Source organism: Streptomyces tsukubensis (assembly GCF_003932715.1).
GTDB lineage: Bacteria > Actinomycetota > Actinomycetes > Streptomycetales > Streptomycetaceae > Streptomyces > Streptomyces tsukubensis.
On the sequence record NZ_CP020700.1, the window covers coordinates 519,043 to 576,713 of the forward strand.

Below are 57,671 nucleotides of genomic sequence, written 5' to 3' on the forward strand. Positions count from 1 at the left end.
CGGTCCGGGACATCCGTGCCACATCGGTGTCGGTGAGGTGGTCGGTCATGCCGGTCGCCTGCTCCCACAACCCCCACCGCAACGACACCCCCGGCAACCCCAACCCACGCCGCAACTCCACCAACCCATCAACAAACCCATTCGCCGCCGCATACCCCGCCTGACCCGCCGTCCCCACCACACCCGCCACCGACGAAAACACCACAAACGCCTCCACCCCCACCTCACACGCCACCTCATGCAAAAACCACCCCGCATCCGCCTTCGCCCGCAACACCCCCTCCAACCGCTCCACCGACAACCCACCCACCGTCACGTCATCCAACACACCCGCCACATGCACCACACCCGACAACCCACCGCCCGGCAACCCCTCCACCACACCCCGCAACCCCACCCGATCACCCACATCACACCCCACCACCAACACCTCAGCCCCCAACCCCACCAACTCATCCCGCAACCCCACCGCCCCCGGAGCACCCAACCCCCGACGACTCACCAACACCAACCGACGCACCCCAAACCCCTCCACCAACCGCCGCGCCACCACACCACCCAAACCACCCGTCCCACCCGACACCAACACCCACCCCGACCCAAACGAAACACCAGAACCCGAACCCGACCCCGAACCCACCCTCACCAAACGCGGAACCAAAACCTCACCACCCCGCACCACCACCTGCCACTCCCCCACACCCACCGCCCACGACACCAACCCACCCAAACCATCCCCCACCACACCCTCATCCCCATCCACATCCACATCAACCAGCACCACCCGCCCCGGAAACTCCGCCTCCACCGACCGCACCAAACCCCACACACCCGACACCACCGGATCCACCACCACACCCCCCACACCCACACCACCACGCGTCACCACAACAACCCCACCACCACCCTCCAACACACCACGCACCCCACCCAACACACCACCCAAAACCACCCGCAAACCCTCCACCACACCCAACCCCACCGGCACCACACACTCCACCACCACAAACCCCTCAACCCCACCACCACCCAAACCACCCACCGACACACCCACCCCACGCCACTCCACACCAAAGAGGGAGTCCCGGCCGTCCACGGCCCGTGCCACGGCGCGCAGATCGGCGTCGGCAATCGGCCGGAGCGCGAGCGAACCGATCTCCGCAACGGGTTCACCGGTCGGGGCGGTGAGGGCGATGCTCACGGTGTCGGGAGCAACGGTGGTGATCCGGGCCCGCACCGCCGATGCTCCGGTGGTCAGCATGCGCAGCCCCGACCAGACGAACGGCAGCAGCGGCCCGTCGGCTTCCGCGCCCGTCCGGGGGCGTCCGACGACGGCGTGGAGGACGGCGTCGAGCAGCGCGGGGTGGACTCCGTACCGCCCGGCCTCGGCGGTCTGTTCCTCGCTGAGGCGAACCTCCGCGTACAGCTCGCCGTCACGCTCCCACAGCGCGGTCAGGCCCTGGAACTCCGGCCCGTACTCGTAGCCGTACTCGGTGAGGCGGGGGTACAGGTCCGCGATATCGACGGGTTCGGCTGCCGCGGGAGGCCAGCTCCCGAAAGCCGTGCCATCGGGATCGGGGACGGCGGGCGCGGGGCCGGCCGGGACGAGCCGGGCGGTCGCGTGCCGGGTCCAGGGGGTGTCCGTCTCGTCACCGCCGCCCGCCGTCGGCCGGGCGTGGAATCGGAGCGGCCGGGCTCCGGTCCCATCCGGAGCACCGACCGTCAGCTGAAGTCGGACCTCCCCGTCGCGCGCCAGCACGAGAGGTGCTTCCAGGGTGAGGTCGTCCACCCGTGCCCCGCCGACCGTTTCGGCAGCATGCAGTGCCAGCTCGACGAAGGCGGTGCCCGGCAGCAGGACGGTCCCGGCCACCGCGTGGTCCGCGAGCCACGGATGGGTGCGCAGGGAGAGCGCGCCGGTCAGCAGGAGTCCGTCGTCGGCGAGGGGGACGGAGGCGGCCAGGAGAGGATGGCCGGTGGAGGTGAGTCCGGTGTCGCCGATGCCCCCGGTGGCCACCGGGGGGTTGATCCAGTAGCGCTGCTGCTGGAAGGCGTACGTCGGCAGGTCGACGGCGGGAGCGGGGCCCGCCAGGCCGGGTACGGCTTCCCAGTCGACGGGGAGACCGCCCGCGAAGACGGTGGCGACGCTGGTCAGGAAGCGGTTCCAGCCTCCTTCGTCCCGCCGGAGGGAGCCGGTGACGACGGGCCGGTCGGCCAGGTCCCGCGGTCCCTCGTCACGGAGCGCTTCGTCGAGGGTGTCACCGATCGCCATGGTGAGCACGGGGTGGGGGCTGGCCTCGATGAACGTGCGGTAGCCGTCGTCCGCGAGAGCCTTCACGGCCCGGTCGAGCCGTACGGCGCCGCGCAGATTGCGGTACCAGTAGGAGGCGTCGAGGGCGGCCGTGTCGACGGGCCGTCCTTCGAGCGTCGAATAGAAGGCGATATCGGCGGAGCGCGGCTCCAGGCCGTCGAGGAGCTGCAGCAGTTCCTCGCGGACGGCCTCCACATGGGGAGAGTGGGAGGCGTAGTCGACGGCGATGGTCCGGGCCCGGACGTCGTCGGCCGTGCAGGCGGCGACGAAGGAGTCGAGCGCCTCCGCGTCCCCGGCGACGACGGTGGCCGCCGGGCCGTTGACCGCGGCGACCGAGAGCCGGTCTCCCCAGGGTGCGAGCCGGGCCGCGACCTCGTCGGGGGGCAGCGGTACCGCAGCCATTCCGCCCTGACCTGCGAGCGCGCCGATGGCGATGCTGCGGAGCGCAACGACCTTGGCGGCATCTTCCAGGCTCAGGGCCCCGGCCACGAAGGCGGCGGCGATCTCGCCCTGGGAGTGGCCGACGACCGCGGTGGGCCGGACGCCGACCGACTTCCATACCTCGGCCAGGGAGACCATGACGGCGAAGAGCACGGGCTGGACCACGTCGACACGGTCGAGGGTGGGGGCGTGTTCGGCGCCGCGCAGTACGTCCGTGAGGGACCAGTCGACGTACCGGGCGAGGGCGTGTTCGCAGGCGTCGATGCTGGTACGGAACACCTCGCTGTCGTCGAGGAGTTCGACGGCCATGCCGAGCCACTGACTGCCCTGGCCGGGGAAGACGAAGGCGACTCCGCCGCGGTCCGCTGCGGTGCCCTGGACGAGGTGGGGTGAGCCGTTGCCCGAGGCGAGGGCGTCGAGTCCCTCCACCAGGGCGGCGCGATTCGAGCCCACCACCACGGCCCGGTGGTCGAAGACCGTACGAGTCGTCACCAGCGACCGCGCCACCCCACCCGGACCCGCATCCACCGCACTCCCGGACACCAGGGCCGTCCGCAACCGGCCCGCCTGCGCCCGCAACGCCCCCTCACTCCGCCCCGACACCACCCACGGCACCACACCCGAACCACCCGTCGGCGCCGTCTCCACCGACTCATCAGCACCGGAGGAACGGTCACCGTCCAGCTCCAGCCGGGGAGACCGCAGTTCAGCAGGAGCCTGCTCCACGATCACATGCGCATTCGTCCCGCTGATCCCGAACGACGACACACCCGCCCGCCGCACCCGACCCACCTCAGGCCACCCCACCGCCTCAACCGCCAACCGCACCCCACCCGACTCCCAATCCACCAACGACGACGGCACCCCCACATGCAACGTCCGCGGCACCACACCACGCTCCATCGCCAACACCATCTTCATCACCCCACCCACACCCGCAGCCGCCTGCGCATGCCCCACATTCGACTTCAACGACCCCAACCACAACGGCACACCCCCCACCCCACGATCAACCCCATACACACCCAACAACGCCCCCGCCTCAATCGGATCCCCCAACCCCGTCCCCGTCCCATGCCCCTCCACCACATCCACATCCCCACCCACCAAACCACCCGACAACAACGCCGCCCGAATCACCCGCTCCTGAGACGGACCATTCGGCGCCGTCAACCCATTCGACGCACCATCCTGATTCACCGCAGAACCCCGCACCACACCCAACACCCGATGACCCAACCGCACCGCATCCGACAACCGCTCCACCAACAACAACCCCACACCCTCACTCCACCCCGTCCCATCCGCCCCCTCCGCAAACGCCTTGCAACGACCGTCGGGGGAGAGTCCGCGCTGGCGGGCGAATTCGACGAACATGCCGGGACTCGCCATGACGGCGACCCCACCGGCGATCGCCATATCGCACTCGCCCTGCCGCAGCGCCTGAACCGCCAGATGCAACGCCACCAACGACGACGAGCACGCCGTATCCACCGTCACCGCCGGACCGGTCAGTCCGAGGGCGTAGGCGATCCGGCCGGAGGCGACGCTGACGGTGTTGCCGGTGAGCAGATAGCCCTCCAGGCCGTCGGCGGACTCATGGAGCCTGGGGCCGTAGTCCTGGGACATCGCGCCCACGTAGACGCCGACGCCGGTGCCGTGCAGGTCGGCGGGGACGATACCGGCGCGCTCCAGCAGCTCCCAGGAGGTCGTGAGGAGGAGTCGCTGCTGGGGGTCCATGGCGGCGGCTTCGCGCGGGGAGATTCCGAAGAACTCCGGGTCGAAGAGGTCGGCGTCGTGGAGGAAGCCGCCGTGGCGGGTGTAGGTACGGCCGGGTTCGCCGGGGACCGGGTGGTACAGCTCGTCGGTGCGCCAGCCACGGTTCTCGGGGAACCCGGAGATGACGTCGCGCTCCTCGGCGACGAGACGCCACAGGTCTTCCGGGGAGTCGACACCTCCGGGGTAGTGGCAGGCCATGGAGACGATGGCGATGGGTTCGTCGGCCACGGCGGCGGCCGAGGCGGCGGTACGGGGGCGTGCGGGGGCCGCGGTGCCGAGGAGCTGCTCCCGCAGCCGTCGGGTGAGGGCGTCGGCCGTCGGATAGTCGTAGACGAGCCCCGCGGTCAGGCGCAGTCCGGTGGCGGAGGCGAGCCGGTCGGCGAACTCGACTCCGCTGAGGGAGTCGAATCCCAGCTCCTCGAAGGTGAGCGCGGGGTCGACGGACCGGGGTCCGACATGTCCCAGGGTGATCGCGGCGTGGGTACGGACCAGCTCAAGGAGCCGGCGTTCCTGCTCGTCCTCGGGGAGTCCGCGCAGTCGTCCGGCGAGCCCACCGGCCCTGCCCTCCGTGCCCTCTGCGGGCTCGGCAGAATCCGCGGCCGTACGGGGCTCAGCGACGGCAGCGGACGGTTCCGGACGACCCCCCTCCGGCTCCGGCTCCGCAGCCGACACGACGGCCGTTTCAACAGCCGGAACAACGGCGGGCCCGGCGCCCTGCACGCCATCCGTTCCGGCACCCGGCACGGCATCCGGCCAGTGACGCCTGCGCTGGAAGGCGTAGGTGGGCAGTTCCGTACGGACCGCGGGGCGCGCCACGACAGCGTCCCAGTCCACGGGCGCACCCGCCGTGGCCCAGAGCGCGGCCAGGGCCTGCGTCACGGTCTGCGCCTCCGGCCGGTCCTTGCGCAGGGAGGCGATCCGTACCGCGTCCGCCCCGGCGCCCCGGGCCAGGAGCCCGGTGAGGGTCGAGTCGGGGCCGATCTCGATGTACGCACCGGCTCCGGCGTCCCGGAGGGCCACTGCCGCGTCGTGGAACCGCACCGCGTGCCGGGCCTGGCCCAGCCAGTACCCGGGATCGGTCAGCTCATCCGCGGTCACCTCCCGGCCCAGGACCGTGGAGATCAGCGGGATGCGCGGCGCTCCGAACCGTACCGCCGCGATATGTCCGGCGAACTCGTCCAGCGCGGGTTCCATCAGCCGGGAGTGGAAGGCGTGCGACACCTTCAGTGCGCGGCAGCGGACACCGCGCGCGGTCAACAGGGCGGTCACGTCCGCGACGGCGGCCTCCGGGCCCGAGACCACGACCGAACGCGGTCCGTTCACGGCTGCGATATCGGCCTCTCCGCCGGCCTCGGCGACCGCCGCGGTGACGGTCTCCTCGTCGGCGGCGGCGGACACCATCGCCCCGCCCGTGGGCAGTTGCTGCATCAGCCTGCCGCGTGCGACGACGAGCGCGGCGGCGTCGCGCAGGGTGAGGACTCCGGCGGCGTGGGCGGCCCCGAGCTCTCCGACGGAGTGTCCGGCGACCCAACGGGGCACCACGCCCCAGGATTCCCAGAGCCGGTAGAGGGCCACCTCGAACGCGAACAGGGCGGGCTGGGCGTACTCGGTCCGTTCCAGCACCGCGGCGTCGGAGCCCCACATCACGGCCTTGAGGGAGTCGCCGCGGGCCTCGTCGACGGCCGCCGCCACCTCGTCGAGGGCGCGGGCGAAGGCGGGGAACGCCTCGTACAGCTCACGGCCCATGCCGGGCCGCTGCGCCCCCTGTCCGGCGAAGACGAAAGCGGGCGCGGCCGGTTCCCGTACGACCCCGTACACGACACCGGGCGTGTCGTCGTTGCTCGCCGCGATCGCGGTCAGGCCGTCGAGGAGGGCGGTCGGGCCGGTGCCGGTGATCGCGGCCCGGTGGGTGAAGGCGGTACGGGTGGTGGCCAGGGCGTGTGCCACCGCTTCCGGAGCGGTGCCGGGGTGGTCGGCCAGGAAGGCCCGCAGGCGCCGGGCCTGGGCGCGCAGGGCCTTCCGGCTCCGTGCGGACACCACCCAGGGCAGGGGGCGGGTGTCGACCGTCCCGACGGTGCCGGCCTCGGGTGCGGGTGCCGGGGCGGGGGCTTCCGCGAGGACGATATGGCAGTTGGTGCCGCCCATGCCGAAGGAGGAGACTCCTGCGATCAGCGGCCGGTCCGGCCGGGGCCAGGGGGAGTCGGCGGTGGGGACCCGCAGATTGAGCTCGGCGAGCGGGATGTGGGGGTTGGGCATGTCGAAGTGGAGGTTGCCCGGGATCCGGCCGTGGCGGATGCCGAGGACGGTCTTCAGCAGTCCGGCGATGCCCGCGGCGCCTTCCAGATGGCCGATGCCGGTCTTCACGGAGCCGACGGTCAGCGGGGCCGTGCCGGGCCGGGCCGGGCCGAAGACCGCGCCGAGGGCCGCGGCCTCCACGGGGTCGCCGACGGGTGTTCCGGTGCCGTGGAGTTCGACGTACTGGACGTCTTCGGCGGCGACGCCTGCCGTGGCGAGGGCTTCGCGGACGACCTGCTCCTGGGCGCGGGCGCTGGGGGTGGTGAGGCCGGGGGTGGCGCCGTCGTTGTTGACAGCGCTGCCGCGGATGACGGCGTGGACGGTGTCGCCGTCGCGCAGGGCCAGGTCCAGGGGTTTCAGGACGATCACTCCGGCGCCTTCGCCGCGGACGTAGCCGTTGGCGCGGGCGTCGAAGGTGTAGCAGCGGCCGTCCGGGGAGAGGCCGCCGAACTTGGCGGCGCCGATGGTGCTCTCCGGGACGATGTTGAGGTTGACGCCGCCGGCCAGGGCGAGGGTGGACTCTCCGCGGCGCAGGCTCTCGCAGGCCATGTGGACGGCGACCAGCGACGAGGACTGGGCGGTGTCGACGGTGACACTGGGGCCCTGGAGGCCCAGGGTGTGGGAGACGCGGTTGGCGATGATGCCGCGGTTCAGCCCGGTGAGGGTGTGGCGTCCGATGGCGGTGGGGCCTTGGCGGCGCAGAAGGGTGGCGTAGTCGTCGGCAATGGCGCCGACGAAGACGCCGGTGCGGCTGCCGCGCAGGTCGCCGGGGACGATGCCGCCGTCCTCCAGGGCCTCCCAGCCCAGTTCGAGGACGAGGCGCTGCTGGGGGTCCATGGCCGTGGCCTCGCGCGGGGAGATCCCGAAGAAGGAGGCGTCGAAGCCGTCGATCCGGTCGAGGTAGCCGCCGCGGCGCTGGTGGGTACGGCCGGGGGCGTTCCGGTCGGCGGAGTAGTGGGCGTCGATGTCCCAGCGGTCGGCGGGGATATCGGTGACGGCGTCGACTCCGGCGCGCAGGTTGGCCCAGAACGTGGCGGCGTCGGGTGCCTTGGGAAGACGGCAGGCGAGCCCGACGACGGCGATGGGTGCCGCGGCGGCACCCCGGCCCTGGGGAGTGGGGGTCGTGTGCTCACTGACCTCGGCAGGAGTCAACGGTCCGTTCCTTTCGGGCGCGGGGGTGACGCGGGTACGGGGGTGCTGCGGGGGTGCTGGTGAGTGCGGCGGCGGGGGTCAGGGCGCCGCGGAGGGACGCCGTCCGGAGACGACGGTGTAGAGGTGTTCCAGGCTGGTCGCTTCGAGGGCGTCGGGCAGGGAGACCCGGGTTCCGGTGATGCGTTCCAGGACCGTGACCAGGGCGAGGAGGTGTACGGAGTCCCAGCCGTTGACGTCGTCGAGGCTGCGGCGGAGGTCGTCGGTGTCGACGGCGAGTCCGAGTTCGTCGCGGAGGATGCGGATGAAGTCGTCGATGCTGTTCACGGGGTGGGCCCTTCGAAGGTCGCGTCCAGACGGAGGTGGTCGGGCACGTTCGGGATGGTCCGCAGGTCGTGCCGGTGGACGGTGCGGTCGTCCGGATCCGGGACCGGGGCCGTATGCGGGGGTACGGGGGCGGGCAGGGCGCCGGTCGGCACGGGGGTGAAGCCGTGGTGGGCGTAGAAGTCGGCGGTCTTGCCGTTTCTGGCGGTGGGCCGGTGGACGCCGTACACCTCGGTGATACCGGTGCTCCGGGCATGGCGCAGGACCGCGGCGATGACGGCTTGTTCGATGCCGCGGGCGAAGACCCGGCAGCTCAGCAGGAAGTTGTCGATGACGAGGGCGGTGCCGTGACGTGTGGCGATGACGGCTCCGACGGTGCCGTTGTCACCGAACCGGTCGGTGCTGCGGATGGTGAGGACGAGGGTGTCGGGGCGGGTCAGCAGGGTTTCGACGTCGGCCCGGCCGAGCCGGACGGTGGTGAGGTTGAACTGGTTGGTGCGCAGGGTGATCTGGGAGAGACGGGGGACGTCCTCGGGCGCGGCGGGGGCCAGGCGTACGGTGACGGCGAGTTCGCGGAGGTAGCCCTCCAGTGAGTCGAATCCGTGCCGGAAGTCCTTGCGGGCGAGGTCGTCGCGGTAGTGCGCGGGGCGTGCCCGGTCCTCGGTGGTGAGTTCGGCGCTGTCGAACCAGTTGTCCGCGAGCAGGCGGGGCACATGGTCGGCGGGTTCCTCGTCCAGCCGGACGACGGCGGCTTCGGGGATCTCCCGGCGGACCAGTCCGCATTCGTAGGGGCTGTCGTCGGCGAAGACGAAGCTGTCGGCGCCGATGCCGAGGTCGTCGGCGAGCGCCCGGAGGTTGAGGTGTTTGGGCTGCCAGTTGGCGGTGACACGGACGAAGTCGTCCTCGCGCAGGGCCATGCCCGGGTGGTCGCGCAGTACCCGGCTCACGGGTTCGGGGTCGTTCTTGCTGACGACGGCGAGCAGGACGCCCTGGGAGCCGATCTGGCGGGCGACGCGCTGGAAGGCGGTGAAGGCCTCGCCGCGCGGGCCGTCCCCGACTTCGATGCCCTCGGGGCCGTCGTCGCCGAGGATGCCGCCCCAGAGGGTGCCGTCCAGGTCGAGGACGAGCGCCTTCTTGGTGCGCCCGAGGAGTCTGCGGGCCAGGTGGGCGGCCTCGCGGGCGTAGCGGGCGAGGAGGCCAGGTGACAGGTGCACCTTGGCGTAGGTGCTGAGCCGGGCGTCGTGGGCGGGGGTCTCGGCGGCCAGCGGGTCGAGGTCGAGGACGACGAGGCGCGGGTGGTGTTCGGCGAGGCGCAGCAGTCTCGCGTTGGCTTCGCGCCAGGCGATGCCGAGCCGGGCCCGGGAGCGGTGGTCGAGGAGTTGGGCGGTCAGTTCGCGGGGCAGGAGGAGGGTGTTGAGGACGAGGGTGCCGTCGCCGGTCGCGGTGAACCGGTCCACGAGGCCTTCGATGAGCGCGGTCTTGGCCTCCAGGATCCGCCGGACGTCGTCGACGTGCCACGGCGAGGGCAGTTCGGCGGTGACGACGGCGGCGCTGAGGACACAGAGCACCAGTTCGGGGCGGGCGGTGTGGAGGTCGCTGCGGGGGTCGGAGAGTTCGTGGACCCAGGTGTTGTACGGGGACGGGGTGACCGGCAGCAGCAGCCCGTGGCGGGCGGCTTCGGCGGCGAGTGCCGGGAGCAGCGGGGAGAGGGTGCCGTCGCCGGTGACGGCGGTGCGCAGGGTCGGCAGTGCGGGGTGGGCGCGCCGGACCTCGGCGGGGTCGAGCCGGGCGAGGAACCGGCCCGCCCGTTCCCGTTCCTCGTCCGTCGCCTCGGCGAGGAGGGCGGTCAGCCTCGGGTAGTCGGTGGCCAGGCGCCGGTCGCGGTGGAGTGCGGCGAGCTCCTCGCCCACGGGCGCTGCAGGGGTCGCGAGGTCCATGGAGGACATCGTCGGAGCGGTGTCTAAATATTCGCCTAACCCCTGCCAACCGTGGGCTCGCGCATCCGCCGGGGTACGGGTGGGGGCGGGGCACGGCGGAGGAGTGTGTGCCGGGTTCGTGGACCGGGCGGGACTCTTCGGGCACGGCGGCGCGGGGGTTTGCCGGTCGTCGACGGCGGGCGGGCGGGGTGGTCAGCCCGCGTACCCCCGGAAGATCTCGTCGAGCTGGCGGGCGATGGCGGCCTCGACGGCGGTGCAGGGGGCGGGGTCGCAGACGCGTTCCGGGTGTCCCGGGGGTGTGCGCGGCCCGCGCGGGTCACCGGGCCCGTCCGCCGGGTGCTCCGGGAGGACCGGGGGTACGGGTGCCCAGATGCGTCCGTAGACGGACAGCGCGCGGTAGAGGAAGCGCAGCGGGACGAGGCAGCCGCGGGCGGTACGGCGGAGCCTGCCGGTCATCGCTCACCTCGTTCGCTGGTCCCGCGCCGGGCTGGGCAGGGCAGGAATACCATCGGGCACCCCACTTGGCCAGTGCTTCAGCACGGCTGAAGCGCGTCTGAGGCGAGCGACCCCGGCGGGGCGGGGGCCAGCCGAACCCGGGTGCGGCACGGTCGCGAGCCGTACCAAAAACGATGCTCAGCCGCGAATGGCTTCATCATCTTCCGCTCCCCGCCGTCGGGCTGTCAGCATCTGCGCACGTCATCACTCAGGCAAACAAGGAGACCCGATGACAGAGCAGTCAAAGCAGGCAAAGCAGTCGGTACGGCCGTTCCGGAGACGTACCGGCTCCTTCGTCGCCCTGGCCCTCGCCGCCCTGGTGACCGTCTCCTGCGGACGTTCGGACCAGGGCGGGACCTCGGGCGGGGCGGCACCCGCCGCGGCGGGCAAGAGCGCCACCGAACTGCTGCCGTCCGATGTGAAGAAGAAGGGCGTGCTGCGGGTCGCCACCGCCGTCGGCTATCCGCCCATGGAGATGTACAAGCCGGGCACCACCGAGCTGACCGGGGTCGACCCGGATCTGGCCCGGGCCGTCGCGGACCGCCTCGGTCTGCGGCTCGAACTGACCAACGCCGCCTTCGACGGGCTGATCCCCGGGCTGAAGTCGGGCCGCTTCGACCTGGTGATGTCGTCGATGACCGACAGTCCCGAGCGCCGTAAGGCGGTGGACTTCGTCGACTACTTCCGCACCGGCGGCGTCATCATGACGAAGAAGGGCAATCCGGAGGGCATCAAGACGCTGGAGGACCTCTGCGGCAAGGCCGTGGTCCTCGCCAAGGGCAGCTCGAACCTCGCCATCGGCCAGGAGCAGAACACCCGCTGCGGCAAGAAGATGCGGATCTCGCAGAGCGAGGACGCGCCGACCGGGCTGCTCCAGATCGACAGCGGCCGCGCCGTCGCCACCATCGTCGACTACCCCGTTGCCGCGATGTTCGTGAAGGAGAAGGGGACGTACGAGGCGCTCCCGGAGCAGTACGGCACGGCGCCCTGGGGCATCGCCGTCGGAAAGGACCGCTCCGGTCTGCGCGACGCCGTCCAGCGGGCGCTCCAGGACCTGATCGACGACGGCGGTTACCGGAAGGTCCTCGACTCCTACGGGGTCGGCGGCAGCGCCGTGCCGAAGGCGACCGTCAACGACGGCACGTGAGGCGGGGAAACCAGATATGACCGAGCTCGGAAAAAACGATTCTTCAGCGCTGGTGACACCACGGCCGGAACCCTCCGCCACGGCGTCCGACGGTGCCGGCGGCCTCGCGCTCCGGGTGACCCGGCGGCCCCGGCCCGCGCGCTGGCTGGCCGTTCTCGCCACCCTGTTCTTCGCGGTCTGGCTGGCGTACACCGTCATCGTCAACCCGCATCTCCACTGGGACGTCGTCGTCGACTACCAGTTCGACGACCGGGTCCTCAAGGGACTGTGGGTGACGGTCCAGCTCACCCTGATCTCCATGGCGGTCGGTATCGCCATCGGGGTGCTCATCGCCGTGATGCAGCTCTCCGAGAGCCCCGTGCTCCGGACCGTCGCCGGGGCCTACACCTGGTTCTTCCGTGGCACGCCGCTGCTGGTCCAGCTGATCTTCTGGTTCAATCTGGCGCTGCTGTTCCCGGTCATCGGCATCGGCATCCCCTTCGACGGCCCCAAGCTCGTGGAATGGCAGACCAACGCGGTCATCACCGGCTTCGTCGCGGCCCTCCTCGGCCTCTCCATCAACGAAGGCGCCTATATGGCGGAGATCGTGCGGGCCGGGATCCAGAGCGTCGACCCCGGGCAGCGGGAGGCCGGCGAGTCGATCGGCATGTCGAACCGGCAGATCCTCACCCGGGTCGTCCTCCCCCAGGCGATGCGTGTGATCATCCCGCCCTTCGGCAACCAGTTCATCTCCATGCTCAAGACCACCTCCCTGGTCTCGGTGATCGCCGGTTCCGATCTGATGACCGTCTCCCAGCATCTGTATCTGGCGAACTTCGAGGTCATCGCCCTGCTGATGGTGGCGTCCATCTGGTACCTCGTCCTCACCACGGTTGCCAGCGTCGCCCAGCACTTCGTCGAACGGCGCTACAACCCCGGCGCCGCACCGCTGCGCCGAAGGGTTCTGACCCAGCTCGTGCCCGGACGCACCGGCAAGGGAGCCCTCGCGTGAACGACATCGTCCTCAAGGCCCGCGGCGTACGGAAGCGGTTCGGCGACACCGAGGTGCTCAAGGGCATCGACCTCGACGTCACGACCGGTGAGGTGCTCTGTGTCATCGGCCCCTCCGGCTCCGGCAAGTCGACCCTGCTGCGCTGCTTCAACCATCTGGAGAAGATCGACGCCGGCCGGATCTGGGTCGACGGCGAACTCGTCGGCTACGAACCGCACGGCACCTCCACCGAGGTGCTGCGCGAACGGCGGCCGCGGGAGATCCGGAAGCAGCGGGAGCGGATCGGCATGGTCTTCCAGCGCTTCCACCTCTTCCCGCACCGCACCGCGGTGCAGAACGTCATGGAGGGCCCGCTGGTGGTCAAGGGCCGCCCCCGGGCGGAGGCCGAGCGCCGGGCCCGGGAGCTGCTCGACCGCGTCGGGCTCGCGGACCGCGCCGACCACTATCCGGCCCAGCTGTCGGGCGGCCAGCAGCAGCGCGTCGCCATCGCCCGCGCCCTCGCCATGGAGCCCACCCTGATGCTCTTCGACGAACCGACCTCGGCGCTCGACCCCGAACTCGTCGGGGAGGTCCTCGGCGTCATGCGGGATCTGGCCCGCAGCGGAATGACCATGATCGTGGTGACCCACGAGATGGGCTTCGCGCGGGAGGTCGCCGACCGGGTCCTCTTCCTGGACCAGGGTTCGGCCGTCGAGGAGGGCAGCCCCGACCGGTTCTTCGGCGACCCGCAGCAGGACCGTACCCGGGCCTTCCTGTCGACGGTCCTGTGATGGGCGGCCCCGGAGCCGTACCGGCACAGCCTCCCGCCCCCGCGACCGCCGGGCGGCACTCCTACGAACTGCTGATCCGCGGCGGCACCGTCGTCGACGGGACCGGCGCACCGCGCAGGCGGGCCGATATCGCCGTCGACGGCGGGCGGATCACCGTACTGCCGCCGGACGGACGCCACCGCGCCGCCGAGACCGTCGACGCCGGCGGGCGGATCGTCGCGCCCGGTTTCATCGACGTGCACACCCACTCCGACGCGCTGGCCGCCTGCGGCGACGGCGGCCGGGACGGCGACGCGGTGGAGGAGCTGCGCCTCGCGCCGCTCCTCCAGGGCGTCACCACCGAGATCGCAGGCAACTGCGGCAGCAGCCTCTTCCCCGCGCTCCCGGAACGGCTGGACGGCCTCGCCGACCACGTGAGGGTCGTCTTCGGCCTCGGAGCCGTCCCGCCCGCCGAGGACTTCGACGGCTTCGCCGCCGGGCAGGACCCCGCGCTGCGCCGTACCCATATCGCGTCCCTCGTGGGACACGGCACCCTGCGCGCCGGGGTCATGGGCTTCGAGGACCGCCCGGCCCGGCCCGACGAGCTGAGCGCCATGTGCCGGCTCCTCGACCGGGCCCTCGCCCGGGGCGCCGCCGGGCTGTCCAGCGGGCTGATCTATCCGCCCGGCGGCTATGCCTCCACCGGTGAACTCGTGGCGCTCGCCGAGGTCGCGGCCCGGCATCGCAAGCCGTACGTCACCCATCTGCGCGATGAGATGGCGCAGGTGGAGACCGCGCTGGAGGAGGCCCTGGAGATCGCCCGCCGGTCCGGCGCGCCGCTCCAGATCTCGCACCACAAGACGGCGGGGCGCCATGCCTGGGGTGCCACCGTGCGCACCCTGCCCGTACTGGAGCGGGCCCGGGCCGAGGGGGTGGACGTCCTGTGCGACGTCTACCCCTATACGGCGGGCAGCACCGTCCTCCACGCCCTGCTGCCGCCGTGGGCGAACGAGGGCGGGATCGGGGCGCTGCTGGACCGGCTGCCCCGTCCCGAGGTGCGCGACCGGGTCCGTACCTCCATCGCGCGGGGCGTCGACGGCTGGGAGAACACCGTCGGCAACGGCGGCTGGGATCTCATCACCGTCGCCGCCGCCCGGCGCCATCCGGCGGCCGAGGGCCACCGGATAGCCGATCTGGCGACCGCGAACGGCGTCGACCCGGTGGAGTTCGTCTGCGATCTGCTCCTCGCCGAGCAGGGGGAAGTGACCATCATCAGCCACTCCATGCGGGAGGACGACGTCCGCCGGGTGCTCACCAGCCCACTGTCCATGATCGGTTCGGACGGGGTGCCCAAACCGGGCCGTCCGCATCCGCGCTGGGCCGGCAGCTTCGCCCGGGTCCTCGGGCACTACGCGCGGGACGAGGGACTGCTCTCGGCGGAGGCCGCCGTCCATAAGATGACCGGTCTGCCCGCGCGCCGGTTCGGGCTCGCCGGGCGCGGCACGATCGCCGGCGGGGCCCGTGCGGACCTGGTCGTCCTCGACCCGGAAGCGGTACGGGACCGGGCGACGTTCGACCGGCCGCTGCTGGCGCCCGAGGGCATCGGTACGGTCGTGGTGGACGGCCGGATCGCGGTCCGCGACGGCCGTCCGACCGACGAGCGCGCGGGAAGGGTGGTGAGGGTGCCGTGACCCTGGCACGAGTGGCCGCGGCCGCCCGCAGCGCCGCCGCGCTTCCGCTGGTCCTCGCCGTCGCCGCGATCGACGTGGACGACGGCAGGAGCACCGGTGTCGACGACACGGCCGTCCTGCCCGTCGCGTCCGCCGCCAAACTGCTGCTCCTCGCGGAGGTGGCCCGCAGGCTGGACTCCGGCGAACTGGACCCCGCGGCGGCCGTCGCCGTGACGGAGGACGACGTGGTGCACGGCACCGGGCTGCTGGTCCGGCTGAGCCGGCGCGACTGGACGGTGGAGGACCTGTGCTGGCTGACCGCCTCCGTCAGCGACAACACCGCGACGAACGCCCTGCTGAGGCTGGTGGGACCGGAGTCGACGGCCCGGCTGGCCCGGAGCCTGTCCCTGGGGGCGCTGACCGTCCACGACCGGGTCCGTGACGTCCGCGGCCCGGACGTTCCGCCGGTCTTCGCCACCGGCACCGCCCGCGCACTCGCCGGACTCGTCGCCCACGCGGCCCGGGGCAGCCTGGTCTCCCCCGGCGCGTCCCGGCGGCTGCTGAGCTGGATGCGGTCGAACACGGACCACACCCTGGCCCCCGCGCTGGTCTCCCACGACCCGTACGCGGCCTGCTTCCCGGATCCGCTGCCCGGCGGGCTGCTGCTGGCCAACAAGACCGGTACGGACCCCGGGGTCCGCAGCGACGCGGGCGTCTTCGTCGGGGAGCGCCGGGTGGCGTACGCGGTGGTGGCGCACTGGGACACGGCGCTGGGCGCCAGTACGGAGCGGGCCGCGGTGCGCGCCATCCGGGACGTCGGGCGCACCCTGGCGGACTATGCCGCGGGCCCGGGCGGGCTCTGACCCGGTACCGGCATACGCAGAGGGCCCCGGACGGAGTCCGGGGCCCTCTCTCCGTGTCGGGCGCGGCTGCCGCTGCCGTGGTACGCACGGGGGCCGGGCCGGTGCGTACGGTCAGGTCCACTGCGCGCCCAGCAGCGCCCCGACCTCCTCGGCAGCCGATCGCAGGTCCGTCAGGAAGGCCCGGAGCAGGGGGTTCTCGTTGGTGCGGCGGGTCGCCACGCCGATCCGGCGGTGCAACTGGGGGTGGTCGAGCCGCAGGACGTGCACACCGGCCGTGTCGCCGAGGCCCAGTGCGGGCACCAGGGCGATGCCCATACCGGCCCGGGCGAGGTTGATGGTCACCTGGTAGTGGTCGCTGCGGCAGCGGACCCGCGGCAGGAAGCCCTCGACGGCGCAGGCCCGTTCCAGTACGGGTTCGCCGCTGCTGCCGCCCCGGGTGCCGATCCAGCTCTCGCCCTCCAGCGCGGCCAGCCGGACGACGGACCGCCGTCCGAGGCGGTGCCGCAGCGGCACCACGATCAGCTGGGGTTCGTCGAAGAACATCTCCACGTCGACGGGCGCCTGCCGGCACCAGGGGTCGAGGGGGTGCTCGAAGACGACCACGGCGTCGAGGCGGCCGGCCTCCAGATCGGGCACCAGTTCGTGGGGCTGTCCGAGGATCAGCTCCAGCTCCACATGGGGGCGGCTGCCGGCGAATGCGGCGAGGGCCCGGGGCAGCAGGTCCAGGCCCGCGGAGGCGAAGAAGCCGACCCGCAGGATTCCGGCCTCGCCGATGGAGTGGCCGCGGAGATCGTCCTGGGCCACGGCCATCAGATCCGCGACGGCCTGGGCGTGCTCGGCCAGTCTCCGTCCGGCGGCGGTCAGCCTGAGGCTCTGCGGGGCGCGCTCCACGAGCGCGACCCCGACCTCCTGCTCCAGCTTGGCGAGCTGGTGGGAGACCGCCGACGGACTGAGGTGCAGTGCCTCGGCGGCCGCCACGATGGTGCCCCGGCGGGCGATCTCCAGAAGGACGAGCAGACGGCCACTGTTCAGCATCGCGCCAGGTTAAGCCCTTTCTTCCGGATCAGGCGGTGGCCGGGCGGCGGGCCGCGACCAGGTCCGCCCGCCGGGTTTCCGCCGCCGGGGCGGTGGCGGCAGGTTCGGTGACGTCCAGGCGCAGCAGGTCGTCCTCGGTCTCGCGGCGTACGACCAGCCGGGCCTCTCCGTCGCGGACGAAGACGACGGCGGGGCGGGGCAGTTTGTTGTAGTTGGAGGCCATGGCGTAGCCGTAGGCGCCGGTGACCGGTGTCGCGAGCAGATCGGAGACCCGCAGGTCGGCGGGGAGCGCGGCATCGTCGATGATCACGTCGCCGCTCTCGCAGTGCTTGCCCACCAGGCGGGCGCGGAGCGGGCGCTGGGCATAGGGGGTGCGGGGCAGGAAGGCCTCGTAGCGGCTGGAGTACAGGGCGGGGCGGAGGTTGTCGCTCATTCCGCCGTCGACGCTGACATAGGTCCGGACGCCTTCGATCCGCTTGACCGTGCCGACGCGGTAGAGGGTGAGTCCGGCCCGGGCGGTGATGGACCGGCCGGGTTCGACGGTCAGTTCGCCCCGCCAGCCCGCGTCCCGGGCGGCGGCGTGTACCCGGGCGGCCCAGTCGGTGAACTCCGGTACCCGCTGTCCGGCCTCGTAGGCGACGCCGAGTCCGCCGCCGACTGTGAGTCCGCGGACCCCGGTCTCGGCGGCGAACCGGGCGGTGGCCGCGGCTCCGTCGGCCAGTTCGGCCGCGTCCAGGACCTGGGAGCCCACATGGGCGTGGATGCCTTCGAGGACCATCGCCGGGGAGTTCCGGGCGCGGTGCACGGCGGCTGCCGCGGTGCCTCCGGCGAGTCCGAATCCGAACTTGGAGTCGGTGCCGCCGGTACGGATCGACCGGTGGCCGCCCGCGGCGACGCCCGGTGCGATCCGCAGCACGACCGGGAGGGGGGCGAGCCCGGCGGTCGCGTGGAGGCGTTCGATGCGGTCCATCTCGTCGAAGCTGTCGACGACGGTGTGCCGGACCCCGGCGGCGGCCGCGGCAAGGAGTTCGCTGTCGTCCTTGTTGTTGCCGTGGAGCACGATGCGGTCGCCGGGTACGCCCGCGTGCAGGGCCACCCGCAGCTCTCCCCCGGAGGCGACGTCCAGCAGCAGCCCCTCCTCATGGGCGAGGCGGGCCATCGCCGTGCAGAGAAAGGCCTTGGACGCATAGGCGACGTTCCCGGTGCCGAAGGCGGCGACGGCCTCCCGGCACCGGCGGCGCAGATGCTCCTCGTCGTACACGAACAACGGCGTCCCGAACCTGCGTCCCAGCTCGACGAGCGGCACACCTCCGACGGCCAGCCCGGAGGGGCCGTCCGTCGCGGTGAGCGGCAGCAGGTCCGGAGAGACGGCGGTTGACATGGTTCCTCCCCATGATCGGACTCTCCTTCATCCTCAGCCCTGACCGGGGGCGGCAAAAGCGCATTCTTCCGGGGGTGAGCATCGGGAAAACCGTGGCTCGGGCCGGGCTCGCACGGCCGGTTCACGATCGGGGCACGGCCGGATCCCCGCCATCGGATCGGGGAGCACTCGTACATCCGTCCCGATCCGGCGGCGCCGGACGCGGCCACCGTGTTCGCGGAGCTGCGCGACACCGGCCGGGACGGCTGCCGGACACCCTTGCGACGTCAACCTGTTCGCCTCCGATTCACCCTTGGAGGGGGTGAGAGGCGGGTCCCGGCCGCAAGCTTTCGGCCGGGACGGGGCGGGTCCGCTGCGCGCCGGGGTGCCCATGGGGCGGGCGGGGCGGTCCGGGCCCGGCCCGGACGGCGGAGCCGGGGCAGGGTCTCCGATGTCACCCGGGGCAAACCTCTGGCTCAAGGTTGACCGAAGCCGCCTCTTCGTCACTTTACGTACCGGTGCCCGGCGCGTTTCGCTACTCACTGTTGTGGCTCCGTTGCGGCGTACCTCTGGTGCGGTCCGCCGGCGGTGCCTTCCGACAGCGCCGAATCGAAGGGGGAGAACCATGACCACGCCTTCCGCTCCGCTCCGTGTCGCCCTGGTCAACGGCAGCTTCGAGAATCCCGCCGTCACCGATATGGCGTTTCTGCCGGACGCCTCGCAGACCCAGGTGTCCGGGCGGGTCCCGGGCTGGCTCACGACGGCCTCCGACCACATGATCGAAATCTGGCATTCGGGTTTCCAGGGCGTTCCGTCGGCCGACGGTGCCCAGTTCGCCGAACTCAACGCCAACGAGGTCTCCACGCTCTACCAGGACCTGCCCACCTCGCCGGGGACCAAGCTGTACTGGCGGCTGTACCACCGCGGCCGGCAGGGCAGGGACACCATGGCGCTGGACATCGGCGCCCCGGGCTCCACCGTCGAACAGCGGCGCTTCACCGACGGCAACACCGCCTGGGGACGCTACAACGGCGTGTACACCGTCCCGGCGGGCCAGACCGTGACGCGCTTCGCCTTCCGTTCCATCTCGGCGGCGGGAGGCAACCGGGGCATCGGCAACTTCCTGGACGGCATCTTCTTCGGGACGGCGCCGTATCTGGTCCTGGAGAAGTCCGCCGTTCCCATGGGGCCGCTGGAGGTGGGCGACACCCTCACCTACCGCATCACCGCGAAGAACGAGGGCGGCGGCGACGCCGAGAACCTCGTGCTGACCGACGTCGTCCCGGCCGGGACGACGTATCTGCCGGGTTCCCTGCGGGTCGTGACCGGCCCCAACACCGGTGTCAAGACCGATGTGCAGGGCGACGACCAGGGCTCCTACGACGCCGGGACCAACAGAGTCGTCTTCCGGCTCGGCAACGGCGCCTCCGCCGCACAGGGCGGCAGTCTGCCCAATACGCTCGCCCTCCCGGCCGGGACGACGGTGGAGTACCGGGTCGTCATCGACCGGGCCTCCGGCGGCAAGCAGATCGCCAACACCGCGACCGCGACGTACGAGAACCGGCTGGGGAACGAGCCGGAGCCGCTGACCGCCACCTCCGACGAACAGATCACCCAGGTGAAGCCGGCCGCCGATCTGGCCGTGACCAAATCGGCCGACGCGACCACCGTCACCGTCGGACAGACCGTGACCTACCGGATCACCGTCCAGAACAACGGCCCGAACCGGGCGACCGGGGTCACCGTCGCCGACCGCCTCCCCGAGGGCCTCGTCTTCCTGTCGGCCAAGGCCTCGACGGGAACCTACGACCCGGCCGCCGGGCAGTGGGCCGTGGGCACCCTGGCCGAGGGCGCCCGGGCGACCCTCGTGCTCCGCGCCAAGGCCACCAGGACCGGACCGGTCGAGAACACCGCCACGGTCACCGCCGTCGAGAAGGACCCCGACCCCGCCGACAACACCGACTCCGTCACCATCTGCGTCGAACCGGCCCCCTCCTGCTGCGACCCCTGCGCCTCGGGCGAGTAGTCCCGCCCGCTGTCGCCCCGGGCCGGCCGGAGCCCCCTTCCGCTCCGGCCGGATCACCGGGCGCGGTCCGGTCCCCGCCGCCGTACCGCGCCCGGTGGGCGCACAGCACCGGACAACTCCCAGGACAGGGGTGGGCCCTCAGCGGTGACCAGCCGGGACAGCGAACCGACTTGTCCCGGACGGCACCGGTCTTGAACCGCCCCGCACCGAGACCCCAGGCTGGCGACCGTCCCGGCGAGGCCCGCCCGGCCCGAGGATCCTGGAGGACCTGTGAACCTGCCCGCACGCAGAAGCTGCACCCTGGCACTTCCCCTCGCCGTGACCCTGGCCGCGGCACTCGGCGCGGCACCCGGGGCGCACGCTTTCGGCCGGACGACCCCGGCCGCCGTCGCCTCCGGGACGACGTACTACGTGGACGCCGTATCGGGGAACGACGGCAACAGCGGTACGAAGGCCACCGCGGCCTGGCGGACCCTGGCCCGGGTGAACACCGCCGCACCGGCCCCGGGGGACACCATCGCCTTCCGCCGCGGCCGGACCTGGACGGGTTCCCTGCTGCTGACCGCCAGCGGCACCGCGGCGGCGCCCATCACCGTCACCGCGTACGGCGACGCCTCGGCCGCGCTCCCGGTCGTCGGCGGGCCGGTGACCGACTGCGTCCGCGTCGACGGTTCGTACTGGCGCATCGGCGCCCTGCACGCCGCCGGCTGCCAGTGGGCGGGGTTCGAGATCAGGGGCAGCCACAACGTCCTGACGTCGGTCCGGGCCGGCGGCAATGTCGCCGGGGTCTCCATCGCGGACACCGCGCACCACAACACCGTCCGCTCCAGCACCCTCGCCGACAACAACAAGATGAGCGTCAACACACCCGGCGGCTGGGACGACTCCGGGGCCTTCGGCATCCTGCTGAACGGGGACGACAATCTGGTGACGCACAATCTCATCACCGGATCCCGGGCCGTGAGCTACGACTTCGGTCACGACGGCGCCGCGGTCGAGGTGTTCAACGGGGACCGCAACCGCGTCGAGTACAACGTCTCCCGTGACAACGAGACCTTCACCGAACTCGGCAGGGGACTCGGCCGGACGGCGGACGGCAACACCTTCGCCTTCAACGCGGTCACGTCCGTCCACCCGGCCAGTGCCTTCCTGGTCACCCGGGGCGCGGGAACCGGTGTGGGGCCGGTGAACGGCACCCGCGCCTTCAACAACTCGGTCGATCTGCCCGGGGCACAGGCCCAGGGCTGGGTCTGCTACGCGGGCTGCTCCCCCGGCATCCTGACCCTCCGCAACAACGTGATCAGGACCGGCGGCAAGACCGGCTACGAGGACGGGACCGGCGCCGACGAGGACAACGGCGTCTACTTCGGCACCCAGACCCAGTTCCAGCTCGGCCCGCAGTCCGTCCACGCCGACCCGGCCTACGTCTCCCCGACCGACCTCCGGCTGACCGTCGCAAGCCCCGCGATCGGCCGAGGCGTGCCCGTCGGCTACTCCACCGACCTCGCGGGCGATCCGATATCGGGTACGGAACCCGACGCGGGCGCCTACCAGTTCGCCCCCTAGTGAGGCGGACCGGCCCTGAGCCCCGCCATGGCCGAATCCGGTGTGTGCCGCCTCAGGGCGGCGTGACATTCTGGATGTTCTTGATCTTTTGTGGAATCAGCGGGGGCTGGTGTTATGGGATACACGATTCCCGAAGGTGTCGACACCATGCTGGACGTGGTGGGCGTCGGATGGCCGAATGTCGACGAGGACGCCTACCGGGACATGGCCAAGGAGCTGCGGGAGTTCGCGGAGGACGCGGACGACGACGCGCACGCGGCGCACCAGCACGTTCAGCAGTTGCTGTCGTCGGGGTCGAGCGAATCGCTGACCGCGCTGGAGAAGCACTGGCAGAAGGTGCTCCGCAAGAACAAGGACCTGGCGCAGGCGGCGCGCATCATCGCCGGTGCGCTGGACCGGATCGCGGACATCATCGTGGCGCGGAAGATCGCGGCGGTCGGGGAGTTGGCCGATCTCTGCGCCACGGTCGGCATCGCCCTGGCCGCGGCCCCCTTCACCTTCGGACTGACCACGCTGCTGGCGGGCGGGAAGATCGCGATCACCCGGGCGGCGTTCAAGGCCATCCTGAAGGAGATGGCGGAGGCGGCGGTCGCGGAGATCACCGCGGTGCTGACCCAGCCCGCGGTCGCGGCCCTGGAGAGCATCGTCACCGATCTCGTCATCCAGACGACGATGAACGTCACCGGGCAGCAGGACGGCATCGACGTCGACCGGGCGATGCAGGCGGGCAAGGACGGTCTGCAGCTCAACTCCGCGGGCGGGCCCACCGCCCCCGGTCCCGGCGGCGGTCCGGTCATCGACCACGACGCCCACAGCAACACGGGCGGCAAGCTCGCGAACGTCCAGGTGTCGATGCAGACCCGGGCGGCCGGAAAGATCGGAAAGGCCAAGGGGCACCACGGCCGGGCCAAGGGCAGGGACTCCCTCACCGCCGCGCTCGACGGCGTCCTCGACGGAGTCTTCGAGAAGCTCACCAAGGGCCACGACCATATCGGCAAGCATGTGGGCAAGGATCTGCCCGACGCCATCGGCCAGGGGTCGAAGATCCACCGCGGCAAGGACCAGGACGCCCGGGACAACGTCAACAAGGTCAACAGCAGCGGGTCCGGCGACGCCGACGGTCTCGGCGGGCGCCGTGGCGACTCCGGCGGCCCCGCCCGCAAGAACCCCGACGACACCAGGACCAAGCCCAACTCCCTGAACGGCGCTCAGCTCAATGCCCGGTCCAACAGCATCTCGCCCGCGCAGCGCACCTGTGCGACGGACCCCGTGGACATCGCGACGGGTGAGATGCTGCTGCCGCAGACCGATCTGTCCCTCCCCGGGACCCTGCCGCTCGTTCTGCGGCGGGTTCATCTGTCGGGCTATCGCTACGGGCACTGGTTCGGCCGGAGCTGGGCCTCCACCCTCGACGAGCGCATCGAGTTCGACGCCCGCGGGCTGGGCGCCCTGTGGGCGCGCGAGGACGGCACCGTCCTGGTCTACCCCGCCCTGCCCGCGCCCGGCGACCCGACCGGCGTCCTGCCGCTGGAAGGCGACCGGCTCGCGCTGACGCACGGCGGCACCGACGAGTCGGGCGCGGAGACCGCGTACACCGTCACAGACCCCCGCACCGGACTCGTCCGCACCTTCACCGGCAGCCCCTACCACTCCTCGACCGCCTTCTGGCTCACCCGCATCGAGGACCGGCACGGCAACGGCATCACCCTCCACCGCGGCCCCGACGGCGCCCCCGACCGCATCGTCCACGACGCCGGCTACCGCATCGCCGTCACCGTCCGCGACACCCGCGTCCACCGCATCGCCCTGCGCACCCCCGACGGCCCCGTCACCGTCATGACGTACGGCTACGACGGCGACGGCAACCTCGACGCCGTCACCAACTCCTCCAACCTCCCCCTCCGCTTCACCTACGACACCGAAGCCCGCATCACCTCCTGGACCGACCGCAACGACTCCACCTACCGGTACGTCTACGACACCGCGGGCCGCGTCGTACGCACCGTCGGCCCCGACGGCTTCCTGTCTTCTGCGTTCGTGTACACACCCGCCGCCGAGCCCGGCGGAGGTATCACGCAGTACACCGACTCCCTCGGCGCCACCACCGTCTACCGGGTGGACGAACGCCTGCGGGTCCACGCCGTCACGGACCCGCTGGGACACACGTTCCTGACGCAGTACGACAGCGACGACCGGGCGGTGTCCGTGACGGACCCGCTGGGCCGGTCCACGCACATCGAGTACAACGGCGACGGGCGGCCCACCGCGGTGATCAGGGCGGACGGCCACCGTACGACCGCCGAGTACACCGACCTCGGTGAACTCTCCGTCCTCACGGAGCCGGACGGAGCGGTCTGGCGGCACGGCTACGACGGATACGGCAACAGGACCTCGCTGACCAACCCGGCGGGCGAGACCATGACGTACGCCCACGACGGCCGTGGCGCGCTCACGTCCGTCACCGACCCGCTGGGCCGGACGATCCGGATCGCACGGAATCCGGCGGGCCTGGCCACGACGATCACCGAACCGGCCGGGGCGGTCACCCGTCAACAGCACGACCATTTCGGCCATCCCTCGGAGATCACCAGCCCGCTCGGCGGCCCGACCCGGCTGTCGTGGTCGGTCGAAGGGCTCCTCACCGCCCGCACCGGACCCGACGGCAGCAGCGAGCGGTGGACCTACGACGGCGAGGGCAACTGCCTCACCCACACCGACCCGCTGGGCCGGGCGACGTCGTACGCGTACACCCACTTCGACCTTCCCCGCACGGCCGTCGCCCCCGAGGGGACCCGGCACACCTACACCTTCGACACCGAGCGCCGGCTCACGGGTGTCACCGGTCCCCACGGCGCGACCTGGACCTACCACTACGACGCGGCAGGGCGTCTGACGGGCGAGACGGACTACGACGGCAACGACTGCCACTACGCCTACGACCCGGCGGGCCAGCTCATATCCCGGATCAACGCCGCGGGCCAGGAGACCGGCTACCACTACGACAGCATCGGCAACCTCGTCGAGAAGGTCCTCGACGGGGCAGCCGTACGGTACGAGAACGACCCCTGCGGCCGCCTGGTACGGGCCTTCGGTCCGGACGCCGCGCTCACCTACTCCTACGACCCGGCCGGACGGATCACCGCCGAAGGCATCGACGGCCGGATCCTCGGCACGGCCTGCGACGAGGCGGGCCGGCGCACCCGGCGCATCACCCCGTCGGGCACGGTCACGACATACACGTACGACACAGCCGGGCAGCTCGCGACGTTGAACGCGGCCGGACACGGGCTCGCGTTCGAGTACAACGCCACCGGCCGCGAGGTCCACCGCCGGATCCCCGGGGCCCTCTCCCTCTCCCACACCTGGGACACGGCCGGACGGCTCACCTCGCAGACGCTTCACAACCCCGCGTCTCCGGATCCGCTGCAGCAGCGCACCTACGCCTACCGCAGCGACGGCCCCATCGCCTCGGTCACCGACCGGACCGGACGGCGCGCCTACACCCTCGACGAGACCGGCCGGGTGACGGCGGTCAGCGCGCCGGGCTGGAACGAGACCTACGCCTACGACGCCCTCGGCAACCAGACCTTCGCCGACTGGCCGGACGCGCATCCGGGCAGTGAGGCCCGGGGAGAGCGGTCGTACCAGGGCAGCCGTCTCAGCCGCGCGGGCAACGTACGGTACGAGTACGACGCCCAGGGCAGGGTGGTGCTCCGGCAGAAGGTGCGCCTCTCCCGCAAGCCCGACACCTGGCGCTACGCCTGGGACGCCGAGGACCGACTCACCTCGGTGACCACCCCGGACGGGACCCGGTGGCGCTACCGCTACGACCCGCTGGGCCGCCGTATCGCCAAACAGCGCATGGGCACGGACGGGACGACCGTCGCCGAGGAGACCCGGTTCGTCTGGGACGGATCGACCCTCGCCGAACAGACCACCCGTATCCACGGCGTGCCCGAGGACATCACACTCACCTGGGACCACCGCGGCTACACCCCGCTGACCCAGATCGAAACCAAGACCCTCGCCGACGCGCCGCAGGAGATCATCGACCAGCGGTTCTTCGCGATCGTCACCGACCGCATCGGGACCCCGACGGAGCTGGTGGACGAGGCGGGCTCCGTCGCCTGGTACACCCGGTCCACGCTGTGGGGCGCCACCGTGTGGAACAGCGACGCCACCGCGCACACACCGCTGCGGTTCCCCGGTCAGTACTTCGACCCCGAGACCGGTCTCCACCACAACTACTTCCGCCACTACGACCCGGAGACGGCCCGCTATCTGACGCCCGACCCGCTCGGGCTCGCCCCCTCGCCCAACCCGGCCGGCTATGTCGACAACCCTCTGACGCACGCGGATCCCCTCGGCCTCTCCCCCTGCGACGAGGCCGACGTCAGCTGGAACGGGCGGGTACTCTACGGCGACCCGGGGCCCGGCGGCCGGGCCACCACCATGCATGCGACGATCGGAGCGGATATGACGGGAGGCAAGACCAACCCTTCCGTCAATGTCCCCGGCTATCAGAAGTACCAGAAACTGAACAAGACCCATCTGCTCGGGGCGCAGATCGGCGGGTCGAACAAGGACGCCCGGAACTTCGTCACCATGCACCGCTTCGCGAACAGCCCGGTGATGAGGAAGATCGAAGACCAGATCCGCAAGGCCGTCGACCAGAACGGCGAGACCATCCAGTACACCGTGAAGCCGGTCTACCGGACCGACGATCCCACCGACGTCGTACCGATCGCGCTGAACATCGAGGTCTACGGCAACAAGGGATTCCAGTTCGAGCCCTACGAAGGCGGCAAGGGCATCAACGAGATATCCATCCTCAACGTCCCCAAACCGGCAAATCGCTAGCAATCCGACTTCATCCGGAGAAATACCGTGACCGATCCCTCCGTCGCCCGACTCACCGGCCTCGTCCCCCCGCCCGGGAACCCTCCCGCCGCTCCGGACTGGGACCGGGTCGAGGCCGTGCTCGGCACACCCCTGCCCGACGACTACAAGCAGCTCATCGAGGTCTACGGCGGCGGGGTGTTCGACGAGACCGTCTGGGTCCTCGCGCCCGGCTGCGAGGACGAGGACTACGACCTCCTGGCCCAGACCGAGGAGCGCGGCAGGATCCTCGCCGATCTGTGGGCCTCCGGCGAACCCCGGCCCGCCGAAATCGGGGACAGCGGGACCCGGCTCATCCCGTGGGCCACGGTCGAGGAAGCGGGCCACTACCTGTACTGGCTGGTCCGGCCCGGCCAGGAGCCGTCGGAGTGGACCGTCGTCCTCAACGAGGGACGCGGCCCCGAGTGGGAGAGCCATCCGCAGTCCTGCGGCGCGTTCCTGGCCGGGCTCCTGACCGGGGACGTCCGGTCCTTCTACTTCGACGAGTTCCCGCTGCCCGCCCATTCCTTCGACGCGAACAGCGACATCCTCTGACCCCGGGTGCCCGGCGCCCCCGCCGGGCGGGTTCGCCGGCCGGTGTCAGGCGCGCAGGTCCGAAGCCGCCGCCGGCAGATCGTCGGGCAGCAGGGTGCGCAGCTCGTCGATGCCGGGGCGGTCGACGGCCGTGAGACGGCGGGCCTGCTGGGTGATCATGGTCTCCAGGAGTTGGCGGGCCAGCCGGGCGTTGCCGAAGGTACGGCCGCGCGGGGTCGCGTCGATCCTGGTGCGCAGCGCGTCGAGGGTGGGGGCGGGGCAGGTGTAGCCGCTCTCCTCGGCCTGGTGTCCCATGATGGTGAGGAGTTCGTCGGTGGAGTAGTCCTCGAACTCCACGTACCGGGAGAAGCGGGAGGCCAGGCCGGGGTTGGAGGCCAGGAAGCCGCGCATCTCCTCGGTGTAGCCCGCGACGATCACCACGATCTCGTCCCGGTGGTCCTCCATCAGCTTCAGCAGGGTGTCCACGGCTTCCCGGCCGAAGTCGGCTCCCGCGCCTTCGGGGGTGAGGGTGTAGGCCTCGTCGATGAAGAGGACACCGCCCAGCGCGCTGTGGAACACCTCTTTGGTGAGCTGTGCAGTGTGGCCGACGTACCGGCCGACGAGGTCCGCCCTGGCCACCTCGACCAGTTGGCCGCGGGAGAGGACGCCCAGCGACGCCAGCAGGCCCGCGTAGAGCCGGGCCACGGTGGTCTTGCCGGTGCCGGGGGAGCCGGAGAACACCAGATGGCGGCTGACGCGGTGTACGGGCAGTCCCGCGGCCGCGCGCTGTTCGGCGGTGGCGAGGAGGCTGACCAGATCGGTGACCTCGCGTTTCACGGCGCGCAGCCCCACCATGCCGTCCAGCTTCGCCAGCATGGCCTCCCGGTCCTCGGCCTCGTTCCGGGGGGCCGTCGCGGAGTCGGCGACGTCCTCGGGGAGCAGCAGGGTCAGATCGCGTTCGGCCGGTTCGTCCATCGTGGAGAGCCGGACGGCCTGCCGGTCGACCATCTCCTCGAACACCCGTCGTGCGGCGCGGCCGTTGCCGAAGGCGGCGCCGCGTTCCATGGTCTCGTAGTGGGCGGCGAGCGCCCGGGATGTGCCGGGGCCCAGCTCGTAGAGGTTGGCGCGGCACATGCTCTCGGTGATCGTGACCAGTTCGTCGACGGAGTAGTTGCCGAATTCGATGGTGCGGGTGAAGCGGGAGGCCAGGCCCGGGTTGGAGGAGAGGAAGCCTTCCATCTCGGAGGAGTAGCCGGCGGCGATGACGGCGACGTCCTCGCGGTGGTCCTCCATCAACTTCAGCAGGGTGTCCACCGCTTCCCGGCCGAAGTCGTTGGAGGGGCCGCCCGTGGTGAGGGTGTAGGCCTCGTCGATGAAGAGGACACCGCCGATGGCCCTCTTGAACGCCTCCGTCGTCTTGATGGCCGTCCCGCCGATCACCTGGGCGACGAGGTCGGCGCGGGAGACCTCCACCAGATGGCCTTCCGGCAGGACGCCGAGCCGGGCCAGGACGGAGCCGTAGAGACGGGCCACGGTGGTCTTGCCGGTGCCGGGCGGTCCGGCGAAGACGAGATGGCGGCTCATCGACGGGACGGGCATGCCCAGGCTTTTGCGGCGCTGTGCCAGCTGGTTGAGGTTGACCAGCGTCCGCACCTGGTGTTTGACGCCGTCCAGCCCGATGAGCGCCTCCAGTTCCTCCAGCGGGTCCCGGGGCCCGTCGTCGGGGCGGGCCGGTGCGCCGGTGGGTCCTGCGGTCGCGGCGTCGAGGCCCCAGGTGTCCGGGGCCCCGTTGTCCGCGCTGGTCAGGTCGAGCACTTCGAGCCGGTCCCCGGCCCGGGTCCCGGTCAGTCCGGCGCCCCGGTTGTCGCGCACCGTACAGCCGTGGACCGTCACCTGCTCCGCGGTGTCCACGCGGATGCCGTCGCCGACGCTGCCGGAGATCTCACAGGATTTCAGTTCGGCGCGGGCTCCCGCGGCGAGCAGCACTCCGTGCGCCGTGGCTCCGGAGATCCGTACCCGGGTCAGGGCGGCCTCCCCGCCGTCTTCCACCAGCACTCCGGAGGAGCCGGGGCCCTCCACCTCGGTATCGCGGACGGTGGCCACGCCGTCCCGGCCGACCGAGATCCCGGCGTCGCCGCATGCGCGCAGCGCGCAGTCGTCGAATTCGGCCTGCGCGCCGTCGGCGACGCGCACCCCGGCCCGGGCGGCCCGTTCCACGACGCAGAACTCCAGTCGGCCACGGCCGTCGTCGCCCGCTTCCAGGCCGTGCCGTCCGGCGTCGGTGACCAGGGTTCGGCGTAGTAGGGGCCGGGCGTGCGAGCGGACGGAGACGCCGCTGCCGTGCGGGGCGAGGATCTCCAGGCGGTCGAATTCGGCGGTGGAGTGGTCGGTGAGCTGTACGGCCGCTTCCGGGTCGGCGCAGTCCCGGACGGTCGTGCGCAGGAAGGCGGGCGAGCCGGCGTCGGTGACCCGGATCGCGGCCGCGGCGGCCGTGTCGAAGGCGCAGTCCTCGAAGGTGCCCCGGGAGCGTTCGGCGACGAGCAGGCCGGGTCCTTTGGTACGGGTGGTGGTGCACCGGCGCAGCAGTGGGTCGGCGCCTTCCGACAGGGCGATGCCCGGGCCGGTGGTGCCGGAGACGGTGACGTCTTCGAGGACGGGGCGGGCGGCGCTGCTGAGGTGGATGCCGACGGCGCAGTCCCGGACGGTGGTGTGCCGGACGCGGGTGGTGCTCGCGCCTTCCAGGGCGAGGGCGGGTTTGCCGGTGCCGCTGAAGTCGCAGGACTCCACGGTGCCGCGGGCCTCGCCGTTGGCCAGGACGCCGTTGCCGCGGGCGTCGCGGATCCGGCAGTCGCGCACGGTGGAGTCGGCCTGTTCGCTGAGGACGACGGCGGAGGAGCCGAGGTTCTCCAGGACGCAGTCCTCGATGATGCTGGGTTTGGTGGAGGTGTCGACGATCCCGGCGCCGTCCCGGTTGGTGATGCGGCAGCCGCGGATCGCGAGTGATCCGGTCTCCCGGGCGAGGAGTGCCGTCCAGCCGGCGCCGGCGACGGTGCAGCGGTCCAGTGCGATCTGGCCGCGTGGTGCGTCGACCACGGCGACGTCCTCGCTGCCGCCGCGCAGTACCAGGTCGGTGAGGAGGACCGCGTCGGCGACCAGGGTGACGGCGGTGCCGCGGCGGGGGCAGATCTCCACCGCGCCCGGGTCGCCTTCGCCCACGATGGTGACCCGGGTGCGCACGGTGAGGTTCTCCGCGTACCGGCCGGGTTGGACCCGGATCACGGCGCTCGTGCGCGCCGCGGCCAGTGCCTCGCCGATGGTCCGGAAGTCGTCCGACTGCTCCTGACCGACCGTCAGTACTTGCCGTGACACGCTCGCCCCTCCTGTGTGCCGGCCGCGCCCCGGGCCCGTCCGGTGGTGTCTTCTGGTCGCCTAGGTCGTCTCCGCAAAGTAGCGCCGTCCGCCCGAAGGGCGGGGCCTGCGGCGTCCGGTGCGTGCAATCGCAAGGCGGAGGGTTTCCCTCGTACTGGACGTACTCGGGAAATCCCGACAACGCTGGGGGCACCTCCCGTGCCCGAAGGGCACAGGGGGAGAGTGTGCGTGCCGGGCGTCGCGGGCCAGGCGGGACTTAGCGGAGACGGCCTAGCATGTGCCGTATGCCGTTGGACCGTTGTCGTCGTGTCATGACTCTCGCGGCGGTCACCGCGATACCCGCCCTGTTGCTGGTCCCGTCCGCGGGTGCCGACAGCGGCGATCCGGTGACCCTGCCCCCGTTGCGCCAGCGCATGGCCGCCGAGGAACCGTGTGCGACCGCCTCGACGAAGGTCGCGCAGATGAGTCCCTGGACCCATCGGGCGCTGCAGCTCTCCCGCTCCTGGCAGCTCACCCGGGGTGCCGGTGTCACGGTGGGGGTGGTGGACACCGGGGTCGGTGCCCGGGTTCCCGCGCTGGACGGCCGGGTGACCGCCGTGGACGGGGCGGGTGAGGACTGTGTGGGGCACGGCAGCTTCGCCGCCGGGCTGATCGCCGGTGCGCCCACGGGCCGCGGCCATGTCACCGGAGTCGCTCCCGCGGCCCGTATCCTCGCCGTCCGCGGCACCGACACCCGGGGTGTCCCGGATGCCGGGCTGATCGCACGGGGCATCCGTACCGCCGTGGACAAGGGAGCGCGGGTCGTCTACGTCGGGCAGGCGCTCGGCGCGGGCAGCGCGGAACTCACCGCCGCGGTGGCGTACGCGGCCGGCAAGGACGTCCTCGTCGTCGCACCTGCCGTGCCGGACACCGCCCCCAGGGGTGCCGACGGCCGGCCGGACACCCGGGCCCGTCCCTACTGGCCTGCCGCGCAGCCCCGGGTGCTGTCGGTGGTCGATCACGGGCCCGACGGCAGGCGGCCGGAGAACGCGCCTCTCGCGCTCGCCCCCGATCTGTCCGCCCCCGGTGACGCCGTCGTCGGCATCGGTGTGCGCGGGCCGGGCCATTTCATCGGTTCCGGTTCCTCGCTGGCCGCCGCGCATGTCGCCGGGGCTGCGGCGCTGCTGCGTGCCTACCACCCGGATCTCGACGCCGTCGCGACCGCGCGCCGTCTGACCGAGGCCGCCTATCCCGAGCACACGCCCCGGCTCGACGTCTACGCCGGACTGACGGCGCTGCTCGCGGCGGAGCGGGCGCCGGCCGAGAAGAGCCCCGATCCGGCGGTGGTTCCCGCCTCCGCTTCGGCGGGGCCCCGGAGCCGTGCCCTGCTGATCGGCGGCGGCTCCCTGGTGCTGGTGCTGCTGGTGGGTGCCGCGATGGTCGTCGTCCCGCTCGGCAAGGCACGCGGCTGGCGCCCGGCGGGCTAGGGCCTCTCTTTCGGCGGACTCCCGGTTCGCCCGCGCCGGGGGTGTCACGGGGTCACCTCGTCGACCAGCGCCGTCTGGATGTCGACGTTCTTGCGGCGGGTGATCCTGGTGCCGCGGCCGGGGATCAGGTTGCGGCCCTTGACGTTGCCGAACACATAGCCTTCGGTCGGCGGGCAGGACAGCAGGATGCCGGGGGTGTTGACCTCCAGCATGCGGCGGAGCAGCGGATCGTTCAGGCCGCGTCCCGCGCCCGCCGCCGAGCGGGCCACCACCAGGTGCATTCCCACTTCGTAGCCGAGTGCCAGATGGTCCATCAGCGGGGCGAAGGGCTGGTTCAGGGGTCCGCCGCCGCCCACCATGTCGTAGTCGTCGACCAGGACGAACAGCCGTGGGCCGGTCCACCAGTCGCAGAGCCGCATCCGGGAGGGTGCGATGTCCGCGCCGGGCAGCCGGGTCTTCACCGCCCGGGCGGCGCCGTCGACCAGTTCCTTGAGGGCGTCCAGGGAGACCGCGTGCCCGAGGCGGTAGGCGTCGGGCACGGCTTCGACCAGCTCGCGCCGGTAGTCGATGACCATGATCCGTGCTTCGGCGGGGGTGTAGCGGTCGATGATCGCCTTGGCGGTCAGCCGCAGCAGGTTGGTCTTGCCGCTCTCGGCGTCGCCGACGACGATCAGGTGGGGGCTGGTCGAGAAGTCGTGCCACAGGGTGCCCATGGTCTCCTCCTCGACGCCCAGCGGGATCCGTACGCCGTCGTCCTGGATGGGGGGCAGTTCGGCGGCGGGCAGGAGCGTGGGCAGCATCCGTACCTGCGGCGCGGGCGGTCCCGACCAGTGTTCGGTGACCCGGGCGACCAGACCGGCCACGCCGTCGGAGAGGTCCGCGGCGCCGGTGCGGCCGTCCACGCGGGGCAGCGCCGCCAGGTAGTGCAGTTTGGCGTCGCGGGTCAGGCCCCGGCCGGGTGTCCGCGGCACCGTGGCCGCCTTGCGGACGTCGATCGTGGAGTCCATGGGGTCGCCCATCCTCAGCTCCAGCCGGGTACCGGTCTGGTCGCGGACCGCGGCGGTCAGTTCGACCCAGCGGGAGGTGGTGATCAGCAGGTGGATGCCGTAGTTCAGGCCGCGTGCGGCGAGGGCGTTGAAGGTGCCGATGCAGTGGTCGTAGTCCTGGCGGACGGTGGACCAGCCGTCGACTGCCAGGAACACGTCGCCGTACTGTTCGTCGGGGAACTCCCCGGCGGCCCGGCGCCGCCGGTAGGTCGCCATGGAGTCGATGCCGTGCTCCAGGAAGAACTTCTCGCGGTGTGCGAGCACGGTGGTGACCTCGGACATCACCCGGCCGACGCGTTCCTTGTCCATGCGGGCGGCGACTCCGCCGACATGCGGCAGTCCGGCCAGTGCGGCGAGGGTGCCGCCGCCGAAGTCGAGGCAGTAGAACTGCACTTCGCGCGGGGTGTGGGTGAGGGCCAGTGCGCAGATCAGGGTGCGCAGCAGGGTCGATTTGCCGCTCTGGGGTCCACCGGCGATGCCCGCGTGGCCCCCGGCGGCCGAGAGGTCCACGACGAGGGGCTCGCGCCGCTGGTCGAAGGGGCGGTCCACGATGCCGACCGGTGCCCTGAGCTGCCCGCGCAGTGCGGTGTTGGTCAGCCCGTATTCGGGATGCGGGGTCAGCGGGGCCAGCATCTCGTCGAGTGCGGAGGGCTCGTTCAGCGGCGGCAGCCACACCTGGTGGGCGGCCGGTCCGGCGTCCCGGAGCCGTTCGACGGCGACCGCCAGCAGGGACCGGCTCTCCTCCTCAGGCTGCTCGGGCTCGGTTTCGGGCGGCGGGTCGGGGAGCTGCCGGGGTACCACCCAGTCCGAGGTCCACGGCACCACCTGGCTGGCGATCCGGGCCTGGTGGGCGGAGCCGCTGCGGCGCCGGTAGGGGCCGGAGACGTATGCCGCGCGGAACCGGGTCAGGGCCTCCACACCCGTTTTGACGAAGCCGCTGCCCGGGGTCGGCGGCAGTTCGTAGGCGTCGGGTACGCCCAGCACTCCGCGGCTCTCCATGGCGGAGAAGGTCCGCAGGCCGATCCGGTACGACAGATGCGATTCGAGCTGGTGCATCCGGCCCTCGTCGAGGCGTTGCGAGGCCAGCAGCAGATGGACGCCGAGGCTGCGGCCGAGGCGTCCGATCATCACGAACAGTTCCATGAACTCGCGGTGCGCGGCGAGGAGTTCGCTGAACTCGTCGACGACCACGAACAGGCTGGGCAGCGGGTCCAGCGGTGTTCCGGCGGCCCGTGCCTTCTCGTACTCCAGGGCCGAGGTGTAGTTTCCCGCGGACCTCAGCAGTTCCTGGCGGCGGATCAGCTCGCCGTGCAGGGCGTCCTGCATCCGGGCGACCAGTTCGACCTCGTCGGCCAGGTTGGTGATCACCGCGGATGTGTGGGGGAGTTCGTCCAGGCCCAGGAAGGTGGCACCGCCCTTGAAGTCGACGAGGACGAAGTTCAGTGTCTCCGAGGAGTTGGTGAGTGCCAGGGCGAGGACCAGGGTCCGCAGCAGTTCGCTCTTGCCCGAGCCGGTGGCGCCGATGAGCATGCCGTGAGGGCCGGTGCCGCCCTGGGCGGATTCCTTGATGTCGAGTTCCACCGGGGTGCCGCCGGGGCCGACGGCGATCGGTACGCGCAGCCTTTCGGTGCGGGTGCGGCGCTGCCAGAGTGACGCCGGTTCATGGCGGTGGAGGTCTGCGATGCCGAGCAGGGTGGTCAGTTCGGTGTCGGCGGCCATGGGTTCGCTCGCTTCCCGGCCCACGCCCATCCGGTAGGGGGCGAGCAGTTTGGCGAGCGACACGGCGGATGCCGTGCCCAAGGTGTCGGGCTGCCCCAGGGACACCAGCTGTTCCTTGCGCTCCCGGTCGGTGCGGACCAGTTGCAGGGTCTCCCCGGCCAGGTCGAGGCGGAGGGTCGCCCGGCCCGGCCGCCAGGTCAGGGCGGAGTCCAGGTCGAGCAGTACGGCGTTGCGGAAGCCCGGTCCGTCGGCGCGGTGGCCGCCGGGGAGCGTCACCCCGTCGAGTACGACCACGACGTACGGCTCTTCCCGGCCGGCCCGGGACTCGGGATCGAAGGGGGGCCGTTCCGCGAACTCGGGGCCGAGGAGTTCGTCCAGCTCGTTGACGGAGGTGACCACCATGCGTACCGCGCCCGCGCCGTCCGACTCGGCCCGGTGCAGGTTGTGCGGCAGCCACTTCACCCACTCCCAGTCGGCGCGGCGGTCGTCGGCGGCGCAGACCGCGATCCACAGGTCGTCGGGCGAGTGGACCACGGCGAGCTGCGCCACCATCGCCCGGGCCAGGGTGCGGATCCGCTCCGGTTCGCCGCGGAACAGGATCCGTGCCCAGGTGCGGAGGTAGACCGCGATGGGCTGCCGGGGGACCGTGGAGTAGGCGCGGGTGAAGCTGCGGAGCGCGTGGGCGCTCAGCGGTTCCAGGTCCTCCACCGGTTTGGTGGCGAGCGGGGCCAGTTTCAGGCCGAGTTTCTGGTCGCCGACCGCGACCCGTACCTCACCGAAGTCCTCGTCCCCCGGGCGCCGTTCCCAGAGCCGGCTGGTACCGACCAGTGACCAGAGCGTGCTCGGTTCGGGGTGCCGCCAGGCCAGTGCCCGCTGCTGTTCCGCGACGGCCGTGCGCGCTTTGCGCCGCATCTGGCGGAGGTAGCGCAGATAGTCCCGCCGGTCGCCGTTCAGGCGCTGCTTCCGCTCGCTGCTGCGGCGCACGTACTGGCCGAGAATCATCGCTGCCGCGGAGACCACCATGATGCCGAGTGCGAGATAGATGAACACGCCGCTGCGGGAACCGCCGGGCCGCATGTACATCAGGACCATCGACACCGACATCAGGGCCATCGGAAGGTAGTTCCACACGGCCGAGCTGTCCGGGGTGACCTCCGGCAGTACGGGCGGCTCCTGGAGGCTCAGTTCGCCGTCCGGCATATCGGGTCCGCGTCTGCGGGCGGGCCGGCGGAAAAGGACGGTACTCAACGAGCGCTCTCCTTCCGGGCGCCGCGGGAACGGCACAGGCGGGACTCGGGTGCGGGGCGGGCCTTCCGGGGCCGGGGAGGCGGCCGATCAGGCGGACGGGCCGGGCGAGTTGGGCAGACCGCCGCGAAGTGTGCGCATCGCCGCGCCCGGCCCCGTGGGGGAGGAACCCACCGGCCACGGGCAGTCTACGATCCATCTCACGGTTCACTCGTACGGACCTGCGCGAGGCGGAGGAACCGGTGCGGTCGCGCGGTGCGCCTCCGACCGCGTATGCGTCCCTCCCCCTTCGACCCGTCCCCGACCGCCGGAGACCCGACGGGGCCTCCCGACGAAGCGTGAGTTCTCCCCATGACCGACAGCACCACGTCCGCACTGTGCCGCGTCACCGTACGCGCTCCGGCCAAGTCCATCGACCTCGCGGTCCCCGCCGACGTCCCGGTCGCCGATCTGCTGCCCGCCCTGGTCCGGTACGCCGGTGACGACCTGTCCGAACAGGGCCTGGAGCACGGCGGCTGGGTGCTCCAGCGGCTCGGCGGCCGTCCGCTCGACGAGGACACCAGCCTGGAGTCGCACGGCGTCCTCGACGGCGAGACCCTGCATCTGCGGCCGCACACCGACGCCCTGCCCGAGGTCCTCCTCGACGATCTGGTCGAGGGCGTCGCCACGACGATGGAGACCCAGCCGTTCGCCTGGACCGCGCAGGCCGCCCGCCGGGTGCTGCTGACCCTGCTGGTGCTCACCCTGGCCGCCGGTCTGGCCGTCCTCGCCGTGCCGGGTCCCTCCGGCGGGCTGCGGGCCCTGGCGGCCGCGGCCACCGGGCTGCTGCTCCTCGGCGGGGCGGCGTCCGCGGGCCGGGCGGTGGGTGACGCGGGGGCGGGAGCCGCCCTCGGCCTCGCCGCCGCCCCGTACTTCGCCCTGGCCGGCTGGCTGCTGCCCGGCGGTGCGCTCGACGGTCCCGACCAGTGGGAGGTGCTGGGGGCCCGGCTGCTGGCGGCGGGGGCCGCGGCGGCCGGCGGGGCGATGCTCGCGGTCGCCGCCGTCGCCGCTTTCGCCGCGCTGTTCCTGGCCCTGGTGGTGGTGTCGGCCGCGGCGGTCCTCGCCGGGGCCCTGATGATGACCATGGACCTCGGGCCGGGCCACGCGGCCGGTGTGGTCGCCCTGACCGCGGTGGTGTTCGGGGCGTTCGTACCGTCGATGTCGTTCCGGCTGTCCGGTCTGCGGATGCCTCCGCTGCCGTCCAACGCCGAGCAGCTCCAGGAGGGCATCGAACCGCACTCCCCGTCGTCGGTGGCCGCCCGGACCGTCGTCGCCGACGGCTGGATGACCGGCCTGTACGCCGCCACCGCCGCCGTCTGCGCGGTCTGCCTCTCCGGTCTGGCGCACCGCTTCACCCTGCCCACCGTGTTCATGGCCCTCGCCCTGTCGCTGCTGCTGCTCCTCCACAGCCGCGCCCTCGGCAACGTCCTGCAGCGGCTGTCCCTGGTCGCGGCCGGTGTCTGGGGCGCGGCGCTGCTGGTCCACGGCGCGGCCGGGCAGGCCGCCCCTGCCGAGCGGCTGCTGCTGGTAGCAGGGCTCGTGGCGGTCGCCGCCGGGCTCGCCATCACCTCGTGGACCGTGCCGGGGCGGCGTCTGGTGCCGTACTGGGGCCGGGCGGCCGAGATCCTGCACTCCGCCACGGCCATCAGCCTGCTCCCCCTGTCGCTGTGGGTGCTCGGCGTCTACGGATGGCTGCGGGCCATGAACGGCTGACCGGAACCGGACCACCGAAGGACCGCCGACTCGAAGGACCGATCAACCCCATGCAGAACAAGCGCGACCAGGTCCAGGCCCATATGTTCCTGATGAGCCGACTGACCTCGGGCATTCTCCGCTCCGACCCGGACGCTCCGGAGAGCCCCCAGGGCCGTACCAACCGCGGGATCGCCATCGGCATCATCATCGCCGTCCTGGTCGCGGTCGGGGCCTTCGTCGTCGGCCTGGTCAGCCCCGGCAAGCAGAATGCGTGGCAGACCTCCGGCCATCTGATCGTCGACAAGGGCACCGGCGCCCGCTACCTGTACCTGGACGGCCGGCTGCGCCCGGTGCGCAACTACACCTCCGCCAAGCTGCTGGGCGGCGCGAAGCTCGCCACGACCACCGTGAGCAGCGCTTCCCTCAAGGGCACCCCGCGCGGCACGCCCGTCGGTATCGAGGGCGCCCCCGACGAACTGCCCGCCAAGGGCGATCTGTCGCAGGCTCCCTGGCAGGTGTGCGTTTCCGCGGTCCCGCGCAACGGCGGCACCGCACTGGTGACCACGCTGGCCGTCGGACGGGAAGGCGACGGCGACCGTCCGGGCCGTGACCAGGGGCTGCTGGTGGCCGGGCCCGACGGCAGCGACTATCTGATCTGGCAGGGCAGCCGGCTCCGTATCGACCGTGAGTCCACTGCCGCCGAGGCCCTGGGGTACGCCTCGGTACGGCCCGTACCGGTCTCCGCGGCCTTCCTCAACGCGCTGCCCGCCGGACCCGATCTCGCGGCCCCCGCCGTCGAGGGGGCAGGCGGCGCCGGCCCGGCGCTCGGCGGCCGGCCCACCAAGTTCGGACAGCTCTTCACCCTGGCCGTGCCGGGGGCCGGGGAGCGCCATTACGTGCTCCGCGCCGACGGCCTGGCCCCGGTGACCGCCACCGAACTCGCCCTGCTGCTGGCCGACCCCGGGATCCGTGCCAAGGCCTACGGCGGAGCGGTACCGGTCCCCGCGGCGCTGACCTCCGACGCCCTCCAGGGCCGTTCGGCGCCCGATGCCGGGCGGGCCGCGCGCCCCGGCCGGATGCCGGAGACCCCGCCGAAGGCGGTGAGCGTGCCCCGGGACCGTACCCCGTGCGCGCTGGTCACCCCCGACGCCAAGGGCCCCCGGTTCGGCATCACCCTGGCCCCGGTCGCCGACCTCGGACCGGTCGCCCAGCATGCCTCGGGCATCGCGGCCCCGGCCTGTCTGCCCGTCGACCGGGTCACCGTACGGCCGGGGCGCGGCTCCCTGGTGCGGCTGGTGGGCGCGGGCGGGGGCCAACTCGGCGGCACGCTCTATCTGGTCACCGAGACCGGAGTGAAGTACCGGCTGGCGACCGCGGCGGCGGTGAAGGCCCTCGGCTACCAGGACGTCGTTCCCGGCGAGATCCCGGCACTGCTTCCGGCCATGCTGCCCTCAGGACCCGATCTGACCCCCGAGGCCGCCGCTGCGGGCCGGGCCGCGGTCACCGCCCCGCGATGCCCCTCGCGGGCCTCCGGTGAAGCCGCCGCGGCGGCGGATCGTCCGGGCTCCCCGGCGGGCGACAACGGAAAAACAAGGTGACGGCAAGAAAGCAAGGCCGGACTGCAATCCCGGCTTCCTAGCATCGGTGGTCCCGGCCGAACGATGGAGAGGGCGACGCATGGCCGCCAACGGAATGCAGCAGTCCGAGGAGTCCGCGACCCGGAACGGCGTCCAGGCGCTGGAGATGGCCTTCACCGGCATCACCAAGTGCCGCCAGGACGTGGAGACCACCAAGAACAACCTGATGGCCCACTACAAGGGCAGCGACGGCAAGGCCTTCGCGGACCTCGTGACCGCGTGGGAGGAGAAGGCCGACGTCATCATGGTCAATGTCCAGGACATGATCGAAACGCTGAACCACACCCTCGTGGAGCACGGCAAGCAGCAGGGCGCCGCGGTCGATTCGATCAACCAGGAGTACGCCCAGTCGGACGCCGTCTTCGACGCGCTGCGCGGCTGATCCCGGCATCCGCTTCCCTCCGGGGCCGCCGTACGGGCCCCGGGCGCCCATCCTCCGTACCGCACGAGCCGCACGGGCCGCGCGAGCCGCACGAGCCGCGCAAGATAAGGACAGGACATGACGGACTTCTCCGACGGCTATATCTACGTCGACTACTCGCAGATGAGCAACGCCGCGGACGACCTGATCAGCCAGACCAAGGCGATCGACAGCATCCTCACCCATCTGGACGCGGAGCTGAACGAGTTGAAGAACTCGTGGATCGGTGACGACAAGGACGTGTACGCCCAGAAGCAGCAGGTCTGGAACAGCGCGGTCGAGGCGATGGAGCAGCTGCTGACCAAGCACTCCGTACTGCTGACCAGCGTCTCCGAGAACTACCAGTACAGCGAGCGGTCGCTGACCCAGATGTGGGATTCGGTGAAGATCGGCCGCTGACCCGGTCCGCGGGCCGGCGGCCCGCCGTGCACCACCCCGACCCTCAGGAGACGCGCCATGGCGGAAGACCCCAACGCGAAGACCGGCAAGCTCAGCATGGACAAGGCGGGCCTGCAGGCCTTCCAGCGCGACCGTGTCGAGCCGTTCCTGGAGGAGCTGCGGAAAATCGCCCTGGACGATCCGCTGTCCGGCCCCTCCATGGCCAAGCTCATCGGGGACGCCGATCTCTCCGGCAAACGCGACTTCGCCACCTACGGCGCCTCGCGGCCGCTGATGCTCGGGCCGATGCTCAAGGAGAACCATCTGCACGGCAAGGGTCTTGCGCTCAACCAGGCGATCGGCAAGTCGGCCGAGCGGCTCACCAAGATCTACGAGGAGCAGAGCGGGCTGTTCAAGGATGTCGTCGACAACCTCGAAGCCAGTATCGAGACGCTGTTCAGCGCCCAGTCGGGCAATCTGACCGGCATCGACGGCCAGGATTTCCTGGATGTCTTCGAGGATGTGGAGGCCCGTCTGAACGGTGGCCAGAGCAGCGGGGGCAACGACAAGGACGAGTGACCGCCGTCTTCCGCCCGTACCGTCCCGCCCCGAAGCCCGGAGAGTTCCCTCGTGGCCGAGAACGTCGTTTACCCCGCCGATTCCGTCGACGACTACTGGCACACCGCCGTCCAGGTGCTCACCGGCTATGTGATGCCGAAGCGCGAGCTCCTCTTCGGCTCGCTGGTGGGCAACGATTCGATTCCGCTGATGCGGGTGGAGTTCTCCGACCACGACGGGGAGCCGTCCAACGCCGTGGTCGACGCCGTGAACGATCTGACCTGGCGTACGGAGAACTCGGGCTGGCGGGTGGAGAACACCGACTTCGTGGTGCCGTTCTACTCGGGCAAGGACGGGCCGGTCGCCGAGGCGCCGGTGAACACCCGGGTCAAGATGAAGAAGGCCCGGATCACCCTCCTCGGCACCTCGGGCACCTCCGACGCGCCTGCGGGCGGCGTGGTGATGGGCGGCGAGTTCAAGAGCGGGCTCGGCAAGGACTTCCAGGGGCAGGCCAAGGACACGGTCTGGAGCAACAAGGCGCTGGCCCAGTACAGCTACGGCGGCGGCAAGGCCCTGGAGCAGCTGCTGTACAGCGGCAGCACCCTGCACTTCACCTGGAACGACCTGCCAGTGCACGACGCGGACGCGGTGGATCTGGAGACCTTCGAGTACAACGCGCAGGCATTCGACCGGGTGGCGCAGTTCTTCGCGGCCCGTACCCGCGAACTGAAGGACTGGGAGTTCGACCTCGGGAAGCAGGAGGCGTCGTGGAAGGGGCAGGCCGCCGGGGTCTTCAAGGACCTCATTCACGGCCTGGTGCGCACCTATGAGTCGTACAGCGAACAGTTCCCGGTGTCCGGCACGGTCAACTCCACGTACGGGAACGACCTGCGGGGCTACCGTACGGATGTCACCAACGCCGCCCGGAAGCTCCACGGCGCATGGGACACCTGGCAGCTCCTGACCGGGAATCCGCTGCGCTGGCTGCACGATGTGCTGCTGGACATCACCGACCACATCTGGCGCCACAACATCACCAAGGTGCGTTACCAGCACAACTTCAATTCCCGGGGCTATTCCTCCGGCGGTTACCACTACGTCAAGTACGAGAATTTCTCGGGTGCGGTCAGCCCCTACGGGATGCTGGAGCAGAAGGACACCTGGAAGAGGATCGGCGAAGAGGCCATCCGGCGCTGGCAGAAGTGTGTCCAGGATGTGCTGTCCACCGCGGGCAAGCAGGCCCTCATCGACGTGGAGAACGCCTTCAACGACCAGAAGTTCCCCGAGAAGGTGACCACCGTTTCGGTCAATCTCGGCAATCTGCTCGCCAAGGACCAGGCCTTCCGGGACCGGGCCGAGGCGGCGAGGGCGAAGGCCGAGGCCGAGGAGAAGCTCCGGCTGGCGAAGGAGGAGGCCGAGCGCAAGGCGCTTGAGGCGGAGGAGAAGGCCCGTCTGCTGAAGGAAGAGGCGGAGCGCAAGCAGGCCGAGGCCGAGGCGCGAGCCGAGCAGAGGCAGCGCGAGGCGGAGGAACGGGCAGCGAGGGCGCAGGCGGAGGCGGAGGAGCGGGCCGCGAAGGTACGGGCGGACGCCGAGGCCAAGCAGGAGGCGAAGGAGCGCGAAGCCGAGGCCGAGCAGGCGGAGGCGGAGCGTAAGCAGGAGGAGAAGGAAGCCGAGCAGGAAGCCCGGCAGGAACAGCTCCAGGCAGAACAGGAACAGAAACAAGCCGAAGCCGAAGCCAAACAAGAACAAAAAGAACGCGAAACCGAAGCCAAGCAGGCCGAGGCCGAGCAGCGGGCCGAGCAGAAGCAGGCGGAGCAGGAAGCGAAGCAGGAGCAGAAGGAGCGGGAGGCTCAGGAGCGTCAGACCCTGCTGATGAACCAGGCCCGCTTCGACCGGGAGCAGCAGCGCAAGGAGCAGGAGCAGAAGCAGGCGGAGGCCGAGGCCAAGCAGGCGGAGAAGGAGGCCGAGCAGGAAGCCCGGCAGGAACGACTCCAGGCGGAACAGGAACAGAAACAAGCCGAAGCCGAAGTCAAACAAGAACAGAAGGAACACGAAGCCGAGGCCAAGCAGGAAGAGAAAGAGCGCGAAGCCGAGCAGAAGCAGGCCGAGGCCGAGCGTAAGCAGGCGGAGAAGGAAGCCGAGCAGGAGGCCGAACAGGCCGAGCAGGAGCAGAAGCGGATTCAGACCGAGTCCGAGTACCGGGCCCGGCAGGAGGAGAAGGAGCAGGAGGCCGAGCAGAAGCAGGCCGAGGCCGAGGCGAAGCAGGAGCGCAAGGAGGCCGAGCAGGAGGCCCGGCAGGAGCGGCTCCAGGCGGAACAGGACAAGAAGCAGGCCGAAGCGGAAGCCAAGCAGGAGCAGAAGGAACGCGAAGCCGGGGCCAGGCAGCAGGAGATGGAGCGCGAGGCCGAGCAGAGGCAGGGCGAGGCGGAGCAGCGTGCCGAGCGGCAGCTGCGGGATCTCGGCCCGGGTGCCGGCTCCTCGTGGCCGGGAAGGCCCGACGCCGCGGTCCCCGACGGACTGCGCCTGCCCGAGGGCTCCGGGCCCGGCCCCGGTTACGGCTCGGGCTCCGGTTCTGGTTCCGGTTCCGGTTCCGGCTCGGCCACCGGGGGCTACCCCGCCTACTCCGGTGCCGGTGGGGAGGAAGAGCTGTACGACCGGGTCCTCGACGCCCCCGGCGGTGCCGACTACGGCATGGGCACCGGCAACGGAGCCGGAATGGGCATGCCGATGCTTCCCATGGGCACGCGGCTCAACGGCAATTCCACCGGTGGCGCGGAGGGTGAACGCGTCCGTGGCACGGTCGACGACGGCAGGCCGGTCACGACCCGCCGGGCCGGGACGGGACAGGGCCGGGAGGAGATCTCGGCCGCGGGCCGCGGCTCCCTCGCCACGGCATCCGGTGGTATGCCGTACATGCCGCCGATGGGCGGTGGGGACCGGCAGACGGAGAGCGGCGACCGCGAGCGGATGTCCTGGGTGGAGGAGGAAGAGGACGTGTGGGGCACCGACGAGGGCGGCGCGCCCGCCGTCATCGGCCGCTGAGCACCGGTACCGGCAGGGGACGGAAGAGATGAACGAACCGATTCAGGAGCGGCTGGCCAAGGCGGTGGCCGGGCTGGAACGCACCCGGCAGGCCGTCGCCGCCGCCGAGGAGCGGCTGCGCGGTGCCGACGTCACCGTGCGGTCGGGGGACCGCAGTGTGGAGGTCACCGTCAACGCCCAGGGGCAGCTGGTCGATGTGCGCTTCCTCGACGGCAGATATCGCACGATGGGTGCCCCGCAGCTCACGGCGGCCGTGCTGGAGGCGGCGCGGCAGGCGCAGGCGGAGATGGCCCGCACGGTGCTGGACACCTTCCGCCCGCTGTCCGAAACAGTCGGCGGCAGGCCGCATATCGAGGGCTCCGGAGTGGACTGGGGCAATGTGTTCGGCCCGCTGCTGGACACCGTCGAGCGGGGCTCTGCGGGCCGCGGCGGGGCGAGCGACCGGCTGCGCGACGAGATCACCGAGGACGGCGAGGATCCCGGCCCCGTGACGCGTGCCGAGGACCGGACGAGCCGGACGAGGGGGCAGTGATGAGCTACGGATACGGATCGTACTTCGAGGGGGACCCCGCCAAGCTGGCGGCGTTCATCTCCGAGGCCCGTTCGCTGACCAAGCGGTTGCGGCAGGTCGCGAACGACTTTCCGGCGGCGGTGGGGCCGACGTCGATGTGGTACGGCGTGAACGACGACTACGCCCTGGAGATGGGACCCCAGGCGGATCGCGAGTTCACCTATGTCCAGGACGGTCTGAACCTGGTCGCGGAGGGTTTCGAGAACTCCGTCGAGGGCCACTTCGTGGCGCTGCAGAAGATCAGGTCCACGCAGTCGCAGAACCTGGACGATATCGGCGGGCTGCGCGGCAGCACCGATTCGGTCGGTGGGGGCGGCGGCGGCAAGAGCGACGGAAAACACTGACCGTTGATCCCCGACAGCATCGAGTTCCCCGATCCGGCCCGCTACATCCTGTTCGTCCTGCTCGGTGAGCTGCCGTTGCAGGCCTCATCGGACATGGCGTTCTCCAGCTCCATGCCCTACGACGACAAGTCGGCGCAGGTTCTCGACCTGCGGAACGAGATCACCGATCTGCTCGGCAGGGTCGACGGGGCACTGCCCCCGCAGGTCGCGGCGAGCTTCAAGGAGGCGCTTGCGCCCCTGACCGGTGCGGGCGGCCCGGATCTGCTCGGTGATCTGGCGGGGCAGATCCGCCAGGTCTCCGACAACCGGGTCAAGCAGTCGCAGAAGATCATGGAGTCCAAGTTCGAGATCATCGCCGAGGCCCTCGTCCTGCTGGCCGAACTGGCGGTCATCGCGGCGCTGTCGGTGTTCACCGGTGGTCTGTCGTTCAGCCAGGCCGCCGTCGCCAAGGCGCGCACCACGGTGGCGGTCCTCACCATCATGCAGCGTCTGCTCAACCAGGCCCATCTGCTGCCCGCGCTGAGCGAGGCTCTGCAGGAGGCCCTGACCACGCTCGCGGTACGGCTGGCGATGCTCTCCCTCAACGACGGCAAGCGCCGTCCCGACGGCATCGACGGGCGCGACATCCTCAAGGCCCTGGCGGTGGGCGGGCTCGCCGGGTTCTTCGGCTCCGCCGTCTCCAAGTACATCGGTGACATCTTCAAGAACCAGTTCCGCAACTTCGGTGACAACAAGTGGGGTGTCGTCGGGGGGAACGTCTTCCGCAACGCGGCCGCCGAGGGTCCCAGCGAGGCCTTCGCGGAGTTCCTGGTCAACGGGCTCTTCGACAACCGCTGGAAGTTCGATCTGATGTCGATGGCGGGCGGCAGCATCAGCGCCGTCACCGAGATGATCCTCAGCGGTGCCCTGGACCATCTCGCGAAGGGCCTCAACAGCAAATTCTTCGACGGCCGGAACGTGTTCGGCACGTACAACCCGCCGTTCGGCCCCGGCGCCTTCCCCGACGGTGGCGGCAACAAGGTCGTCGTCCACACTTCGGGGCCCGCGCCGGACACCGCCACGTCGTCGTCCGGGGGTCCCGGGCCGGTCACCACGGGCCGTTCCGTGCCGCCGCCCGTGCCGGTGCACCACCCGGTACCGCCGGTGGTCGTCCCGCCCCTCGTGTCCGGCACCCCGGTGCCGGTCCTCAACACCCTGCCGCCGCCGCTGCCGGTAGGCGGGCTCGACCCGTTCCGCGCGGACGGTCCACTGCCGGGCGGGGAATCCCCTGACACGGGCACCGGCACGGGCACCCGCGGGGACTCCACCGGCACCACGACGAACGTCGTCGGCCCCCGCGATCTGCCCGTTCTCGGCCCCGCAGCCCCGGCGCCCGCCACTGCAGGGCCGGGCACCGGTGTTCCGCTGCCGCACACGGCTCCGGGCACAGGCCCGTCGACCGCTCCGGGGCCCGACCGTACCGGCACCGGCCGTCCGGCCGGGGAGACGCCGGACACCGCCCGGCGCACCGGCTCCACCCCCCGGCAGACGCCGGACGGCTTCCCGCAGGAGACCCCGGCGCCGGAGAGCGCCACCACCCCGCCCGTCACCCGTCCGGCGGGGGCCGCGGACCCGGTCCGGCCCGAGCAGTGGCGGTCGCGGCAGGACGCGACGCCCGCCACCGTCGTACGCACCGAGATACCGGCGGCGCAGGACACCGACGAGAGTGCGCCGGGGCGGCAGGCCCAGCCCACCACCGTCGATACCGAGGTACGGCGCGTCCAGGCCGACGACGGCCGGTGGGTACGCTCCCTCTCCCTGGACATCCCCGTCCGCCCGGGCCCCGGCCTCACCGGAGTCGACCTCGACGATCTGCAGGAGCGGGTACGCACCCTGCTCGACACCGAGGTCAACCACGGACTGCTGCTGCCGCGCTCCGGCGACCAGCTCCACGTCGACCTCTCCGTGCTGGTCGCCCCGCATGCCTCCCGGGCGGTCGAACTCTCCGCGACGGACCGCCCCGCGCCCTCCGACCAGCAGCACATCCGGCTGTACGGTGACGATCCCGGGCTCTCCCCCGCCGATCGCGAACGCCGCCGGGCCGACAACGCGGTCACCGTCCTGCGCCAACTGCTGCGCCACGCGGGCCTCGCACCCACCGCCGAGCCGGCAACCGGTCCGCTCCTCACACCGCAGGCGCTGCGGACCGCCGAGTCCGTCACCGACACCACCACCGACACCCGCAACACCACGGCGGCCGATGCCACGGCCGTGGCCCGGCCGGAGACCGTCCCCCCTGTCGTCCGTCCGACTCTGGAGTCCGACGGACCGCGCCTCGGAACGAGCCCGCCCCGCCCGGCCGTTTCCGAGTCCCCCGACCGGATCTGGACGGCCCTTCCGGACGGTCCGCGTCCGCTCGTCACCGCCCTCGGGCTCCCGCCTGCTTCACCGTCCGACACCGAGTCCGAATCGGATTCCGAATCAGAATCCGGCTCGGAGTCGGACAGCGCCCCGGTCTCCCGGCCCGGTCACCACCCCACCGCCCCGCCGCGGGCGGCGGGACTGATCGTCAGGCACCGTCCCGACTACATGCTGACCGTCGGGTCCGTCGTCGGCCGACTGCTCTACAGCCTCGGCCATCCGGCGGTGCTCGCCGGGGACGCGCGCAGCCGGGTGCAGTTCGGGAACCCCCGCCCCCTGCTCTCCGTGGACTTCCACCTGGTCGCGACCGGTCTGCCCGCGGCCGACGACATCCGCCGGGAGCTGGAGGGCATGCCCGGAGAGCCGGTCGTCACCCTGCCCCGACAGGACCGGGCCGGGACGGTCGTCCTGATGGTGAACGGCGTCGAGGTCCGCATCGGCGTCGGCCCACGGCCCTCGGGCTTCGACACGGCTCCCGGCTTCACGCTGCCCTCCGTGGCCGATTCCCTCGCGGCCGCCGCCCTCGCCCTGGCCATCGCGCCCGACCGGTCACTCCGCGACGAGGCCCTCTTCGACCTGCTGTGGGCGCTCAGCCGCACCCCTGCCGAAGGTCCCCGGGCCGCCGCGCTGATCGGGCCCGCAGCGGACGCCTACCGTGCCGCCGCGCCCTCCGGGGCCGCCCCGGTCCTCTCCGTACAGCTCAGTGAACTGCTCGACTCCGCGCTGAATTCCGAAACCCTGCACCAGCACGAGGTGCTCTGGGCCGACAACGAAGCCTCCGAGGACGACGAGCCACGGCTGACGGGCGAACTGGTCGCGCTCGCCACGGAACTGCGTGCCCTGCCCGAGGTCGTGGCCGACCCGGTCCGTACCCTCGCCACCCGGCTTCCCGGCATGCCCACCGCCGAACGCACCAAGGCCATCGCCGGACTGACACCCGACCAGCGCGAACGGCTCGCCGCCGGACCCGCCCTGGTGAACGCCCTGCGCTCCACCCTCACCCCCGCCGACTTCGCCACCACCGCCGCCGACCTCATCATCCAGATCCCGAACGGAGTCCACCAGCCGGTCAGCGCCCGGGAGAGCGCGCGCACGCAGGTCGCGCTGCTGTTGCACGACCCCGAGGTCACATCCCGGCTGGTCAGGCTCGGCTCGCGCGTCGTGGTGGTGCCCCGGGACCGGACGGTGACCTCCCTGGAGGCCTTCCACGACCTCAAGGACGCGACCAGTTCGGACGGCCGCTGTTTCCACACCATGCGCGGTGTGGCCACCCTCCACGCCGCCATCAGCGAGGAGAACCTGCTCGGTGAACACACCACGATCGGCAGGGTGAAGCACCTCCCCGACGGCTACTCGGCCACGTTCCACGAGGTCGCCCATATCGTCCACCGCTGCGGACTGGACTTCACCGAACTGGGACTGATCAACGACGTCTACCGGGCCACCGACCGGCTGGGCGAGGCGGGAGCCTGGCCCGACGGGGCGCTGTACTCGTACGACGAGAAGACGGGCGAGCGCAGGGGACCGAACTACAGCAGCCAGAACCAGTACGAGTTCTTCGCCCAGCTCACCAATGTCTACCTGCGGGCCAACACGGGCAACGACCCGGTCACCGGGGCGCCCCGCGAGAACGGCGGCCCCGACTGGGTGAAGGAGAAACACCCTTCCCTGTACCGCCTGATGCGGCGGCTGTACGGCCCCGGCCCCGAGCGCTCCCTGAAGGTCAATCCGGTCGAGGCCACCCAGGTCCTCAACGAAGGACTGGCCCATGTCCGCGCCCTGCTCCGCGATGGCTACGGCGACAGCGACAGCGACAGCAGCGATACGGAGACCGGGACCGGCTTCGTGCCCGAACCCGGAGGCACCACCGCCGTATCCGCGCCCCGAGCCGGCGCGTTCCCCCCGCTCGCCGTGCCCGCGCAGCCGCAGGCGCCCGCCTTCCTGCCGCACCCGGACCCCGTGCTGGAGGTCGGACAGTACGTCGCGCTCGCGCTGCACGGCCTCGGGCGTCCGGCGGTGCTGGCCGGTGCCGCCCGCGGCGTGGTGCAGTTCGGCAATCCGAGCCCGCTGAACGCCGTCGACTTCCAGTTGGTCTCGGAAGGCCCGCCCCCGGCCGACGACATCCGCCGGGCCCTGGAGCGGCAACTGCCCGAAGGCCGCATCACGCCCCTGCCCGGCCCCGACGACGGCGGGACCGTCTCCTTCTCGGTGGACGGCATCACGGTCCGGATCGCCTCCGGCGGCCCGCCCGTGGGAAGCGTCACGGCCGACGGCTTCCCGCTGCCCGCACCGGCCGCATCCGTCACCGGGGCCGCCCTCGCCCTGGCCACCGGCACGGACCGGGAGCTGCGCGGGCGGGACCTCCTCGACCTGCTGTGGGCGCTCGGCCGTACCCCCGCCGACGGCTCTTGGGCCGCGACGCTGATCCGGGCCGGGGCGGACGCCTACCGTGCCGCCGCGCTTCCCGGGGCCGCCCCGCTCCTCTCCGTACAGCTCAGCGAACTCCTCGACGCCGCCCTGGACCCCGACACACTCGCCGGACACGAACAGCTCTGGCTGGACCTCGGGGTCGACGAAACCGATCTGCCGGACCTGCGCACGGAGCTGACCGCGCTCGCCGCCGAACTGCGCATCCTGCCCGAAGTCGTGGCCGACCCGGTCCGTACCCTCGCCACCCGGCTGCCCGGCATGCCCACCGCCGAACGCACCAAGGCCATCGCCGGACTCACACCGGACCAGCGCGAACGGCTCGCCGCCGGACCCGCCCTGGTGAACGCCCTGCGCTCCGCCCTCACCCCGGCCGACTTCGCCACCACCGCCGCCGACCTCATCATCCAGATCCCGAACGGAGTCCACCAGCCCGTCACCGCCCGCAAGAGCGCACGAACCGAGGTCGCGCTGCTCTTCCACGACCCCGACGTCACCGCCCGGCTGGTCAAGGGCGGCTCACGCGTCGTGGTGGTGCCCCGGGACGAGCCCATGACCTCCCTGGGCCCCTTCAAACATCTGAAGGGCCGGACGACCGCCGACCAGCGGCCCTGGGACGACGTCCGCGGCGCGGGCCTGCACAGCGCTGCCGTCACCGAGGAGAACCTCCTCGGGGAGCAGCCCGGGATCGCCGACGCGCAGCCCTACCACGACGGCTACTCGACCACGATCCACGAGGTCGCCCACACCCTTCATATGCACGGTCTGGACGCCGCCGACCAGCAGCTGATCCTCGACGTCTACCGGGCCACCGACCGGCTGGGCGAGGCGGGAGCCTGGCCCGACGGCGCCCTGTACTCCTACGACGCGGAGACGGGCGAGCGCAGCGGGCCCAACTACAGCAGTCTCAACGAGTACGAGTTCTTCGCCCAGCTCACCAATGTCTACCTGCGGGCCAACGGAGGCACCGACGAGTACACCGGTCTGCCCCGCAACAACGGGGGCCCGAAGTGGGTCGAGGAGAACCAGCCCGGTCTCCATCCCCTGCTGTTCCGGCTGTACGGCCCCGGTCCCCAGGCTCCCCCGGGCGTCAACCCGGTCGACGCCACGGACACCTCCAACGAGGCGCTGGCGCGTGCCCGCGCCCTGTGGGACGTCGCCGGGGGCGAGCCGGGCGACGGGAGCGAAGCGTACGAGGACGTGCGCGCGCTGTGGGACGGCTCGACGGGCAGCAGCAGTCCGCCGCCGGGCGGTCCGGACGCGTCGGTCACGGCCCCGGGCGGAAAGGCGAGGACGTACGACGCGGTGCGTGCGCTGTGGCACGCCGCCACCGGCACCCACCGGCCGCAGGAGCATCCGGTCACTTCGCAGCCCGCCCCGGGCGGAGGGAAGAAAAGGTACCGGGCGGCGCGCGCCCTCTGGCACGCCGCCACCGGCAGCAACCATCCGGCCGCTCCGCCCTCCCCCGTCGCACACCGCCGGGCGGGCAAATCCGCCGCCACGGACACTGCCACCGAAGCCGCAACGGACACCGCCACAGACGCCGCCACGGGTACCGACCGGTCCGGCCGCGGCGGCGAAGGGCTGCCGCGGACCGGCACGACGGCACCGGCAGACCTCCCCGAACTGTCCGCCTATGCCCGCTCCTACGGGCAGCACCACGACGGCCATATCGGGCTCGTCCTGTTCGAGCGCACCCCTCAGCATGTGCTCGACGGTCTGTACCGGCAGATCACCGACGCCCTCGGCGTGCCCGACGGCACCCCGGAGGCCACCGCGCTGCGGGCCCGGGTCGCCGGTCTGCTGTCCGCCGAGGACATCGAGGAACACCGGGCCGATCTGCGCAGCGGCCGGGGCCACCGGATCACGGTCGACCACGGGGGCCGGGAGCGCACGGTCGACGTGCGGCTCGCCCACCGCAACCCCCGGCACTCGGCGCGGTACTACGGCGGCGGGGCGGCGAACCCGCCGGACGTCCAGGTCGAGCGCCGTGCCGAAGGTACGCAGGTGTTCTCCGGCACGGAGAGCTGGGGCACCCACCGGACCGTCGTCCTCCCCTGGTCGCTGAGCCACTCGGTCGGCTCGGGGCCCCTGCGCTGGGGTGATGTCACGGTCATCACCAGCCTCACCCATAACCAGCTCACCCAGAGCCTCAGCGTCGGTGAGGCCTTTCAGACCCTCAGCAAGCACAACGCGAAGGATCCGGCGCGCCCGCTGGACCTCGACGGTCTGTGGCAGGTCCGGGTGGACGCGCCGGGCGACGCCCACGGCCAGTGGCAGCCCGAGCAGTCGCACTCCGTACTCACCGGCTGGTTCCCCGAGCACCGCGTGGTCGTCGACGGCACGGACCGAGCAGGGCTGCCCGAGCCCGGCCCGCTGGACGATCTGCCGCTGTGGGGCGTGGAGTCGATCGCCGATCCCCGCCGGCTGCTCTCCGAGGTCCTCGCGGAACCGGCCTTCGCGGAACTGCGGTCCCTCGGGCCCGGCTCCGCGGAGGCCCTGGAGGACTTCTTCGCGGAACGGGTCCGGCGCGGCACCGCGCTGCCGCAGACCGACGGCGGTGTGTTCTCCACCGTCCTCGCGGATACCGGCGACCGAGCTGTCGGCGTGGTCCAGCTCATCGCGCACATCACCCCGCAGCGGCCCCTGCTGCGGGCCCCCGATGGCAAGCTCTCCCTGGAGAACTTCCTGGGCCGCGGCGCCGCCGTCGAGCAGTCGGCCCAGCTCAGCAGCGGTATCGGGGTGGATGCCGCGGGCGGACCCACCTTGATGCCGGGCCGCAAGCCCGGCGACCGGTCCACTGCCCCCGGCTTCGGCATCGGGCTCCTGGGCCGGGCCGGTGGCGCGTGGAAGGTCGACGAGAGCCTGGTCGGCACCGTCAATGCGAGCCTGCTGCACGGCGGCTTCACCACCGGCAGCCAACTGCTCACCCCTGCCACCGTGCGCTACGAGGTCGTCCTGCACCGGGCGGGCGGCGGGCAGGTCCGCGCCGCCTTCGGACCCTGGACCGACGGGCTGCACCTGCTGGTGCCGCCGCGCGATGCCATGACGGGACACCGCCCGCGGGGCGCGGAGGTACGGGCGCTGCCCGAGCGTCTGGAGCGGCTCGGCAGCATCGGGCTCGGGGAGCTGCCGTTCCGTGTCGAAAGCCCCGGTCTGACCGCCGCGCTGGACCGCGCGGAGGCCTGGCTGCGCGCCGAGGGCTTTCTCCCGCCGGTGGCGGCGCCCGTCGCCGGAAGGCCGACGGTCCGGCTGGACGAGCCGCTGCGCCGGGCCCAGTTGGCCAATCTGACGCGCTGGAGCCGGTTCCGTTCCCGGTACGGCATCGCCCTGGCGGTGCCGGAGGCGGTCGACGGCGGTCATCTGCCGTTCCTGGAGAGGCCGTCCACCGTCGCCGCGACCCGCCGGGTGCGGCTGAAGCTGTCCGTCGACCGGGATGCCGACCGGCTCAGCGAGCACGTCCGCCGGCTGCCGCAGGCCCATCCGCTCGGTTTCAGCAGCTACGAGGCGGGCGGCAGCCGCCGGCGCGGCACTGCGCTCAGCGGCTCCGGCGGAGGGGGTTTCCTCTTCGGTTTCCCCGTCGCCGGGGGTGCCGGGACGGTGAACGCCGGGCCCGAGTACACGGGTACGGCGCAGAGCACGGACCTGGTCTCCGTCGGTGATGTCACGGGCCTGGAGCAGTTGCTGCTGACGACGGCGGACGGCGGCGACGTCTTCACCGTGCCCGCGCTCTTCCGGCTCGACCTGTACGAAGGCGACGACGACACCCCCCTGATCCGGTTCGCCGACGAACCCACCACCACCGGCGCAGTCACCGGCACGGACGGAGGCGATGCACCGCGGCCCGGGGACCCCGAAGCCCTCGCCCTGACCCCTCTGGGGGCCGTTGCCCCGCCGCGCGGTGTTCCCGGCACGGTGTCGCTGTTCGTCCGGCACCACATCACCCTCCCGGCGGGCGAGGCCCCCCTGCCCGCGGACCGGCCCGGCCATCTGGTGCGCCGTCCGGTCACCGACGGCTCGGCGGCCGACGATCTGCGGCGGCTCGGTCTCACCGATACCGAAGGGCGCCCACTGCCCGGGGTCGCCCCGCTGCCCGCGGGCGCCCTCGTGGACAGCTTCCGCGGCACCGCCGCCCTGACGGACGTCCTCTCCCGGATCGTCGCCGGAACCCACCCCGGCGCCCCGGGGCCGTGGCTCCTCACCCGCGCCGTCCGGTCCACCGGCACCGTCCTGTCCGGTACGGCCGGGCTCCTCGGCGACGGCACCCGGCGCGCCCTCGACCTCGCCCGCCGCTCCGCGCCCTCCCGCCTTCCGGGCCCCGTCAACCACGTGACCACCCTGGCCGCCCGGCTGCTGGGCTCCCCGCTGTCCCGTACCGCCCGCACCTCCCACCTCTGGGGCGCCGCGGTCTACAAGAGGCTGTCGGTGGCCGCGTTCGGAGCCGCCCGCAACGCACCGGGCACCCTCGCCGCCGAAACCCGGCATACGGGCATCCGGCCCGGTCTGCTGCTCGCCCGGGCCGGGCAGATCCTCGGCGGACAGTACGTCCTGGACGGGCTCACCCTGCCCGGAACGGCGGCCGACCAGGTCCTCCAGGTGACGGTCCAGGGCTATCTGCACCACCCCCGGTACCTGGGCAGCACCACCATCTACAGCGAGCAGTCCGTTCTCTCCGCGGGCTCCGCCGCCCAGCAGCACGGCACCGGCCGGGCCCACCAGTTCACGGGCGCCGTCACCGGTCTGCAGACCGCGCCGGCCGACCCGGACCAGGCGCCCCATCTGTTCAATCCGAGTCTGCGCCACTCCTACACCCGGCGCCGCGACACGGTGACCGCCCACACCGCGAACACCAAGGTCACCCGGGTCGCCACGCATACCGGCAGCCACCATCTGATCGGCAGCGACGTCACCTTGCTGGTCACCGTCCGCCGCGGAGTGCGCAACGCCTTCGGCAACGCCGTCGGTCTGGGCGAGTGGGCACCGGTCACCGTCGCCGTGGATCTGCCCCGCGCGGTGACCTTCCTCGCGCCCGAGGCGGTCCTCGCCCGGTACGCCCGCTGGTACGCCCTCCCGGGCGGTGCCGCGCTCCCGGCGCTGCCCGCGCCCTCCCTTCCGCTGCCGGACGCCTTCGCCCGCACCGGTGTGCTGGGCCTCGGCACCGTCCTGTCGCTCACTCAGCTCGACGATCTGCGGCACCGGGCCGAGCGGCGCGACCGGCTGGGCACCGAACTGTTCCGGCTGGTCGAGGACGAGGCACCCGGCGCCACCCGCCCCGGACACGCCTCCCATCTGCCCGAGGTCGCCCCCGAACTCGCCCGCCGCACCGAGCCCGCCGCGCTGCGGACGCTGCCCGGTCTCGGGGCGGGCGGCTCGTCGCTGCAGTTCGTGCACGTCGCCTACGGCGGTGCCCGGCTCGTCGAGGTGGTCCTCGCCGCGGAACCGGTGCTGAGAACGGCCGGGTTGCGCGGCCTGCTCGGCCGGCCCGTCGAGACGGCGGGTCTGGAGCTGGTCCAGACACACGCACCGCAGAACCGGGCCGTCACCCGTACGGTCACCCGCACCCACCAGACGGCTGCGGCGCCCGTCTCCCGCTTCCCGCGCCCCCGGGTGAGCGGGCGCACCGACCGCTCGGGCCCCACCCTCGCCCTCACCCACCAGCGGGTGCGCACCGTCCGCAACGACCGGACCGGCGAGGACCGGCTGTGGACCCGTACCGACACCGTCGCCGACTTCGACGGTGTGGACTATCTGATCACCGCATCGGTGCGGTCCCGGCTGCTCCCCGAATGGCCGGCCAATCTGCCGGGCGGTCTGCTCCAGGCCGGGCTGCGGTCCTTCAGCGGTCTCGAAGGCCCGGTCTCCGCGCGTCTCACCGCCTGGGCGAAGCGGCTGCTGGCCGGACGCCCCGTCAGCAGCGTTTCCGTACCGGCCGCCACCGTCCTGCGGTTCGCCGGTTCGGAGGCGGCGGCGCCGCAGGGGCACCGCGGCCCGCTGCCGCCCGGTCTGCACACCGGCGACCCACTGCTCCCCGGCCGGGCCGCGGGCCCGGCCGCGGCAGCCCCGCCGCCCGGCGCACTCCGGCTGACACCCACCGGTCCAGTGCCCGTCCACCGGTTCAACGGCGCCCAGGAGCTGGTACGGGCGCTGCGGGCGGTCGCCCCCGGCGCCACCGCCGCGTGGGGCCTGTCCGCCGACAGCCCCGACGAGGCCGTCGCCACCCGTCTCGGCGAACTCCTGCAGACCGGGCGGATCGGCCTCGACGGGCCCCGTACCGCCGCCGGACTCACCCCGCACCTGCCCGGCAGCTGGCCACTGGCGGACGCCGCGGAACCGCCCGTCCTGTCCATCGCGTTCTACGATCCCCGGCCGGTCACCTCCGGCGACGACGTCGCCGTGGACCGGGTCCGCCGCCAGGGCCGCAGCACCACCGCCACCGCGTCCGCGGGCGGCGCCTTCGCCTTCACCCAGCAGAGCACCCAATCGCTGACCGAAGGAAACCGGCACCTCTTCGCGTTCTCGGTACCGCTCGCCGCGCAGCAGCCGCATACCTCCGGCTACGGCGGCACCGTCACCGGAACCGGGCTGAACCGGCTGCGCACCGGCCGTTCCACCGCCCCTACCGACCGGCGCGGTACCCGCAACCACGAGACGCTGGTCGATGTCGTGATCACGGTCCACGGACCCGAGGGGGTGCGCTGGGTCACCGGCTCCGCCGCCGTCCGGCTGGGGGAGCACGACCTGTTCGGCTTCGGCGTGACGCCCGCACGCCCCCTGGCCGGGGTGTACGACGTGCCCGCGCTGCTCGCCGGGCAGACCGCGGACGATCTGCGCGACTGGGCCCGGCATCCGGTCACCGATCTGCCGGCCGCGCTGGCAGCCGGACTCGACGCGGGGGATCCGGCCGCCCGGCTGTGGCTCGCCCTCGGCGACGACCCCGACGGCAGCGGGCTCGCCCATGCGGTGTACGCCGCTTCCCGTACCGCCGTCCTGGCCGGGCGGCCGGTGGAAGTGGTGGTGCGTACCGCCGACGGCCCCCGGCACTGGCCGTTCGCCGCCGACGGCACCCCCGCCGACATCACCCCGGGCACCCGGGCCCGCTGGCAGGAGTGGCAGGAGACGGCCGCCGGGCACGACGACGCCGTCGCCGCCCAGGAGCAGTCCGCGGCCCGGGAGGGGGACCTCACCGAGGAGCTGACGGCGTCCGGCGGGGCGCTGCGGGAATCGGAGGCCGCGCTGACCACCGCCCGTACCGCCCACGAGGCCGCACGGGCCGGGCACCACGAGGCCGTCGCCGCCGCCGATATCGCGCTGCAGGCCGCGGCCCGTACCGTACGCGAGGCGGAGGAGGCCCTCGTCCGTGCCGAGTCGGCGGTGCGCGACGCCGAAGCGCTGCCGACGGCCCGTCAGGCCGACCGGGCCCGGGTGGCCTGGCGGCAGGCCGACGCCGAGGCCCGCGGCGCCGAACGGTACGCTCCGGACGCCCTGGCCACGGCACGGCTCCGCGAGCGGGCCGCCGACGCCGACCGCGAACGGCGGGAACTGGCCGCCGCACACGAGGGCCGGGCTGCGGCCGTGGCCGCCGCGCGCACCACCGTGGCCGAGGCCGCCGGGGCTGTCGACCGGGCCCGTACCGAGCAGGACCGCGTCCGGCGGGAGGGGGAGGCCGCGGTGGCCGGGGCCGCCCGCGCGCAGAGCGCCGCCGAGCACGCCGTCACCCGGCGGACCCGCCTCCGCGACAGAGGCCTGGCCCGGGTCCGCGACACCGAA

General features: G+C 72.1%; 27 protein-coding genes (2 of these 27 only partly in view). 19 read left to right on the forward strand and 8 right to left on the reverse strand.

Features of this window, described 5'->3' with window-relative positions:
• The 4 genes from B7R87_RS34025 to B7R87_RS01425 form a co-directional block, all read right to left on the reverse strand.
• Nucleotides 1-7,975: the start of a type I polyketide synthase gene (locus tag B7R87_RS34025; RefSeq protein WP_157997761.1), read on the reverse strand. The gene continues 11,318 nt to the left of window position 1, outside the view; the window shows 7,975 of its 19,293 coding nt (coding positions 1-7,975); it begins with the start codon at nt 7,973-7,975; its stop codon lies beyond the left edge, outside the window.
• A gap of 78 nt (nt 7,976-8,053) precedes the next feature.
• Nucleotides 8,054-8,299 (reverse strand): acyl carrier protein, encoded by a 246-nt coding sequence (locus tag B7R87_RS01415; RefSeq protein WP_006350897.1) that lies wholly within the window; start codon nt 8,297-8,299, stop codon nt 8,054-8,056.
• Nucleotides 8,296-10,233, reverse strand: a complete 1,938-nt coding sequence (locus B7R87_RS01420) for an HAD-IIIC family phosphatase (protein ID WP_006350896.1) — start codon at nt 10,231-10,233, stop codon at nt 8,296-8,298. The genes B7R87_RS01415 and B7R87_RS01420 overlap by 4 nt, the downstream gene beginning before the upstream one ends.
• A 192-nt stretch (nt 10,234-10,425) precedes the next feature.
• Nucleotides 10,426-10,689 (reverse strand): DUF6059 family protein, encoded by a 264-nt coding sequence (locus B7R87_RS01425; protein WP_006350895.1) that lies wholly within the window; start codon nt 10,687-10,689, stop codon nt 10,426-10,428.
• Between the two features lie 268 nt (nt 10,690-10,957).
• Here B7R87_RS01425 and B7R87_RS01430 point away from each other — a divergent pair, with 268 nt between their 5' ends.
• Genes B7R87_RS01430 through B7R87_RS01450 form a run of 5 tightly spaced genes read left to right on the forward strand, consistent with a single transcriptional unit; the run spans nt 10,958 to nt 16,148 of the window.
• Nucleotides 10,958-11,875 carry an ABC transporter substrate-binding protein gene (locus B7R87_RS01430; RefSeq protein ID WP_006350894.1) on the forward strand — a complete coding sequence of 306 codons (918 nt, stop codon included), beginning with the start codon at nt 10,958-10,960 and terminating at the stop codon, nt 11,873-11,875.
• Nucleotides 11,876-11,891: 16 nt separating this feature from the next.
• Nucleotides 11,892-12,866 carry an amino acid ABC transporter permease gene (locus B7R87_RS01435; RefSeq protein ID WP_100249292.1) on the forward strand — a complete coding sequence of 325 codons (975 nt, stop codon included), beginning with the start codon at nt 11,892-11,894 and terminating at the stop codon, nt 12,864-12,866.
• The gene (locus tag B7R87_RS01440) at nt 12,863-13,636 is read left to right on the forward strand and encodes an amino acid ABC transporter ATP-binding protein (RefSeq protein ID WP_006350892.1); all 774 of its coding nucleotides are present in this window, start codon (nt 12,863-12,865) and stop codon (nt 13,634-13,636) included. The genes B7R87_RS01435 and B7R87_RS01440 overlap by 4 nt, the downstream gene beginning before the upstream one ends.
• Entirely contained in the window at nt 13,636-15,306 is a 1,671-nt protein-coding gene (locus tag B7R87_RS01445) for an N-acyl-D-amino-acid deacylase family protein (protein WP_006350891.1), read from the forward strand. The genes B7R87_RS01440 and B7R87_RS01445 overlap by 1 nt, the downstream gene beginning before the upstream one ends.
• Nucleotides 15,303-16,148: a serine hydrolase gene (locus B7R87_RS01450; protein ID WP_078902466.1), complete on the forward strand. Its 846-nt coding sequence runs from the start codon at nt 15,303-15,305 to the stop codon at nt 16,146-16,148. The genes B7R87_RS01445 and B7R87_RS01450 overlap by 4 nt, the downstream gene beginning before the upstream one ends.
• A gap of 111 nt (nt 16,149-16,259) precedes the next feature.
• Here the strand turns inward: B7R87_RS01450 and B7R87_RS01455 are convergent, their stop codons facing one another.
• Together B7R87_RS01455 and lysA are read right to left on the reverse strand one after the other, a co-directional pair.
• Nucleotides 16,260-17,183, reverse strand: coding sequence for a LysR family transcriptional regulator (locus B7R87_RS01455; RefSeq protein WP_006350889.1), 924 nt, complete (start codon nt 17,181-17,183; stop codon nt 16,260-16,262).
• A 28-nt stretch (nt 17,184-17,211) separates the two neighbouring features.
• On the reverse strand, nt 17,212-18,564 hold the full coding sequence (lysA, locus tag B7R87_RS01460) for a diaminopimelate decarboxylase (RefSeq protein WP_006350888.1): 1,353 nt from the start codon (nt 18,562-18,564) through the stop codon (nt 17,212-17,214).
• 604 nt (nt 18,565-19,168) lie between these two features.
• Between lysA and B7R87_RS01465 the strand changes: the two genes are divergently transcribed.
• The 4 genes from B7R87_RS01465 to B7R87_RS01480 all read left to right on the forward strand — a co-directional run bounded on the left by B7R87_RS01465 (nt 19,169) and on the right by B7R87_RS01480 (nt 27,568).
• Nucleotides 19,169-20,569: an isopeptide-forming domain-containing fimbrial protein gene (locus tag B7R87_RS01465; RefSeq protein WP_006350887.1), complete on the forward strand. Its 1,401-nt coding sequence runs from the start codon at nt 19,169-19,171 to the stop codon at nt 20,567-20,569.
• 270 nt (nt 20,570-20,839) lie between these two features.
• Nucleotides 20,840-22,135, forward strand: coding sequence for a right-handed parallel beta-helix repeat-containing protein (locus B7R87_RS01470; RefSeq protein ID WP_006350886.1), 1,296 nt, complete (start codon nt 20,840-20,842; stop codon nt 22,133-22,135).
• Between the two features lie 114 nt (nt 22,136-22,249).
• Nucleotides 22,250-26,995: a DUF6531 domain-containing protein gene (locus tag B7R87_RS01475; RefSeq protein ID WP_006350885.1), complete on the forward strand. Its 4,746-nt coding sequence runs from the start codon at nt 22,250-22,252 to the stop codon at nt 26,993-26,995.
• 27 nt (nt 26,996-27,022) lie between these two features.
• Complete coding sequence (locus B7R87_RS01480; RefSeq protein WP_006350884.1) at nt 27,023-27,568, forward strand: SMI1/KNR4 family protein; 546 nt, start codon at nt 27,023-27,025, stop codon at nt 27,566-27,568.
• A 45-nt stretch (nt 27,569-27,613) separates the two neighbouring features.
• Here B7R87_RS01480 and B7R87_RS01485 read toward each other — a convergent pair whose 3' ends face one another.
• Complete coding sequence (locus tag B7R87_RS01485; protein ID WP_006350883.1) at nt 27,614-30,916, reverse strand: right-handed parallel beta-helix repeat-containing protein; 3,303 nt, start codon at nt 30,914-30,916, stop codon at nt 27,614-27,616.
• 311 nt (nt 30,917-31,227) lie between these two features.
• On the opposite strand from B7R87_RS01485, the gene B7R87_RS01490 reads away from it, so the two are divergent.
• Nucleotides 31,228-32,382 carry a S8 family serine peptidase gene (locus B7R87_RS01490; RefSeq protein ID WP_006350882.1) on the forward strand — a complete coding sequence of 385 codons (1,155 nt, stop codon included), beginning with the start codon at nt 31,228-31,230 and terminating at the stop codon, nt 32,380-32,382.
• Between the two features lie 44 nt (nt 32,383-32,426).
• Here the strand turns inward: B7R87_RS01490 and eccCa are convergent, their stop codons facing one another.
• Nucleotides 32,427-36,395 carry a type VII secretion protein EccCa gene (gene eccCa / locus B7R87_RS01495; protein WP_040917043.1) on the reverse strand — a complete coding sequence of 1,323 codons (3,969 nt, stop codon included), beginning with the start codon at nt 36,393-36,395 and terminating at the stop codon, nt 32,427-32,429.
• A 348-nt stretch (nt 36,396-36,743) separates the two neighbouring features.
• Between eccCa and eccD the strand changes: the two genes are divergently transcribed.
• The 9 genes from eccD to B7R87_RS01540 form a co-directional block, all read left to right on the forward strand.
• Nucleotides 36,744-38,144 (forward strand): type VII secretion integral membrane protein EccD, encoded by a 1,401-nt coding sequence (eccD, locus tag B7R87_RS01500; RefSeq protein ID WP_130585221.1) that lies wholly within the window; start codon nt 36,744-36,746, stop codon nt 38,142-38,144.
• A 50-nt stretch (nt 38,145-38,194) separates the two neighbouring features.
• A complete protein-coding gene (gene eccB, locus B7R87_RS01505) occupies nt 38,195-39,724 on the forward strand; it encodes a type VII secretion protein EccB (RefSeq protein WP_006350878.1) in 1,530 nt (509 codons plus the stop codon).
• Between the two features lie 79 nt (nt 39,725-39,803).
• On the forward strand, nt 39,804-40,145 hold the full coding sequence (locus B7R87_RS01510; RefSeq protein ID WP_006350877.1) for a hypothetical protein: 342 nt from the start codon (nt 39,804-39,806) through the stop codon (nt 40,143-40,145).
• 117 nt (nt 40,146-40,262) lie between these two features.
• Nucleotides 40,263-40,583, forward strand: coding sequence for a WXG100 family type VII secretion target (locus B7R87_RS01515; RefSeq protein ID WP_006350876.1), 321 nt, complete (start codon nt 40,263-40,265; stop codon nt 40,581-40,583).
• Between the two features lie 57 nt (nt 40,584-40,640).
• The gene (locus B7R87_RS01520) at nt 40,641-41,141 is read left to right on the forward strand and encodes a type VII secretion system-associated protein (protein ID WP_006350875.1); all 501 of its coding nucleotides are present in this window, start codon (nt 40,641-40,643) and stop codon (nt 41,139-41,141) included.
• 51 nt (nt 41,142-41,192) lie between these two features.
• On the forward strand, nt 41,193-44,162 hold the full coding sequence (locus tag B7R87_RS01525) for an AAWKG family protein (RefSeq protein WP_006350874.1): 2,970 nt from the start codon (nt 41,193-41,195) through the stop codon (nt 44,160-44,162).
• A 28-nt stretch (nt 44,163-44,190) separates the two neighbouring features.
• A complete protein-coding gene (locus B7R87_RS01530) occupies nt 44,191-44,694 on the forward strand; it encodes a YbaB/EbfC family nucleoid-associated protein (protein WP_006350873.1) in 504 nt (167 codons plus the stop codon).
• Nucleotides 44,694-45,077 carry a hypothetical protein gene (locus B7R87_RS01535; protein WP_006350872.1) on the forward strand — a complete coding sequence of 128 codons (384 nt, stop codon included), beginning with the start codon at nt 44,694-44,696 and terminating at the stop codon, nt 45,075-45,077. Before B7R87_RS01530 ends, B7R87_RS01535 begins: the two co-directional genes overlap by 1 nt.
• A 3-nt stretch (nt 45,078-45,080) precedes the next feature.
• Nucleotides 45,081-57,671, forward strand: the 5' portion of a protein-coding gene (locus tag B7R87_RS01540; protein ID WP_130585222.1) for a hypothetical protein. Its footprint extends 957 nt past the window's final position; the window shows 12,591 of its 13,548 coding nt (coding positions 1-12,591); it begins with the start codon at nt 45,081-45,083; its stop codon lies off the right edge, out of view.

Coding starts and splice junctions, on each gene's coding strand:
- B7R87_RS01420 (WP_006350896.1), bottom strand. CDS start 10,233: ATGGACCTCGCGACCCCTGCAGCGCCCGTGGGCGAGGAGCTCGCCGCA.
- B7R87_RS01425 (WP_006350895.1), bottom strand. CDS start 10,689: ATGACCGGCAGGCTCCGCCGTACCGCCCGCGGCTGCCTCGTCCCGCTG.
- B7R87_RS01430 (WP_006350894.1), top strand. CDS start 10,958: ATGACAGAGCAGTCAAAGCAGGCAAAGCAGTCGGTACGGCCGTTCCGG.
- B7R87_RS01435 (WP_100249292.1), top strand. CDS start 11,892: ATGACCGAGCTCGGAAAAAACGATTCTTCAGCGCTGGTGACACCACGG.
- B7R87_RS01445 (WP_006350891.1), top strand. CDS start 13,636: ATGGGCGGCCCCGGAGCCGTACCGGCACAGCCTCCCGCCCCCGCGACC.
- B7R87_RS01455 (WP_006350889.1), bottom strand. CDS start 17,183: ATGCTGAACAGTGGCCGTCTGCTCGTCCTTCTGGAGATCGCCCGCCGG.
- lysA (WP_006350888.1), bottom strand. CDS start 18,564: ATGTCAACCGCCGTCTCTCCGGACCTGCTGCCGCTCACCGCGACGGAC.
- B7R87_RS01465 (WP_006350887.1), top strand. CDS start 19,169: ATGACCACGCCTTCCGCTCCGCTCCGTGTCGCCCTGGTCAACGGCAGC.
- B7R87_RS01475 (WP_006350885.1), top strand. CDS start 22,250: ATGGGATACACGATTCCCGAAGGTGTCGACACCATGCTGGACGTGGTG.
- B7R87_RS01490 (WP_006350882.1), top strand. CDS start 31,228: ATGACTCTCGCGGCGGTCACCGCGATACCCGCCCTGTTGCTGGTCCCG.
- eccD (WP_130585221.1), top strand. CDS start 36,744: ATGACCGACAGCACCACGTCCGCACTGTGCCGCGTCACCGTACGCGCT.
- eccB (WP_006350878.1), top strand. CDS start 38,195: ATGCAGAACAAGCGCGACCAGGTCCAGGCCCATATGTTCCTGATGAGC.
- B7R87_RS01510 (WP_006350877.1), top strand. CDS start 39,804: ATGGCCGCCAACGGAATGCAGCAGTCCGAGGAGTCCGCGACCCGGAAC.
- B7R87_RS01515 (WP_006350876.1), top strand. CDS start 40,263: ATGACGGACTTCTCCGACGGCTATATCTACGTCGACTACTCGCAGATG.
- B7R87_RS01520 (WP_006350875.1), top strand. CDS start 40,641: ATGGCGGAAGACCCCAACGCGAAGACCGGCAAGCTCAGCATGGACAAG.
- B7R87_RS01530 (WP_006350873.1), top strand. CDS start 44,191: ATGAACGAACCGATTCAGGAGCGGCTGGCCAAGGCGGTGGCCGGGCTG.
- B7R87_RS01535 (WP_006350872.1), top strand. CDS start 44,694: ATGAGCTACGGATACGGATCGTACTTCGAGGGGGACCCCGCCAAGCTG.